The 57,671-nt window shown below is 57.9% G+C and carries 49 protein-coding genes (1 of these 49 running past the window's edge); 36 read left to right on the forward strand and 13 right to left on the reverse strand.

What is annotated here, in order from left to right; translation table 11 throughout:
- Nucleotides 1-280 precede the first annotated feature (280 nt).
- From iscR to sseB, 10 genes are all read left to right on the forward strand, one after another.
- Nucleotides 281-772, forward strand: a complete 492-nt coding sequence (iscR, locus tag E3U32_RS03300; RefSeq protein ID WP_024908641.1) for a Fe-S cluster assembly transcriptional regulator IscR — start codon at nucleotides 281-283, stop codon at nucleotides 770-772.
- Nucleotides 773-889: 117 nt separating this feature from the next.
- Nucleotides 890-2,104: a cysteine desulfurase gene (iscS, locus tag E3U32_RS03305; RefSeq protein ID WP_008502157.1), complete on the forward strand. Its 1,215-nt coding sequence runs from the start codon at nucleotides 890-892 to the stop codon at nucleotides 2,102-2,104.
- A gap of 24 nt (nucleotides 2,105-2,128) precedes the next feature.
- Complete coding sequence (gene iscU, locus E3U32_RS03310; RefSeq protein ID WP_003860661.1) at nucleotides 2,129-2,515, forward strand: Fe-S cluster assembly scaffold IscU; 387 nt, start codon at nucleotides 2,129-2,131, stop codon at nucleotides 2,513-2,515.
- A 13-nt stretch (nucleotides 2,516-2,528) separates the two neighbouring features.
- On the forward strand, nucleotides 2,529-2,852 hold the full coding sequence (gene iscA / locus E3U32_RS03315) for an iron-sulfur cluster assembly protein IscA (RefSeq protein WP_003860659.1): 324 nt from the start codon (nucleotides 2,529-2,531) through the stop codon (nucleotides 2,850-2,852).
- Between the two features lie 76 nt (nucleotides 2,853-2,928).
- Nucleotides 2,929-3,444 (forward strand): co-chaperone HscB, encoded by a 516-nt coding sequence (hscB, locus tag E3U32_RS03320; protein WP_134347626.1) that lies wholly within the window; start codon nucleotides 2,929-2,931, stop codon nucleotides 3,442-3,444.
- Nucleotides 3,445-3,458: 14 nt separating this feature from the next.
- Nucleotides 3,459-5,309, forward strand: coding sequence for a Fe-S protein assembly chaperone HscA (gene hscA, locus E3U32_RS03325; protein WP_134347627.1), 1,851 nt, complete (start codon nucleotides 3,459-3,461; stop codon nucleotides 5,307-5,309).
- A gap of 1 nt (nucleotide 5,310) precedes the next feature.
- Complete coding sequence (fdx, locus tag E3U32_RS03330; RefSeq protein WP_003860652.1) at nucleotides 5,311-5,646, forward strand: ISC system 2Fe-2S type ferredoxin; 336 nt, start codon at nucleotides 5,311-5,313, stop codon at nucleotides 5,644-5,646.
- 1 nt (nucleotide 5,647) lies between these two features.
- Complete coding sequence (gene iscX, locus E3U32_RS03335) at nucleotides 5,648-5,848, forward strand: Fe-S cluster assembly protein IscX (RefSeq protein ID WP_003860650.1); 201 nt, start codon at nucleotides 5,648-5,650, stop codon at nucleotides 5,846-5,848.
- Between the two features lie 60 nt (nucleotides 5,849-5,908).
- Complete coding sequence (pepB, locus tag E3U32_RS03340; protein ID WP_047346762.1) at nucleotides 5,909-7,195, forward strand: aminopeptidase PepB; 1,287 nt, start codon at nucleotides 5,909-5,911, stop codon at nucleotides 7,193-7,195.
- A gap of 95 nt (nucleotides 7,196-7,290) precedes the next feature.
- On the forward strand, nucleotides 7,291-8,067 hold the full coding sequence (gene sseB / locus E3U32_RS03345; RefSeq protein WP_134347628.1) for an enhanced serine sensitivity protein SseB: 777 nt from the start codon (nucleotides 7,291-7,293) through the stop codon (nucleotides 8,065-8,067).
- A 17-nt stretch (nucleotides 8,068-8,084) separates the two neighbouring features.
- Here sseB and E3U32_RS03350 read toward each other — a convergent pair whose 3' ends face one another.
- The 4 genes from E3U32_RS03350 to E3U32_RS03365 all read right to left on the reverse strand — a co-directional run bounded on the left by E3U32_RS03350 (nucleotide 8,085) and on the right by E3U32_RS03365 (nucleotide 12,715).
- Entirely contained in the window at nucleotides 8,085-8,855 is a 771-nt protein-coding gene (locus E3U32_RS03350; RefSeq protein WP_134347629.1) for a MurR/RpiR family transcriptional regulator, read from the reverse strand.
- Nucleotides 8,855-9,700, reverse strand: a complete 846-nt coding sequence (gene sseA / locus E3U32_RS03355; protein WP_134347630.1) for a 3-mercaptopyruvate sulfurtransferase — start codon at nucleotides 9,698-9,700, stop codon at nucleotides 8,855-8,857. The genes E3U32_RS03350 and sseA overlap by 1 nt, the downstream gene beginning before the upstream one ends.
- 90 nt (nucleotides 9,701-9,790) lie before the next feature.
- Nucleotides 9,791-11,158, reverse strand: coding sequence for a 6-phospho-alpha-glucosidase (locus E3U32_RS03360; RefSeq protein WP_134347631.1), 1,368 nt, complete (start codon nucleotides 11,156-11,158; stop codon nucleotides 9,791-9,793).
- A gap of 12 nt (nucleotides 11,159-11,170) precedes the next feature.
- Nucleotides 11,171-12,715, reverse strand: coding sequence for a PTS transporter subunit EIIC (locus tag E3U32_RS03365; RefSeq protein WP_134347632.1), 1,545 nt, complete (start codon nucleotides 12,713-12,715; stop codon nucleotides 11,171-11,173).
- Nucleotides 12,716-13,001: 286 nt separating this feature from the next.
- Here E3U32_RS03365 and E3U32_RS03370 point away from each other — a divergent pair, with 286 nt between their 5' ends.
- The 13 genes from E3U32_RS03370 (at nucleotide 13,002) to E3U32_RS03430 (ending at nucleotide 32,631) form a co-directional block, all read left to right on the forward strand.
- Nucleotides 13,002-17,954: an alpha-2-macroglobulin family protein gene (locus E3U32_RS03370; protein WP_134347633.1), complete on the forward strand. Its 4,953-nt coding sequence runs from the start codon at nucleotides 13,002-13,004 to the stop codon at nucleotides 17,952-17,954.
- Nucleotide 17,955: 1 nt separating this feature from the next.
- The gene (gene pbpC / locus E3U32_RS03375) at nucleotides 17,956-20,280 is read left to right on the forward strand and encodes a peptidoglycan glycosyltransferase PbpC (protein ID WP_134347634.1); all 2,325 of its coding nucleotides are present in this window, start codon (nucleotides 17,956-17,958) and stop codon (nucleotides 20,278-20,280) included.
- Between the two features lie 156 nt (nucleotides 20,281-20,436).
- Complete coding sequence (gene ndk, locus E3U32_RS03380) at nucleotides 20,437-20,868, forward strand: nucleoside-diphosphate kinase (RefSeq protein ID WP_003860625.1); 432 nt, start codon at nucleotides 20,437-20,439, stop codon at nucleotides 20,866-20,868.
- A 169-nt stretch (nucleotides 20,869-21,037) separates the two neighbouring features.
- Nucleotides 21,038-22,204, forward strand: a complete 1,167-nt coding sequence (locus tag E3U32_RS03385; RefSeq protein WP_014171168.1) for a bifunctional tRNA (adenosine(37)-C2)-methyltransferase TrmG/ribosomal RNA large subunit methyltransferase RlmN — start codon at nucleotides 21,038-21,040, stop codon at nucleotides 22,202-22,204.
- A 293-nt stretch (nucleotides 22,205-22,497) separates the two neighbouring features.
- Nucleotides 22,498-23,511: a cytoskeleton protein RodZ gene (rodZ, locus tag E3U32_RS03390; RefSeq protein WP_134347635.1), complete on the forward strand. Its 1,014-nt coding sequence runs from the start codon at nucleotides 22,498-22,500 to the stop codon at nucleotides 23,509-23,511.
- 26 nt (nucleotides 23,512-23,537) lie between these two features.
- Nucleotides 23,538-24,656, forward strand: coding sequence for a flavodoxin-dependent (E)-4-hydroxy-3-methylbut-2-enyl-diphosphate synthase (ispG, locus tag E3U32_RS03395; RefSeq protein WP_023337626.1), 1,119 nt, complete (start codon nucleotides 23,538-23,540; stop codon nucleotides 24,654-24,656).
- A gap of 80 nt (nucleotides 24,657-24,736) precedes the next feature.
- Nucleotides 24,737-26,011 carry a histidine--tRNA ligase gene (hisS, locus tag E3U32_RS03400; protein ID WP_134347636.1) on the forward strand — a complete coding sequence of 425 codons (1,275 nt, stop codon included), beginning with the start codon at nucleotides 24,737-24,739 and terminating at the stop codon, nucleotides 26,009-26,011.
- Between the two features lie 13 nt (nucleotides 26,012-26,024).
- Complete coding sequence (locus tag E3U32_RS03405; protein WP_134347637.1) at nucleotides 26,025-26,645, forward strand: YfgM family protein; 621 nt, start codon at nucleotides 26,025-26,027, stop codon at nucleotides 26,643-26,645.
- 10 nt (nucleotides 26,646-26,655) lie between these two features.
- Complete coding sequence (bamB, locus tag E3U32_RS03410; RefSeq protein WP_134347638.1) at nucleotides 26,656-27,834, forward strand: outer membrane protein assembly factor BamB; 1,179 nt, start codon at nucleotides 26,656-26,658, stop codon at nucleotides 27,832-27,834.
- Nucleotides 27,835-27,946: 112 nt separating this feature from the next.
- Nucleotides 27,947-29,419: a ribosome biogenesis GTPase Der gene (der, locus tag E3U32_RS03415; RefSeq protein WP_023308811.1), complete on the forward strand. Its 1,473-nt coding sequence runs from the start codon at nucleotides 27,947-27,949 to the stop codon at nucleotides 29,417-29,419.
- A gap of 301 nt (nucleotides 29,420-29,720) precedes the next feature.
- On the forward strand, nucleotides 29,721-31,265 hold the full coding sequence (locus E3U32_RS03420) for a peptide MFS transporter (protein WP_134347639.1): 1,545 nt from the start codon (nucleotides 29,721-29,723) through the stop codon (nucleotides 31,263-31,265).
- A gap of 59 nt (nucleotides 31,266-31,324) precedes the next feature.
- Nucleotides 31,325-32,359: a Gfo/Idh/MocA family oxidoreductase gene (locus tag E3U32_RS03425; RefSeq protein WP_134347640.1), complete on the forward strand. Its 1,035-nt coding sequence runs from the start codon at nucleotides 31,325-31,327 to the stop codon at nucleotides 32,357-32,359.
- A gap of 50 nt (nucleotides 32,360-32,409) precedes the next feature.
- Nucleotides 32,410-32,631 (forward strand): zinc ribbon domain-containing protein, encoded by a 222-nt coding sequence (locus E3U32_RS03430; protein WP_134347641.1) that lies wholly within the window; start codon nucleotides 32,410-32,412, stop codon nucleotides 32,629-32,631.
- On the opposite strand, the gene E3U32_RS03435 is transcribed toward E3U32_RS03430, so the two are convergent.
- The 3 genes from E3U32_RS03435 to xseA all read right to left on the reverse strand — a co-directional run bounded on the left by E3U32_RS03435 (nucleotide 32,628) and on the right by xseA (nucleotide 35,444).
- Nucleotides 32,628-32,978, reverse strand: a complete 351-nt coding sequence (locus E3U32_RS03435; protein WP_025757698.1) for a protealysin inhibitor emfourin — start codon at nucleotides 32,976-32,978, stop codon at nucleotides 32,628-32,630. The genes E3U32_RS03430 and E3U32_RS03435 overlap by 4 nt on opposite strands.
- Entirely contained in the window at nucleotides 32,979-33,998 is a 1,020-nt protein-coding gene (locus E3U32_RS03440) for a M4 family metallopeptidase (protein ID WP_134347642.1), read from the reverse strand. It abuts the gene before it with no gap.
- A 72-nt stretch (nucleotides 33,999-34,070) separates the two neighbouring features.
- Nucleotides 34,071-35,444: an exodeoxyribonuclease VII large subunit gene (gene xseA, locus E3U32_RS03445; RefSeq protein WP_134347643.1), complete on the reverse strand. Its 1,374-nt coding sequence runs from the start codon at nucleotides 35,442-35,444 to the stop codon at nucleotides 34,071-34,073.
- Between the two features lie 158 nt (nucleotides 35,445-35,602).
- Here xseA and guaB point away from each other — a divergent pair, with 158 nt between their 5' ends.
- Nucleotides 35,603-37,069, forward strand: a complete 1,467-nt coding sequence (guaB, locus tag E3U32_RS03450) for an IMP dehydrogenase (protein WP_010433923.1) — start codon at nucleotides 35,603-35,605, stop codon at nucleotides 37,067-37,069.
- Between the two features lie 67 nt (nucleotides 37,070-37,136).
- Nucleotides 37,137-38,714, forward strand: coding sequence for a glutamine-hydrolyzing GMP synthase (gene guaA / locus E3U32_RS03455; RefSeq protein ID WP_134347644.1), 1,578 nt, complete (start codon nucleotides 37,137-37,139; stop codon nucleotides 38,712-38,714).
- Nucleotides 38,715-38,802: 88 nt separating this feature from the next.
- On the opposite strand, the gene E3U32_RS03460 is transcribed toward guaA, so the two are convergent.
- From E3U32_RS03460 to E3U32_RS03470, 3 genes are all read right to left on the reverse strand, one after another.
- Entirely contained in the window at nucleotides 38,803-39,294 is a 492-nt protein-coding gene (locus E3U32_RS03460) for an Hcp family type VI secretion system effector (RefSeq protein WP_134347645.1), read from the reverse strand.
- A 251-nt stretch (nucleotides 39,295-39,545) separates the two neighbouring features.
- Entirely contained in the window at nucleotides 39,546-40,061 is a 516-nt protein-coding gene (locus E3U32_RS03465; protein ID WP_134347646.1) for a DUF2778 domain-containing protein, read from the reverse strand.
- Between the two features lie 410 nt (nucleotides 40,062-40,471).
- A complete protein-coding gene (locus tag E3U32_RS03470; protein ID WP_023338648.1) occupies nucleotides 40,472-41,305 on the reverse strand; it encodes a MurR/RpiR family transcriptional regulator in 834 nt (277 codons plus the stop codon).
- Nucleotides 41,306-41,597: 292 nt separating this feature from the next.
- On the opposite strand from E3U32_RS03470, the gene E3U32_RS03475 reads away from it, so the two are divergent.
- From E3U32_RS03475 to iolB, 10 genes are all read left to right on the forward strand, one after another.
- Nucleotides 41,598-43,103 (forward strand): CoA-acylating methylmalonate-semialdehyde dehydrogenase, encoded by a 1,506-nt coding sequence (locus E3U32_RS03475; protein WP_134347647.1) that lies wholly within the window; start codon nucleotides 41,598-41,600, stop codon nucleotides 43,101-43,103.
- Nucleotides 43,104-43,114: 11 nt separating this feature from the next.
- Complete coding sequence (gene iolD, locus E3U32_RS03480; protein ID WP_134347648.1) at nucleotides 43,115-45,040, forward strand: 3D-(3,5/4)-trihydroxycyclohexane-1,2-dione acylhydrolase (decyclizing); 1,926 nt, start codon at nucleotides 43,115-43,117, stop codon at nucleotides 45,038-45,040.
- A 289-nt stretch (nucleotides 45,041-45,329) separates the two neighbouring features.
- Nucleotides 45,330-46,316 (forward strand): inositol 2-dehydrogenase, encoded by a 987-nt coding sequence (gene iolG, locus E3U32_RS03485; RefSeq protein WP_134347649.1) that lies wholly within the window; start codon nucleotides 45,330-45,332, stop codon nucleotides 46,314-46,316.
- A gap of 31 nt (nucleotides 46,317-46,347) precedes the next feature.
- The gene (locus E3U32_RS03490) at nucleotides 46,348-47,277 is read left to right on the forward strand and encodes a substrate-binding domain-containing protein (protein ID WP_134347650.1); all 930 of its coding nucleotides are present in this window, start codon (nucleotides 46,348-46,350) and stop codon (nucleotides 47,275-47,277) included.
- A 48-nt stretch (nucleotides 47,278-47,325) separates the two neighbouring features.
- A complete protein-coding gene (locus tag E3U32_RS03495) occupies nucleotides 47,326-48,873 on the forward strand; it encodes a sugar ABC transporter ATP-binding protein (RefSeq protein ID WP_134347651.1) in 1,548 nt (515 codons plus the stop codon).
- Nucleotides 48,874-48,884: 11 nt separating this feature from the next.
- Nucleotides 48,885-49,913 carry an ABC transporter permease gene (locus E3U32_RS03500; RefSeq protein WP_028014045.1) on the forward strand — a complete coding sequence of 343 codons (1,029 nt, stop codon included), beginning with the start codon at nucleotides 48,885-48,887 and terminating at the stop codon, nucleotides 49,911-49,913.
- 8 nt (nucleotides 49,914-49,921) lie between these two features.
- A complete protein-coding gene (locus E3U32_RS03505; RefSeq protein WP_134347652.1) occupies nucleotides 49,922-51,055 on the forward strand; it encodes a Gfo/Idh/MocA family protein in 1,134 nt (377 codons plus the stop codon).
- Nucleotides 51,056-51,067: 12 nt separating this feature from the next.
- Nucleotides 51,068-52,972 (forward strand): bifunctional 5-dehydro-2-deoxygluconokinase/5-dehydro-2-deoxyphosphogluconate aldolase, encoded by a 1,905-nt coding sequence (locus E3U32_RS03510; RefSeq protein WP_134347653.1) that lies wholly within the window; start codon nucleotides 51,068-51,070, stop codon nucleotides 52,970-52,972.
- Nucleotides 52,973-52,983: 11 nt separating this feature from the next.
- The gene (gene iolE / locus E3U32_RS03515; RefSeq protein ID WP_134347654.1) at nucleotides 52,984-53,874 is read left to right on the forward strand and encodes a myo-inosose-2 dehydratase; all 891 of its coding nucleotides are present in this window, start codon (nucleotides 52,984-52,986) and stop codon (nucleotides 53,872-53,874) included.
- A gap of 9 nt (nucleotides 53,875-53,883) precedes the next feature.
- Entirely contained in the window at nucleotides 53,884-54,708 is an 825-nt protein-coding gene (gene iolB, locus E3U32_RS03520; protein WP_134347655.1) for a 5-deoxy-glucuronate isomerase, read from the forward strand.
- On the opposite strand, the gene E3U32_RS03525 is transcribed toward iolB, so the two are convergent.
- Nucleotides 54,674-55,888: an MFS transporter gene (locus tag E3U32_RS03525; RefSeq protein WP_286164142.1), complete on the reverse strand. Its 1,215-nt coding sequence runs from the start codon at nucleotides 55,886-55,888 to the stop codon at nucleotides 54,674-54,676. The two genes, iolB and E3U32_RS03525, sit on opposite strands and share 35 nt — an antisense overlap.
- 116 nt (nucleotides 55,889-56,004) lie before the next feature.
- On the opposite strand from E3U32_RS03525, the gene E3U32_RS03530 reads away from it, so the two are divergent.
- Entirely contained in the window at nucleotides 56,005-56,448 is a 444-nt protein-coding gene (locus E3U32_RS03530) for a winged helix-turn-helix transcriptional regulator (RefSeq protein ID WP_134347657.1), read from the forward strand.
- Nucleotides 56,449-56,461: 13 nt separating this feature from the next.
- Here E3U32_RS03530 and E3U32_RS03535 read toward each other — a convergent pair whose 3' ends face one another.
- Nucleotides 56,462-57,205, reverse strand: a complete 744-nt coding sequence (locus E3U32_RS03535; protein WP_134347658.1) for an alpha/beta fold hydrolase — start codon at nucleotides 57,203-57,205, stop codon at nucleotides 56,462-56,464.
- Nucleotides 57,206-57,256: 51 nt separating this feature from the next.
- Nucleotides 57,257-57,671, reverse strand: partial view of an MFS transporter gene (locus E3U32_RS03540; RefSeq protein ID WP_134347659.1) — the 3' end only. 815 nt of this gene lie beyond the right edge of the window; 415 of the gene's 1,230 nt are visible here — the last part of the coding sequence; its start codon lies off the right edge, out of view; the stop codon is at nucleotides 57,257-57,259.

The following is a 57,671-nucleotide window of genomic DNA, read 5'->3' on the forward strand; positions in this document are numbered from 1 at the left end:
AACCCGGCGGGGTATCCGGGGGCGTATTGCCCCAAATAAAAAACCTTTGTGTCGTCTGTTCGCCGGGTGGGGTTCCGCTTACCCGGCCTAAAAAAACCGTAGGCGGGTAAGCGAAGCGCCACCCGACAAAAAACGGCACAGAAGGTTAAATACCTGACTAAAACAGTCAAGTAAATAGTTGACCATTTTAGTCAGGAATGTCAGACTTGGCCCTGCTATGCAATACCCCATTTTACTATAAAAAACCCCGGGCAGGGGCGAGTTTGAGGTTAAGTAAGACATGAGACTGACATCTAAAGGGCGTTATGCCGTGACCGCGATGCTGGACGTTGCGCTCAACTCCGAAGCGGGCCCGGTTCCGTTGGCTGATATTTCTGAACGACAAGGGATCTCCCTCTCTTATCTGGAACAGCTGTTCTCCAGACTGCGTAAAAATGGACTGGTTTCCAGTGTTCGTGGCCCAGGCGGCGGTTATCTGCTGGGTAAAGACGCGGGCAGTATTGCAGTTGGTGAAGTCATTAGCGCAGTTGACGAATCCGTTGACGCGACCCGTTGCCAGGGTAAAGGCGGCTGCCAGGGCGGCGATAAATGCCTGACCCACGCGCTGTGGCGCGATCTGAGTGACCGTCTGACCGGCTTCCTGAACAACATCACCCTGGGTGAACTGGTCAATAACCAGGAAGTTCTGGATGTCTCTGGTCGTCAGCACAGTCAGGATTCCCAACGCAGCACCCGCGCGCAGGACGCTATCGACGTCAAACTGCGCGCGTAATAAAAAGATAAGTATTTCAGAATCAGGCCGGGGCGGTCACGCCCCGTGTACTCGGTCGTACATCCAGCCGGTTGCCTGATTCCTTGCATTGAAGCGATGTACGGAGTTTAAAGAGCAATGAAATTACCGATTTATCTCGATTACTCCGCAACCACGCCGGTGGACCCGCGTGTTGCCGAGAAAATGATGCAGTGTCTGACCCTGGACGGAAACTTTGGTAACCCAGCTTCCCGTTCACACCGTTTTGGCTGGCATGCTGAAGAGGCGGTCGATATCGCCCGTAATCAGATTGCTGACCTGGTGGGTGCCGACCCGCGTGAGATTGTTTTCACCTCCGGTGCGACCGAATCCGACAACCTGGCGATCAAAGGTGCAGCCAACTTTTATCAGAAAAAAGGCAAGCACATCATCACCAGCAAAACCGAACACAAAGCCGTGCTGGACACTTGCCGTCAGCTGGAGCGTGAAGGGTACGAAGTGACCTATCTCGCGCCACAGAGCAACGGTATTATTGACCTGAAAGAGCTCGAAGCGGCCATGCGTGATGACACCATTCTGGTTTCCATCATGCACGTCAACAACGAAATCGGCGTGGTACAAGACATCGCGACTATCGGCGAAATGTGCCGCGCGCGCGGTATCATCTACCACGTTGACGCGACCCAGAGCGTGGGCAAACTGCCTATCGACCTTAGCCAGCTGAAAGTGGACCTGATGTCCTTCTCCGGCCACAAAATTTATGGCCCAAAAGGTATCGGCGCGCTGTACGTTCGTCGTAAACCGCGTATCCGCATCGAAGCACAGATGCACGGCGGCGGTCACGAGCGCGGCATGCGTTCCGGTACGCTGCCTGTTCACCAGATTGTGGGCATGGGCGAAGCTTACCGCATTGCAAAAGAAGAGATGGAAACCGAGATGGCACGCCTGCGCACGCTGCGTAACCGTCTGTGGGATGGCGTGAAAGATATGGAAGAAGTGTATCTGAACGGCGATCTCGAGCAGGGCGCTCCGAACATCCTCAACGTGAGCTTCAACTATGTTGAAGGCGAATCGCTGATCATGGCCCTGAAAGACCTGGCCGTTTCTTCCGGTTCCGCCTGTACGTCTGCAAGTCTTGAGCCATCCTACGTGCTGCGCGCGCTGGGTATGACTGACGAGCTGGCGCACAGCTCTATCCGTTTCTCTTTAGGTCGTTTCACTACCGAAGAAGAGATTGACTACACCATCAAGCTGGTTCGTAACTCCATCGGCCGTCTGCGCGACCTTTCTCCACTGTGGGAAATGTTCAAGCAGGGCGTGGATCTGAACAGCATTGAATGGTCACATCACTAATCGGTACATAAGGAGAATTCAATCATGGCATACAGCGAAAAAGTCATCGATCATTACGAGAACCCGCGCAACGTCGGCTCTTTTGACAACAGCGATGAATCTGTCGGTAGCGGCATGGTCGGTGCACCGGCGTGTGGCGACGTGATGAAGTTGCAGATTAAAGTCAACAATGAAGGTATCATTGAAGACGCGCGCTTCAAGACCTACGGCTGCGGTTCTGCTATTGCTTCCAGCTCCCTGGTCACCGAATGGGTGAAGGGCAAGTCTCTGGACGAAGCACAGGCAATCAAGAACACGGATATTGCTGAAGAACTCGAACTGCCGCCGGTGAAAATTCACTGCTCTATTCTGGCAGAAGACGCGATCAAAGCCGCCATTGCGGATTACAAAAGCAAACGTGAAGCAAAATAATTGAGGTTTGAGTATGTCGATTACCCTTAGCGACAGCGCTGCCGCGCGAGTAAGCTCTTTTCTGGCGAACCGTGGTAAAGGCTTTGGCCTGCGACTGGGCGTACGTACCTCCGGCTGTTCTGGTATGGCTTACGTACTGGAGTTTGTTGATGAACCGGCGTCTGACGACACCGTGTTTGAAGACAAGGGCGTGAAGGTGGTGGTCGATGGCAAAAGCCTGCAATTCCTCAACGGCACTCAGCTGGACTTCGTAAAAGAAGGCCTGAACGAAGGGTTCAAATTCACGAACCCGAACGTCAAAGACGAGTGTGGTTGCGGCGAAAGCTTCCACGTTTAACCGCGCGTCATCCGAAACCCCACCGTGGCTTTGCTACGCGTGGGGTTTGTTCTAACAGGCTACCCCTGAGATTGTTATGGATTACTTCACTCTCTTCGGACTACCCGCTCAATACCCGATTGATCTCCAGACGCTGACGATCCGTTTTCAGGATTTACAGCGTCAGTATCATCCGGATAAATTCGCCAGTGGCACGCAGTCAGAGCAATTGGCTGCGGTCTCGCACTCTGCGACCATCAACCAGGCCTGGCAGACGCTGCGCCATCCGCTGGCGCGTGCAGAATATCTGCTTTCGCTCCACGGCTTTGATCTCGCGAGCGAGCAGCACACCGTGCGCGACACCGCGTTTCTGATGGAACAGCTGGAGCTTCGCGAAGAGCTCGATGAGATTGAACAGGCCAAAGACGAAGCGCGTCTGGAAAGTTTTATCATGCGCGTGAAGGGCATGTTCGATACCCGCCATCAGCAGATGGTGGAGCAACTGAACAACGAGACCTGGGACGTGGCGGCAGATACTGTGCGCAAACTCCGTTTTCTCGATAAACTGCGAAGCAGTGCTGAACAACTCGAAGAAAAGCTGCTCGATTTTTAATTTCGGAAGCAATTATGGCCTTATTACAAATTAGTGAGCCTGGCTTAAGTGCCGCACCGCACCAGCGTCGTCTGGCGGTGGGTATTGATCTGGGCACCACCAATTCCCTCGTGGCGACCGTGCGTAGCGGCCAGGCGGAAACGCTGGCTGACGAGCAGGGCCGCCATCTGCTGCCTTCCGTGGTCCACTACCAGCAGCAGGGACACGCGGTAGGTTATGACGCCCGCGCAAACGCCGCGCGCGATCCGGCCAACACCATCAGCTCCGTGAAGCGCATGATGGGCCGCTCGCTGGCCGATATCCAGACCCGCTATCCGCATCTCCCTTATCAGCTGCAGGCAAGTGAAAACGGCCTGCCGATGATCGCGACGGCGGCTGGCCTGCTGAACCCGATTCGTGTTTCTGCTGACATCCTCAAAGCGCTGGCAGCGCGCGCAACGGCGACGCTTGGCGGCGATCTGGACGGCGTGGTCATAACCGTTCCGGCCTACTTTGACGATGCACAGCGTCAGGGCACTAAAGATGCCGCACGTCTGGCGGGTCTGCACGTGCTGCGCCTGCTGAACGAACCGACGGCGGCGGCGATTGCCTACGGCCTCGACTCCGGTCAGGAAGGGGTGATTGCGGTCTACGATCTCGGCGGCGGTACCTTTGATATCTCGATCCTGCGCTTAAGCCGCGGGGTGTTTGAAGTGCTGGCGACCGGCGGGGATTCCGCGCTGGGCGGTGATGACTTCGACCATCTGCTGGCGGATTACATCCGCGAGCAGGCGGGCATCAGCGATCGCAGCGATGCACGCGTTCAGCGTGAACTGCTGGATGCGGCCATCGATGCCAAAATTGCGCTGAGTGATGCGCAGACCGTTACCATAAATGTTGCGGGCTGGCAGGGTGACATCACCCGCGACCAGTTCAACGACCTGATCGCTGCTCTGGTAAAACGCACGCTGCTGGCCTGCCGTCGCGCATTGAAAGATGCCGGCGTTGAGGCCAGCGAGGTGCTGGAAGTGGTCATGGTCGGCGGCTCCACCCGCGTGCCGCTGGTGCGCGAACGCGTGGGCGAATTCTTTGGCCGCACGCCGCTCACCTCCATCGACCCGGACAAAGTGGTTGCCGTAGGCGCCGCTATCCAGGCCGATATCCTGGTCGGCAACAAGCCGGACAGCGAAATGCTGCTGCTGGACGTCATTCCGCTGTCGCTGGGGTTAGAAACCATGGGCGGCCTGGTGGAGAAAGTGATCCCGCGTAACACCACCATTCCGGTGGCGCGCGCGCAGGAGTTCACCACCTTTAAAGACGGCCAGACCGCGATGTCCATCCACGTGATGCAGGGCGAACGCGAGCTGGTGCAGGACTGCCGCTCGCTGGCGCGCTTTGCGCTGCGCGGTATTCCGGCGCTGCCTGCGGGCGGGGCGCATATTCGCGTTACCTTCCAGGTGGATGCGGACGGCCTGCTGAGCGTCACGGCGATGGAAAAATCCACCGGCGTTGAATCGTCCATCCAGGTGAAGCCGTCCTACGGCCTGACCGATGGCGAAATCGCCTCCATGATCCAGGACTCAATGAGCTACGCCGAGCAGGATGTGAAGGCGCGTATGTTGGCGGAACAGAAAGTGGAAGCCGCACGCGTGCTGGAGAGCCTGAACGGCGCGCTCGCTGCCGATGCCGGGCTGTTAAGCGCCGCTGAGCGTCAGGTGATTGACGACGCTGCCGCGCGCTTAAGCGCAGTAGCAGAAGGCAATGACGCTGACGCAATAGAAGAAGCCATTAAAAACGTTGATAAACAAACCCAGGACTTTGCTGCTCGCCGCATGGACAAATCTGTCCGCGTCGCGCTGAAAGGCCAGTCCGTGGACGAGGTTTAATATGCCAAAGATTGTAATTTTGCCTCATGCGGACCTCTGTCCGGATGGCGCTGTTCTGGAAGCGAAGACCGGTGAGACCATTCTCGATGTTGCCCTGCGTGCAGGTATCGAAGTGGAACACGCCTGTGAAAAATCCTGTGCCTGCACCACGTGCCACTGCATCGTGCGTGAAGGTTTTGACTCGCTCGCCGAGAGCACCGAAGACGAAGACGACATGCTGGATAAAGCATGGGGTCTGGAGCCAGACAGCCGCTTGAGCTGCCAGGCCGCGGTGACCGATGAAGATCTGGTCGTGGAATTCCCACGCTACACCATCAACCACGCACGCGAGCATTAATATGGGACTGAAGTGGACAGACAGCCGCGAAATCGGCGAAGCGCTCTACGACGCGAACCCGGATCTCGATCCGAAGACCGTACGATTCACCGACATGCACCAGTGGATCTGCGATTTAGAGGATTTCGACGACGATCCAAACGCATCCAATGAAAAAATTCTGGAGGCGATTCTGTTAGTCTGGTTAGATGAAGCAGAATAAAAAACATAACGGGCTGCCTTCAGGCGGCCCGTTTGCTAGTTGCTAATAAGGAAAAATAAAATGACCGAAGCGATGAAGATTACGCTCTCGAATCAGCCTGCTGACGCGCGCTGGGGCGAGAAAGCCACCTACAGCATTAACAACGACGGCATTACCCTGCACCTGACGGGCAACGATGATTTGGGCCTGATCCAGCGCGCCGCGCGTAAAATTGACGGCCTGGGCATTAAACACGTATCTCTGGAAGGCGAAGGCTGGGACACCGACCGCAGCTGGGCATTCTGGGCAGGCTACAAAGGCCCTAAAGGCACCCGCAAAATCGAGTGGGCCAACCTTGATGAAGCCGGTCAGAAAGAGCTGGAAAGCCGTCTGAACATAATCGACTGGGTGCGCGACACCATCAACGCACCGGCGGAAGAGCTGGGGCCGGAACAGCTGGCGCAGCGCGCGGTTGACCTGCTGTGCGGCGTGGCCGGTGACAAGATGTCCTACCGCATCACCAAAGGTGAAGACCTGCGCGAGCAGAACTATATGGGTATCCACACCGTGGGCCGCGGTTCTGAGCGTCCTCCTGTATTGCTGGCGCTGGATTACAACCCAACCGGTGATAAAGCAGCGCCGGTATTTGCCTGCCTGGTCGGTAAAGGCATCACCTTCGACACCGGCGGCTACAGCCTGAAGCAGAGCGCATTCATGGACTCTATGAAGTCCGACATGGGCGGCGCGGCGACCATTACCGGCGCGCTGGCGTTCGCTATCACCCGTGGCCTGAACAAGCGCGTGAAGTTGTACCTGTGCTGCGCGGACAACATGGTTAGCGGTAACGCCTTCAAGCTGGGCGATATCATCCGCTACCGTAACGGCAAAAACGTTGAGGTGATGAACACCGATGCGGAAGGCCGTCTGGTGCTGGCCGATGGCCTGATCGACGCCTCTGCCCAGAAGCCAGAGCTGATTATCGACATGGCGACCCTGACCGGCGCGGCGAAAACCGCCCTGGGCAACGACTACCATGCGTTGTTCAGCTTTGATGACAAGCTAGCCGCTCGCCTGCTGGCAAGCGCTGCCGCTGAGAACGAGCCGTTCTGGCGCCTACCGCTGGCCGAGTTCCACCGCAGCCAGCTGCCGTCTAACTTTGCCGAGCTGAACAACACCGCGAGCGCGGCGTACCCGGCGGGGGCAAGCACCGCAGCAGGCTTCCTGTCTCACTTCGTTGAGAACTACCACGAAGGCTGGCTGCACATCGACTGCTCTGCAACTTACCGTAAAGCGGCGGTTGAGCAGTGGTCCGCGGGCGCGACCGGTCTGGGCGTGCGTACCGTGGCGAACCTGCTGACGGCTGAGTAATCTTTTTTGCCGGGTGGCGCTACGCTTACCCGGCCTACAAAATCCGTAGGCCCGGTAAGCGTAGCGCCGCCGGGCAAGTGTGAAGTAGCCAAACTATGTCAGAAACCAAAAACGAATTAGAAACCCTTCTGGAGCAGGCGGCAACCGAGCCGGCCCACCGTCCGGCATTTTTCCGCACGCTGCTGGAATCCACCGTCTGGGTGCCGGGCACCGCTGCGGAAGGTGAGCAGGTTGTCGAGGACAGTGCGCTGGATCTCCTGCACTGGGAGAAAGACGACGGCTCTTCGGTGATCCCGTTCTTCACCTCGCTGGAAGCGCTGCAGAAGGCCGTTGAAGACGAACAGGCGTTCGTGGTGATGCCGGTGCGCACCCTGTTTGAAATGACGCTGGGCCAGACGCTGTTTCTCAACGCGAAGCTGCCGACCGGAAAAGAGTTCACGCCGCGTGAAATCAGCCATCTGATAGGTGAAGAGGGCAACCCGCTCAGCACCCAGGAGGTGCTGGAAGGGGGCGAAACGCTGCTGCTGTCTGAAGTGGCTGAACCGCCCGCGCAGATGATCGATTCCCTGACCACGCTTTTCAAAACGCTCAAGCCCGTCAGGCGCGCGTTCATCTGTTCTATTAAAGAGCGCGCGGACGAACAGGCTGTGCTGCTGATCGGTATTGAAGCCGATGGCGATATCGACGACATCATTCAGGCCGCGGGAAGCGTGGCTACCGACACGCTGCCGGGCGATGAGCCGATTGATATCTGTCAGGTGAAGAACGGTGAGAAGGGCATCAGCCACTTTATTACCGAGCACATCACGCCGTTCTACGAGCGTCGCTGGGGCGGCTTCCTGCGCGATCTCAAAACCAACCGCATTATCTGATTACGGCGGGGTGAATATCACCCCGTTGCTTCCAGCAGCAGTAAATCCATCAGCAGCACCAGATTCGACTCAAACGACGTCACTCCCGCAGCTTCGGCGGCGAAGTGTACCGCTTCGTCATAGAGGGCAAAGTGCACGTCCGCCATCCCCGCCAGCGTATTGGCCGAGGCGCGGGTAAACGCGACGATCGTCATGCCGACGTTTTTGGCAATCCGCGCTTTATCCAGCACCTGTTCCGTTTCGCCGCTGCGCGAGACGGCAATAAACACCTGGTAGCGGGCGGCGTTGCTGAGGAAAATATTCCGACTATCCCCCGGCCCGGAGATAAACGCCGTTTTGCCCAGCACCTGCAATTTCTTGGTCAGGTACTCCGCAAACAGATAGGAAAACCCGGCGCCGTAGAGAAAGAAGCTCTCTTTCTGGCGCAGCAGGTCGGCAAACTGCTGGCGTTTGTCGTGGGTGACCCACTGAAAGGTGTGCTGATAGTTGGCGATAAACTGATTAAAGAGCGCAGGGAGTTCAGGACGCGATTGCCCCTGAGCGGCAATGTGCGGCGTGTCTGAGAGCAGCTGTTTGCAGTGCCAGATAAACTCGCTAAAACCGCTGAACCCCAGCTTCTGACACAGACGCATAATGGTGGCGGTAGAAACGAACGTCGCCTGCGCCAGCTCGCGAACCGTAATATTGCCCACCAGCAGCGGATGCTCCGTGAGATGGGCGAGAACGCGATACTCCGCGCGGGTCAGGGATGCCCCGCGCGTTAACAGCGTGGCCAGGCGGTTATCCATTATTTCGCCGGTTCAACCGGCAGGTCGTCACGCGCGCCCCATTCGCTCCACGCGCCGTCATAGAGTGTGACGTCGTTTACGCCGAGCGTGGCGAGCGCCAGGATCGCCACGCAGGCCGTTACGCCGGAACCGCAGCTGGCAATAATCGGACGGTGTAAATCCACGCCCGCACGATCAAAAATAGCGCGCAGCTCGTCAGTGGTTTTCAGTTCCCCCTCAAATACCAAATCGCCCCACGGCACGTTCAGCGCGCCCGGAATATGTCCGCGCTTGAGCCCCGGACGCGGTTCATCCGCTTGCGCATTGAAGCGTGGTGCTGGGCGAGCATCGACGATTTGGGCCGTTTTTTCATGGCTCACGACCAGCACGTCGGTCAGGCGTTTCACCACGTGCGCGTCGAACGTGGCATCGAATTCGCCTTCCGGCAGCGTCACGTCGCCCTGCTGAAGCGGCAGCTCGTCACGCTTCCAGCCTGCGAGGCCGCCGGCCAGAATCGAGACTTTCTCTACGCCGAAGTTTTTCAGCATCCACCACGCGCGCGGCGCAGAGAAGAGGTTACCTTCGTCATAAACAACGAGGTGTTTGTCTTTGCTGACGCCCAGCTCGCGCATCGCCACGGAAAACGCTTCCGGGCGCGGCAGCATGTGCGGCAGAGGAGAGGTGTGATCGGAGAGGGCTTCAATATCAAAAAATACCGCGCCAGGCAGATGTCCTGCGCGGTATTCACCGGGAACGTCGCGATGTTCTTGCCCAGGAGGGGCCATACGCGCGTCAATAATCTGCACTTCCGGATCGTCGCCGTGCTCAATCAGCCAGTCGGCGGCGACAAAATATGAGGTGGACATGGGTTGCCTCCATTCTTTTCCGTAAAAAAGGATTGTCGGTGTTTTTTCTGACACCGACAAGCAAACCACGTTCAACTCGCGAGCAGGCCCCTATTTTTTCACCGCTTCGCCGTCCTGCCAGGCTTTTTGCAGCGCAGGCCAGTAGTCGCGGTTGGCCTCAATCATCTCGTCGAGAATCGCCTTCGCGTGTTCCATGGTCGGCACGGTGCGGTTGAGGGTAAATGCCTGAAGGGCTTTCTCGTAGCTTCCTTCGATAGTCGCCTCCACCAGCAGCTGCTCAGAGGCGAGCTGCTGTTGCAAAAGGGTCTGATGGAACAGCGGCACCTGACCGACACGAATCGGTTCCGGGCCTTCGGAGGTGATATAAGCGGGCACTTCCACCACGGCATCGTAAGGCAGGTTGGTAATCGCACCGCGGTTTTCCACCATCACCAGATGGCGGCTCCGCAGGTTAAAGGCCAGCGAGCAGGCGACGTCAACGATAAATTCACCGTGGACGCCCACGTGGAAGGCATCCGGCAGGATCCCGGTACGCTTATATTCTTCGGCTGCGGCGAACAGTTTTTTCTCGCGCCCGTCCATCACTTCATTGGCGCGGGTATAGTCCGGGTTCTGATGCTCCACAATCTGGTTTGGCATCAGGTAGTACTGCAGATACGGGTTCGGCAGATACTCCGGAAAGTTATCCATGATCGGCTTAATGTTGCGCCAGGTTTTTACCCACGACGGATCCGAGTGCTGCGGGTCGGTTTTGGCCGCATCTTCCGTCAGCAGGCCAAACTTCGCGATATGTTTGCGCAGCTCCGGCAGCTTGTCCTCGCCGTCCACCAGCACGCGGGTAAACCAGCCGAAGTGGTTCAGACCGAAGTAGTCGACCTCCAGCTTGTGGCGATCGACACCCAGAATCGCCCCCATGTTACGCATCGCAGCCACCGGCATATCGCAAATGTTCAGCACGCGCGCGTTCGGGCGCAGGCGCCGCACGCCTTCTGCAACGATCGCCGCCGGGTTGGAGTAGTTCACGATCCAGGCTTTTTCATGCGCGTAGCGATCCACCAGATCGATAAGCTCCACCATCGGCAGGATCGTGCGTAGGCCATACGCCAGGCCGCCTGGCCCACAGGTTTCTTGCCCAACCACGCCATGACGTAGCGGGATCTTCTCGTCCTGCTCGCGCATCCTGTACTGGCCGACGCGCATCTGGGCGAAGACGAAATGCGCGCCGCTGAAGGCCACTTCCGGATCGCTGGTGACGATGAATTTGATGCTCTGACTGTGGTCGCGAATGACCTTCTCGACGACGGGCGCAATGGTGTTCTGACGCGCCTCGTCGATGTCATAAAGACGGATTTCGGCCAGCGGGAAATCCTGCAGACGCACCATCAGGCTTTTGACAATACCCGGCGTGTAGGTGCTACCACCGCCGGCGATCGACAGAATGAATGGGGGTGTAAACATCTTTAGCTCCTTTCAGAGAAACGTCTCAACGGCTTCTCGCATTTTTTTGACGTGCAGCCCGTAGACCACCTGAACGTTGTTACCTTGTTTGATAATCCCTTTCGCGCCGGTCGCCTTCAGGCGCGGTTCGTCGATGAGGTTGACGTCCTTCACCGTGACGCGTAAGCGGGTGTAGCAGTTATCCACCACTTCAATGTTTTCCCGGCCGCCCAGCCCCGCCACGATGGATTCGCCCAGCCCGTCGTTATTGCCCTTCGCCTGGTACTCCTGCTTGCTGTAGAGGCGCGTCTCCCGATCGTCATCCTCACGGCCCGGCGTCTTCATGTTGAAGCGCAGGATCAGGAAGCGGAACACCGCGAAGTAGAGAGCGAACATGATCAGTCCGACCAGGATGTACATCGGCCAGTTGGATTTTTCCGTACCGAGCGGGAGGTTGTAGAGGATGAAATCAATGACCCCGTTAGCACCGATGGCGTGAACGCCCAGCAGCGAGAACAGCATCATGCCGATGCCGGTCAGCACCGCATGCACCACGAACAGCAGCGGGGCGACAAACAGGAAGGAGAACTCAATGGGTTCAGTGACGCCGACCAGCAGAGTGGTGAGCGCTGCCGGGATCAGAATCGCCTTTGCCGCCGCTTTGCGCTCCGGCTTTGCCGTCATATACATCGCCAGCGCCGCCGCAGGCAGGCCAAACATTTTGCTGATGCCGCGGGCATCCCACACCACCGTGCTGCTGAGCTGCTTCACCTCCGGGCAGGCCATCTCGGCGAAGTAAATATTGCGCGCGCCCTGATAAACCGTGCCGCAGACCTCCTGCGTGCCGCCCAGCTCGGTATACAGAAACGGGGTATAGACCAGGTGATGCAGGCCGGTAGGCACCAGAATGCGTTCCAGGAAACCGTAGATTGCCACACCAAACGGCCCGGAGCCTTTGATAGCCAGCGCCAGGGCGCTGATGCCGTGCTGGGCAAAGGGCCACAGCTCACTCATCACCACGCCGAGCAGCATGGAGACGGGGAGCATCACAATGGCGACAAAACAGTGGCCGGAGTAAATTGCCATCGCGCCGTTAAACTGCACGCCGGAATATTTGTTGTACAGATAGCCGGAAAGCGCCCCGGTCAGGATCCCTGCAAACACACCCATCTCCAGCACCTGCACGCCCAGAACCATCGTCTGCCCGGCCGCTTTCATCTGGGCCGCTGGCGCCAGTGCACCCTGGAGCTGTAGCGTGACGTTCATGGCGTTAATGAACACGACAAAGGTCACCAGGCCAATCAGCGCGGCATAGCCTTTATCGCGCGTCGCCAGACCAATCGGGATGCCGACGGCAAACACCAGCGCCAGGTTGACCAGCACCGACACGGCAGATTTCGCGATAAGCTGACCAAGGTGCTGAATCAGTGGATGGCCAAGAAACGGCAGGTATTCAGCGAGGTTACCGTTACCCAGTACGTTACCAAAGGCGATAAACAGACCGACGATCGGTAAGATCAGCACCGGTCCGTACAATGATTTTCCGAAATTTTGTAGGGCGTTCACGGCTCGTTTCATGGCTTTCTCTCTTATTGAACCGCGCACTCGGGGTGCGTCATGGTTATAAAACTAGCAGCCTTCAGGCACGCTTATCCATCTATCTTATTGTTTTAAAAACAAATGACCTGAAAGGTAACATGTAACGTTTGGGGTTGTGATCGGTGTAGCATTGCCGAGTGGCAGAAGGTGAGCGTTCTGCGAGGCGCATTCAGGATTCTAAAATTGGACTTTTTGAATTAATGAAACTTGCGGATAATACTTATCCGGACGACGACCAACAGGCCCCATAGGCCAGGGACAAAGGATGAAACCGTTTCGCTTAGCCGCGATCTCTCTCGCGCTGCTTACTACGTTTACGCTTGTCGGCTGTGATAACAGCGACGATAACACTCAGTCTGCGGCTCCCACCGCCTCCACCCCATCGACACCAAAAGCCGCGGAAAAGCCCGACGCTGAAAAGCTGGCAAAACTGGCGGCACAGAGTCAGGGCAAAGCGTTAACCCTGCTGGATGTCTCTGAAGTGCAGCTGGACGGCGCTTCAACGCTGGTGCTGACATTCTCTGTTCCGCTGAATCCCGATCAGGATTTCGCGAAAACCGTGCATGTCGTGGACAAGAAAAGCGGCAAGGTTGATGGGGCGTGGGAACTTGCGCCTAACCTGAAAGAGCTTCGCCTGCGCCATCTGGAGCCCAACCGCAACCTGGTCGTCACCGTTGAACGTGACCTGCAGGCGCTGAACAAGGCGACGTTCGGCATTGATTATGAAAAAGCCCTGACCACCCGGGACGTTGAACCCACTGTTGGTTTTGCCAGCCGCGGCTCGCTGCTGCCGGGCAAAGTGCTGGAAGGTCTGCCGGTGATGGCGCTTAACGTCAACAACGTGGACGTGAATTTCTACCGCGTGAAACCTGAATCGTTGGCCTCTTTTGTCAGCCAGTGGGAATACCGTAACTCGCTGACCAACTGGGAATCTGACAACCTGCTGAAGATGGCGGAGCTGGTTTACACCGGTCGTTTCGATCTTAATCCGGCGCGCAACACGCGTGAAAAATTGCTGCTGCCTCTGAAGGATATTAAGCCGCTCCAGCAGTCTGGCGTCTATATCGCGGTCATGAACCAGGCGGGGCACTACAACTACAGTAACGCCGCGACGCTGTTTACCTTAAGCGATATTGGCCTGTCCGCTCACCGTTATCACAACCGCCTGGACATTTTTACCCAGAGCCTGGAGAACGGCGCGGCGCAGTCCGGCGTGACCGTTACCCTGTTGAACGATAAAGGGCAGACGCTTGCCGAAGCGAACAGCGACGGCGATGGCCATGCAAAGCTTGAGACCGACAAAGAAGCCGCGCTGATCCTGGCCAGTAAAGACGGCCAGACCACGCTGCTCGACCTCAAGCTGCCTGCCCTCGACCTGGCGGAGTTTGATATCGCAGGTAGCCCTGGCTACAGCAAGCAATTCTTTATGTTTGGCCCACGCGATCTCTACCGCCCGGGTGAAACGGTGATCCTTAACGGTCTGCTGCGCGACAGCGACGGCAAGCCACTTCCCGACCAGCCCGTGAAGCTTGACGTGCTGCGCCCGGATGGGCAGGTCGCGCGCACGATTGTCGTCAAGCCAGAGAACGGACTCTATCGTTTTAACTATCCGCTGGACAGCGGGGCGCAGACCGGCATGTGGCATATCCGCGCCAACACGGGGGATAACCTGCAGCGCTTGTGGGACTTCCACGTCGAAGATTTTATGCCTGAGCGTATGGCGCTCAACCTGACGGGACAAAAAGCACCGGTTTCACCGCAGGATAACGTCGACTTTAACGTGGTGGGCTATTACCTGTATGGGGCACCGGCCAACGGTAATTCTCTGCAGGGCCAGCTTTTCCTGCGTCCGCTGCGTGACGCGGTAGCTGCGCTGCCGGGATTCCAGTTTGGCGATATCGCCGAGGACAACCTGAGCCGCAGTCTGGATGAAGTTCAGCTCACGCTCGATGAACAGGGCCGTGGGCAGGTTTCCACCGAAAGCCAGTGGAAAGAGGTGCACTCTCCTCTGCAACTGATCCTGCAGGCCAGCCTGCTGGAGTCGGGCGGTCGTCCGGTGACGCGCCGTGCTGAGCAGGCCATCTGGCCGGCGGCGGAGCTGCCGGGTATCCGCCCTCAGTTTGCCAGTAAAGCCGTTTACGATTACCGCACCGACACCACTGTTAACCAGCCGATTGTCGACGAGAACGGCAACGCCAGCTTCGACATCGTCTATGCCGATGCCAGCGGGGCGAAAAAAGCCGTTTCCGGGTTACAGGTTCGTCTGATCCGCGAGCGTCGGGACTATTACTGGAACTGGTCCGAAAGCGAAGGCTGGCAGTCGCAGTTTGATCAAAAAGATCTGATTGAAGGCGAGCAGGAGCTGGCCCTTAAGGCCGATGAAACCGGCAAAGTGACTTTCCCGGTTGAGTGGGGCTCTTATCGTCTGGAGGTTAAAGCGCCGGATGAGATGGTCAGCAGCGTACGCTTCTGGGCGGGTTACAGCTGGCAGGATAATAGCGACGGCACCGGGGCTGCGCGTCCTGACCGCGTGACGCTGAAACTGGATAAGCCAGCGTATCAGCCAGGCGATACCATCAATCTGCACATTGCAGCACCGGCCGCAGGCAAGGGCTATGCAATGATCGAATCCAGCGAAGGGCCGCTGTGGTGGAAAGAGATCGACGTACCGGCAAACGGGCTTGATCTCGCAATCCCGGTCGACAAGGCCTGGAAACGCCACGATCTCTATCTCAGCACGCTGGTGGTTCGTCCTGGGGACAAATCCAAATCCGCCACGCCGAAACGCGCGGTCGGCCTGCTGCATCTGCCGATGGGCGACGAAAATCGCCGCCTGAATATTGCGCTGGATAACCCGCAGAAAATGCGTCCAAACCAGACGCTCTCTGTGAAGGTGAAAGCCAGCGTGAAAGAGGGCGCTGTGCCGCAGAAAGTGAATGTCCTGGTCTCGGCGGTGGACAGCGGTGTGCTGAACATTACCGATTACGTTACGCCAGATCCGTGGCAGGCTTTCTTTGGTCAGAAGCGGTACGGCGCGGATATCTACGATATCTATGGCCAGGTTATTGAAGGCCAGGGCCGCATGGCCGCGCTGCGCTTTGGTGGCGATGGGGATGAGCTGAAGCGCGGCGGTAAACCGCCGGTGAACCACGTCACCATTATCGCCCAGCAGGCGCAGCCAGTTACGCTTGATGCCAACGGGGAAGGTACCGTTACGCTGCCGATTGGCGATTTCAACGGTGAGCTGCGCCTGATGGCGCAAGCCTGGACGGAAGACGATTTCGGCAGCAGCGAAAGCAAGGTTGTGGTAGCCGCACCGGTCATTACCGAGCTGAATACCCCGCGCTTCCTGGCAAGCGGGGATACCTCGCGGCTGACGCTGGATCTCACCAACCTGACTGACAAGCCGCAAACGCTAAACGTCGCCCTGACCGCAACCGGCAAACTGTCGCTGGAAGGCGCACAGCCGCAGCCGGTGCAACTGCCGCCGGGCGCACGGACCACTCTGTTTATTCCGGTGCGTGCGCTGGACGGCTATGGTGACGGTGAAGTGACCGCGCAGGTGACCGGCCTGCAGCTACCCGGTGAGACTTTCGCACCGCAGCAGAAGAGCTGGAAAATCGGCGTGCGTCCGGCGTTCCCTGCACAGACGGTGAATACCGGTGCCATGCTGAACCCAGGTGAATCCTGGACTGCTCCAGGGCAGCATATCGACGGTTTCTCTCCTGCCACCCTGCAGGGGCAACTGTTGCTGAGCGGCAAACCGCCGCTCAACCTGGCGCGCTATATTCGTGAACTGCAGGCGTATCCCTATGGCTGCCTGGAACAAACCACCAGCGGTCTGTTCCCGTCGCTCTACACCAACGCGGCGCAGCTCACCGCGCTTGGCATCAAGGGAGACACCGATGACAAGCGCCGTGCGGCCATTGATATTGGCATCTCCCGTCTGCTGCAGATGCAGCGTGAAGACGGTGGGTTTGCGCTGTGGGATAAAAACGATCCGGAAGAGTACTGGCTGACGGCCTACGTGACCGACTTCCTGGTGCGCGCGGGCGAGCAGGGTTACAGCGTACCTGCCGATGCAGTGAATAACGCCAATAGCCGCCTGCTGCGCTACCTGCAGGATCCGGGCATGATGTCCATTCGCTACAGCGACGATACGCAGGCCAGCAAGTTCGCCGTGCAGGCCTATGCCGCGCTGGTACTGGCTCGTCAGCAAAAAGCACCGCTGGGTGCGCTGCGTGAAATCTGGGAGCGTCACGGGCAGGCGGCTTCCGGGCTGCCGCTCATGCAGCTGGGTATGGCGCTTAAACTGATGGGCGATGCCCCGCGAAGCCAGCAGGCGCTGGATCTGGCACTCAAAACGCCGCGTAACGACAGCAAAACCTGGATGGCCGATTACGGCAGCCAGCTTCGCGATAACGCGCTGATGCTCTCTCTTCTGGAAGAGTACAAGCTGCTGCCGGACGCGCAAAATACGCTGCTGAATGTGCTGTCCGAACAGGCCTTCAGCCAGCGCTGGCTGTCCACCCAGGAGAGTAACGCGCTGTTCCTGGCCGGACGTTCGCTGCAAACCTTGTCAGGTACGTGGCAGGCGAAAACCTCTCTGTCTGAGACCGCTTCAGGCGGCGATAAGTCACTGGTACAAAACGTGAACGGTGACCAGCTTGGCGCGCTGCAGGTAACTAATACCGGGACGACACCGCTGTGGGTCCGTCTGGACAGCACCGGTTATCCAGAAAATGCGCCTCAGCCGAGCTCGAACGTGCTGCAGGTTGAACGTCATATTCTGGCAACCGACGGCAGCACGAAATCGCTCTCTTCGCTGAAGAGCGGTGAACTGGTGCTGGTGTGGCTGGAAGTGAAAGCCAGCCAGAATGTGCCGGATGCGCTGGTGGTGGATCTCCTCCCTGCGGGTCTGGAGCTGGAAAACCAGAACCTGGCGAGCAGCAGCGCCAGCCTGCAGGACAGCGGCAGCGAAGTGCAGAACCTGCTCAGCCAGATGCAGCAGGCGGACATTCAGCATATGGAATTCCGCGACGACCGCTTTGTGGCCGCTGTACCGGTAAATGAAGGTCAGCCGGTCACGCTGGTTTATCTGGCGCGCGCCGTGACGCCGGGAACTTACCAGGTACCGGTTCCGATGGTGGAGTCTATGTACGTTCCGCAGTGGCGGGCAACGGGGGCGGCCAGCGGCCCGCTGATTGTTGTTCCATAACATGCGAATGGCACGTCTGACACGCTCCCGCTGGCTATGGCTGGCGGGAGCGCTTCTCATTTTATGGGGGCTGATCCTGGCCGCTGACCGCCTGTGGCCATTGCCTCTGAAAGAGGTTAACCCCGCGCGGGTGGTGGTGGATGAGAAGGGCACGCCGCTCTGGCGTTTTGCCGACAATGACGGGATCTGGCGTTATCCGGTTACGATTGAAGAGGTCTCTCCCCGTTATCTTGAGGCGCTGATCCAGTATGAAGATCGCTGGTTCTGGGATCATCCCGGCGTAAACCCGCTCTCTGTCCTGCGCGCCGCCTGGCAGGATCTCAGTTCCGGGAAGGTCGTCTCTGGCGGCAGTACGCTTACCATGCAGGTGGCGCGCCTGCTGGACCCGCATCCGCGCACCTTTGGTGGCAAAATTCGTCAGCTCTGGCGGGCGATGCAGCTGGAGTGGCATCTTTCTAAACGCGAGATCCTGACGCTCTATCTCAACCGTGCCCCCTTTGGCGGCACGCTGCAGGGCGTCGGAGCTGCAAGCTGGACCTATCTCGGCAAACCGCCGTCGCAGCTCAGCTATTCCGAAGCGGCGCTGCTGGCGGTACTCCCACAGGCACCCAGCCGCTTACGTCCGGACCGCTGGCCTGAACGGGCCGAAGCGGCGCGCAATAAAGTGCTCGATCGTATGGCGACGCAAGGGGTCTGGTCTGCAAAGCAGGTCAACGAATCCCGCGAAGAATCGGTATGGCTGGCGCCCCGACAGATGCCGCAACTGGCACCGCTCTTTGCACGCATGATGCTCAGTAAAAGTCGCGACACTAAAATTGTCACCACGCTTGATGCCGGGCTGCAGCGGCAGCTGGAAGAGCTGGCAATGAACTGGAAATCCCGTCTGCCCGCACGCAGCTCGCTGGCGATGATCGTCGTGGATCATACCGATATGAAAGTACGCGGCTGGGTTGGATCGGTGGATATTAACGATGACGCGCGTTTTAGCCATGTCGATATGGTCAATGCGATCCGATCGCCGGGATCGGTGCTGAAACCGTTTATCTACGGCATGGCTCTCGACGATGGCCTGATCCATCCCGCCTCGTTGCTGCAGGATGTTCCAAGAAAAACCGGTGATTATCGGCCGGGGAATTTTGACAGCGGGTTCCATGGACCGGTCAGCATGAGTGAAGCGCTGGTACGCTCCCTCAACCTGCCAGCCGTCCAGGTGCTGGAGGCCTACGGACCAAAACGTTTTGCCGGGATGCTCAGTAACGCGGGGTTGCCGCTGATCCTGCCCGCGGGGGCGCAGCCGAATCTCTCCCTGATCCTCGGCGGTGCAGGCGCGCGGCTGGCAGATATCGCCGCAGCCTACAGTGCCTTTGCCCGACACGGTAAGGCAGGGAGGTTGCGGCTACAGCCTGGCGATCCGCTGAGTGAACGACCGTTACTGTCACAAGGCTCGGCGTGGATTATTCGCCGAATTCTGGCGAATGAGGCGCAGCCGCTACCGGATAACGCGCTGCCGCAGGTTGCGCCGCTGGCGTGGAAAACAGGCACCAGCTACGGTTACCGTGATGCCTGGGCCATCGGTCTGAATGCCCGCTACGTGATAGGCATCTGGACCGGAAGACCGGACGGCACTCCCGTTGCGGGGCAGTTTGGTTTTGCCAGTGCGGTTCCGCTATTAAACCAGGTCAATAACCTGCTTCAGTCACGCTCAACGATAGACGAAGCCCGCCTGCCGCGCGATCCGCGTCCGGCAAGCGTCGGGCGGGGCGTGATCTGCTGGCCTGGCGGCCAGTCGCTGCCGGAAGGCAGTGAAAACTGCCGACGCCGTCTGTCAACCTGGCTGCTTGAAGGGAGTGAACCGCCCACGCTGCTGTTGCCCGAACAGGAAGGCATTCGCGGCATTCGTTTCCCGGTCTGGCTGGATAAAACGGGCAAACGTGTGGCAGCAGATTGCCCCGATGCAACTGAAAAGGTCCTTGATGTCTGGCCGCTGCCGCTGGAGCCGTGGCTGCCTGCCAATGAGCGTCGTGCGGTACGGGTCCCGCCTTCATCATCAAGCTGTCCTCCGCTCTCGCAGGACGCACCTGCGCCACTCATCCTGACCGGCGTGCGCGAAGGGGCCGTCATTAAACGTCTGCCGGGGGAATCCCGCGTTTCGCTGCCGCTTCAGGCGACAGGCAATAGCGGTGAGCGCTGGTGGTTTTTGAACGGAGAGCCTCTGGACGTGAAAGGAAGAGTTTACACATTACAGCTTGATAAATCGGGCGATTATCAGTTACTCGTTATGGATGAGACCGGGCAAGTTGCGACGGTGAATTTTACGTTGCAGTGACCTTAAAACAGCATTCAGATGTGAGCTGTTGCTAAAACTCGTCTTATTTTAAAAAAATGTTACCCGAATCCATAGGCAATGGCGCTATTGCTCATTATAATCCGCGCCACACCATACTCAGGTATGCAAAACAACAGAACATTGACAGAGGTTATCATGGCTATTGAACGTACTTTTTCCATCATCAAACCAAACGCGGTGGCAAAAAACGTTATTGGCAGCATCTTCGCTCGCTTTGAATCAGCAGGGTTCAAAATTGTTGGCACCAAAATGCTGCACCTGACCGTTGAGCAGGCTCGTGGTTTCTACGCTGAGCACGAAGGTCGCCCATTCTTTGACGGCCTGGTTGAGTTCATGACCTCCGGTCCAATCGTTGTATCCGTACTGGAAGGCGAAAACGCAGTACAGCGTCACCGTGACCTGCTGGGTGCTACCAACCCGGATAACGCGCTGGCAGGTACTCTGCGCGCTGACTACGCTGACAGCTTCACCGAGAACGGGACTCACGGTTCTGACTCTGTTGAATCTGCTGCACGCGAAATCGCTTTCTTCTTCGCTGAAGGCGAAGTGTGTCCACGTACCCGTTAATCTAACGGTTTCGTTTACACATTATTTTCGTAAATGCCGCGTCCAGACGTGGCATCCCTGCGCCAGACTTTGTACAATGCAACGCCCCGGACGAGCAGACCGCTTTCCGGGGCGTTTCTATTCAACCCTCCATGGGCCATAACGTGTAACAACGAGGCCGGAAAAAATTATGTCTGAATTAGTGAATACCTCCGAAGTCGCCATTCCTGCGGTTCCCAATAAAAATGGAAAAATCAACCTGCTGGATCTGAATCGTCAGCAGATGCGCGAGTTCTTCAAAGAGATGGGCGAAAAGCCGTTTCGTGCCGATCAGGTCATGAAGTGGATGTACCATTACTGCAGCGACAATTTTGATGACATGACTGACATCAATAAGGTTCTGCGCAATAAGCTCAAAGAAGTGGCTGAAATCCGCGCACCGGAAGTGGTGGAAGAGCAGCGCTCGGCCGATGGCACCATCAAATGGGCGATTGCGGTCGGCGATCAGCGCGTTGAAACCGTCTACATCCCGGAAGAAGACCGTGCCACGCTCTGCGTCTCTTCTCAGGTGGGCTGTGCGCTGGAGTGCAAATTCTGTTCAACTGCGCAGCAAGGCTTTAACCGTAACCTGCGCGTGTCAGAAATTATCGGCCAGGTCTGGCGTGCCGCGAAAATCGTGGGTGCTGCAAAAGTGACCGGTACGCGTCCCATCACCAACGTGGTAATGATGGGAATGGGTGAGCCGCTGCTGAATCTGACCAACGTGGTTCCGGCGATGGAAATCATGCTGGATGACTTCGGTTTTGGTCTGTCCAAGCGTCGCGTGACGCTGTCTACTTCAGGCGTTGTGCCTGCGCTGGACAAGCTCGGCGATATGATTGACGTTGCGCTGGCGATCTCCCTGCACGCGCCAAACGATGAAATTCGTGACGAAATTGTACCGATCAACAAAAAGTACAATATCGAAACCTTCCTCGCTGCCGTGCGTCGCTATCTGGAAAAATCCAACGCTAACCAGGGCCGCGTAACCATCGAATACGTGATGCTTGATCACGTCAACGACGGTACCGAACATGCGCATCAGCTGGCTGAGTTGCTGAAAGATACACCATGCAAAATCAACCTGATTCCATGGAACCCGTTCCCGGGCGCGCCGTATGGCCGTAGCTCGAACAGCCGTATCGATCGCTTCTCCAAGGTGCTGATGGAGTATGGTTTCACCACCATCGTGCGTAAAACCCGTGGTGATGACATTGATGCCGCATGCGGACAGCTGGCAGGTGATGTGATTGACCGTACCAAGCGTACCCTGCGTAAACGCATGCAGGGCGAGACAATCGCGGTTAAAGCTGTTTGATTATTATGCACTCACGGCGCATTATCTGCGCCGTGAAGCATAATCTTACTGAATAACCAGTCACATTCGTGATGACTGATCAATAATTACGGTGCGTTTCATCCGACTTTCGGGCAGTATGTAACGACGTAACAACAGTTTAGCCGTACGGGCAGGGCTGTACTGTCATCTCCGGGCTGACAGTCTTATACTGTCTGTTCAAGGTTAACTGACCAGAAGTTTCGCGGTGCGGGTGGCATTGTGACTCACCGGCGCCTGAACCCTTATTTTTCACGTACCAGTAGTTGTAGCGAATGAATACTGAAGCCACTCACGACCAAAATGAAGCACTCTCCACTGGCGTTCGTCTTCGCAACGCCCGTGAACAACTCGGACTCAGCCAGCAAGCCGTTGCGGAACGCTTGTGCCTGAAGGTTTCCACGGTTCGCGATATTGAAGAAGATAAGGCACCCGCCGATCTGGCTTCAACTTTCCTGCGCGGTTATATCCGCTCTTACGCAAAACTGGTGCACATCCCCGAAAACGAATTACTGCCAATGATGGAGAAGCAGGCCCCGGTCCGTGCAGCAAAAGTTGCGCCGATGCAGACCTTCTCCCTGGGAAAACGTCGTAAAAAACGTGATGGCTGGCTGATGAGCTTTACCTGGCTGGTGCTGTTTGTGGTGATCGGTCTGACCGGTGCATGGTGGTGGCAAAACCACAAGGCGCAGCAGGAAGAGATCACCACCATGGCCGATCAATCCTCCGCCGAACTTAACCAGGCCGGAAGCGATAACGCCCAGAGCGTGCCGTTGAATACCGACGGCGCGGCCACCTCCAGCGAGCCGCAGACTGCAGCGACAGGGGCTCCGACGACCAGCCCTACGCAGGCTCCGGCAGCAACGGCTAACACTGCTGCGCCGCAGGCTCAGGATCAAAACGCAGTGGTTTCTCCCTCTCAGGCAAATGTGGATACTGCGGCGAACGCGCCTGCGGCCACGCAGCCTGCAGACAATACTGCAGCGTCTCTGCCAACCAGCCCGGCGGGTACTGCCACAGCAGCCGATCCAAACGCACTGGTGATGAACTTCAGCGCCGATTGCTGGCTGGAAGTGACTGACGCAACAGGTAAAAAACTGTTCAGCGGTCTGCAGCGTAAAGATGGCACGTTAAACCTCACCGGCCAGGCTCCTTATAAACTTAAAATCGGCGCTCCGGCAGCGGTACAGATCCAGTATCAAGGAAAACCTGTCGACCTGAGCCGCTTTATCAGAACTAACCAGGTTGCACGTCTTACCGTTAATGCCGAACAATCAGCAGCACAGTAACAGACGGGCAACGCGGGAGATTTTTCATGCATAACCAGGCTCCGATTCAACGTAGAAAATCGAAACGGATTTACGTTGGGAATGTGCCAGTCGGCGATGGGGCACCTATCGCCGTTCAGTCGATGACCAACACGCGCACCACGGATGTGGAAGCGACGGTCAATCAAATCAAAGCATTAGAGCGAGTAGGCGCGGACATCGTTCGCGTTTCCGTCCCGACCATGGACGCCGCTGAGGCGTTCAAGCTGATCAAACAGCAGGTCAGCGTTCCCCTGGTCGCGGATATCCACTTCGACTACCGCATCGCACTGAAAGTGGCTGAATACGGCGTCGACTGCCTGCGCATTAACCCGGGTAACATCGGTAACGAAGAGCGTATCCGCATGGTAGTGGACTGCGCCCGCGATAAAAATATTCCTATCCGCATCGGCGTCAACGCCGGTTCCCTGGAAAAAGATCTGCAGGAAAAATACGGTGAACCTACGCCGCAGGCGCTGCTTGAATCCGCGATGCGCCACGTTGATCATCTCGATCGTCTCAACTTCGATCAGTTCAAAGTCAGCGTAAAAGCGTCCGACGTTTTCCTTGCGGTGGAATCTTACCGCCTGCTGGCAAAACAGATCGACCAACCTCTGCACCTCGGCATCACCGAAGCGGGCGGCCTGCGCAGCGGTTCCGTAAAATCTGCGATCGGTCTGGGGCTGCTGCTCTCTGAAGGGATCGGTGACACCCTGCGCGTCTCGCTGGCGGCCGATCCGGTTGAAGAGATCAAAGTCGGTTTCGATATCCTGAAATCACTGCGTATTCGTGCGCGTGGGATCAACTTCATTGCCTGCCCAACCTGTTCACGTCAGGAGTTCGATGTGATCGGTACGGTGAATGCCCTGGAGCAACGTCTGGAAGACATTATCACCCCGATGGACGTCTCCATCATCGGTTGTGTGGTGAATGGCCCGGGTGAAGCGCTGGTGTCAACCCTGGGTGTCACCGGCGGTAACAAGAAAAGTGGTCTCTATGAAGATGGCGTTCGTAAAGATCGTCTGGATAATAGCGACATGATCGACCAGCTTGAAGCCCGCATCCGTGCCAAAGCCGCCATGATGGACGAGACACAGCGTATCAGCGTTCAGCAGGTTGAAAAATAACGTGATGGGAAGCCGCGAGCTTCCCATGTATGATTGAACCCATTCTTTGGGTTTTTTTTGTATATAGAAAGAGAATAAACGTGGCAAAAAACATTCAAGCCATCCGCGGCATGAACGATTATCTGCCTGGCGAAACCGCCATCTGGCAGCGCATTGAAGGCACACTGAAGCAGGTGCTCGGCAGCTACGGTTACAGCGAAATCCGTTTGCCGATTGTAGAGCAGACCCCGTTATTCAAACGCGCGATCGGTGAAGTCACCGACGTGGTTGAAAAAGAGATGTACACCTTTGAGGACCGCAACGGCGACAGCCTGACCCTGCGTCCGGAAGGTACGGCGGGCTGCGTACGCGCCGGCATCGAACATGGTCTTCTGTACAATCAGGAGCAGCGCCTGTGGTATATCGGCCCGATGTTCCGCCACGAACGTCCTCAGAAAGGTCGTTATCGCCAGTTCAATCAGCTGGGTGTGGAAGTCTTTGGGCTGCAGGGGCCGGACATCGACGCTGAACTCATTATGCTGACGGCCCGCTGGTGGCGCGCGCTCGGTATCGCCGATCACGTTTCCCTCGAGCTGAACTCTATCGGTTCTCTGGAAGCACGCGCTAACTACCGCGATGCGCTGGTGGCGTTCCTGGAACAGCATAAAGAGAAGCTGGACGAAGACTGCAAACGTCGCATGTACAGTAACCCGCTGCGTGTTCTGGATTCCAAAAATCCAGATGTTCAGGCTCTGTTGAACGATGCGCCTGCGCTGGGTGACTACCTGGACGAAGAATCTCGCGAACACTTCGCGGGTCTCTGCAAACTGCTTGAAGCGGCTGGCATCGCTTACACCGTGAACCAGCGTCTGGTGCGCGGTCTGGATTACTACAACCGTACCGTGTTTGAGTGGGTGACTACCAGCCTCGGTTCTCAGGGCACCGTGTGTGCGGGCGGCCGTTATGACGGTCTGGTTGAGCAGCTTGGCGGCCGTGCAGCACCTGCTGTTGGCTTCGCGATGGGTCTTGAGCGACTTGTTTTGCTGGTTCAGGCAGTTAATCCGGAATTTAAAGCAGATTCCGTTGTCGATATATACCTGGTGGCCTCAGGCGCGGAAACGCAGTCTGCGGCGATGCTGCTTGCCGAACGCGTGCGCGATGCGCTGCCGGAGGTGAAGCTGATGACCAACCATGGCGGCGGCAACTTCAAAAAACAGTTTGCTCGTGCCGATAAGTGGGGCGCAAGTATTGCACTGGTGCTGGGTGAGTCCGAAGTGGCTAACGGCGAAGTGGTGGTCAAGGACCTGCGCTCTGGTGAGCAGACAACGGTAACGCAGGACGGCGTTGCGGCGCGCTTGCGCACTCTATTGGGCTAAGGAGAAGGACTGCGTGGAAATTTACGAGAACGAACACGATCAGGTCGACGCGATTAAGCGCTTCTTTGTCGAAAACGGCAAAGCGCTGGTTGTTGGGGTTATTTTAGGTATTGGTGCGCTGTTGGGCTGGCGTTACTGGAACAGTCATCAGGCGGATTCCGCGCGCGGCGCGTCCCTGTCCTATGAAAATACCATTAGCGCAATTCATGCCGATCAGCCACAAACGCTGACTGCGGCAGAAAAATTTGCGGCTGACAACAAAAACACCTACGGTGCACTGGCTGCGCTGGAAGTGGCTCAACAGTACGTTGATAAAAACGAACTGGATAAAGCCGTAGCCCTGCTGTCTCAAGGCCTTGCTGCGGCCAGCGATGAAAACCTTAAAGCGGTGATCAATCTGCGCCTGGCTCGTATTCAGGTTCAGCAGAAAAAAGCTGACGATGCGCTGAAAACGCTCGATACCATCAAAGGCGAAGGTTTTGCTGCCATCGTTGCCGATTTGCGCGGTGAAGCACTGCTGAGCAAAGGTGACAAAGCGGGCGCGCGTAAAGCGTGGCAAGCTGGCGTAGAGAGCAAAGCGTCACCTGCGCTGAGCGAAATGATGCAGATGAAAATAAATAATTTGTCCGTCTGAGAGGGACCCGATGCAATTGCGTAAATTACTTCTGCCAGGACTGCTTTCTGTTACGTTATTGAGTGGTTGTTCACTGTTCAGTGGCGAAGAAGACGTTGTAAAAATGTCCCCACTGCCGACGGTTGAAAACCAGTTTACTCCCTCCACCGCATGGAGCACCTCCGTGGGCGATGGGATTGGTGATTTCTATTCCAACCTTCATCCGGCCTTTGCCGACAGCGTAATCTATGCGGCTGACCGCAAAGGTACCGTGAAAGCGGTGAACGCCGATGACGGAAAAGAAGTGTGGTCTGTTAACCTGGCGGAAAAAGACGGCTGGTTCTCCCGTAAACCTGCACTGCTTTCTGGCGGCCTGACCGTTGCCGGCGGCCACGTTTACGTGGGTAGCGAAAAAGCACAGGTTTATGCGCTGAACAGCAGCGACGGTTCCATTGCCTGGCAAACGACCGTGGCGGGTGAATCCCTGTCTCGTCCGGTGGTGAGCGACGGCCTGGTACTGATTCATACCAGCAACGGCCAGCTGCAGGCGCTGAACGAAGCGGACGGTCTGGTGAAATGGACCGTTAACCTGGATATGCCTGCGCTCTCTCTGCGCGGTGAATCCGCGCCGGCTACCGCATTTGGTGCCGCCATTGTGGGCGGTGACAACGGTCGCGTGAGTGCAGTGCTGATGCAGCAGGGCCAGATGATCTGGCAGCAGCGTATCTCCCAGGCCACTGGCTCTACAGAGATTGACCGTCTGAGCGACGTGGACACAACGCCGGTTATCGTTAACGGTGTGGTTTACACGCTGGCTTATAACGGCAACCTGACCGCGCTGGATCTGCGCAGCGGCCAGATCATGTGGAAACGTGAGCTGGGCTCTGTGAATGATTTCATCGTTGAGGGTAACCGCATCTATATGGTTGACCAGAACGACCGTCTACTGGCGCTGAGCACTGAAGGCGGCGTGACGCTGTGGACGCAAAGCGATCTGCTGCACCGTCTGCTGACCTCGCCAGCGCTATACAACGGTAGCCTGGTAGTTGGTGACAGCGAAGGGTATATGCACTGGATCGATCCGGATAACGGCCGCTTTGTTGCACAGCAAAAAGTCGACAGCTCCGGTTTCCTGACCGACCCGGTTGTGGCCGACGGCAAACTGCTGATTCAGGCAAAAGACGGCACGCTGTACGCGATCACGCGTTAATTACCCGGCGGTTGTAGTATACTAAACGGCTCCTGTTCACTCAGGAGCCGTTTTGACATTTTTAAAAACGCCGCAAAAGCGACGTTATTTTGAATTTTATGAGGCTTCAAACATGGTACCTGTGGTCGCGCTTGTCGGGCGCCCTAACGTTGGAAAATCCACTCTTTTTAACCGTTTAACACGCACCCGTGATGCGCTGGTTGCGGATTTCCCGGGGCTGACGCGTGACCGTAAGTACGGTCGTGCAGAGGTAGAAGGACGCGAGTTCATCTGTATTGATACCGGTGGTATTGACGGCACGGAAGATGGCGTGGAAACCCGTATGGCGGAACAGTCGCTGCTGGCGATTGAAGAAGCCGACGTCGTTCTGTTTATGGTTGATGCGCGCGCTGGCCTGATGCCGGCGGACTCCGCTATCGCTAAACACCTGCGTTCGCGTGAAAAACCGACCTTCCTGGTGGCGAACAAAACTGACGGTATCGATGCCGATCAGGCCGTTGCGGACTTCTGGTCTTTAGGCCTGGGCGAAATCTACCCGATTGCGGCATCGCACGGCCGCGGCGTAACCAGCCTGCTGGAAACCGTTCTGCTGCCGTGGGTTGACGAAGTTAACCCGCCAGAAGAAGTAGACGAAGACGCTGAATACTGGGCGCAGTTCGAAGACGGAGAAGAGGGCGAAGAAGAGCCTGAAGACGACTTCAACCCGCAGGATCTGCCGATCAAGCTGGCCATCGTGGGTCGTCCAAACGTAGGTAAGTCTACACTTACTAACCGTATTCTGGGTGAAGAGCGCGTGGTCGTTTACGACATGCCGGGCACCACCCGTGACAGTATCTACATCCCAATGCAGCGTGATGAACGTGAGTATGTCCTCATCGACACCGCCGGGGTACGTAAGCGCGGGAAAATCACCGATGTGGTGGAAAAATTCTCCGTTATCAAAACCCTGCAGGCGATTGAAGATGCCAACGTGGTGCTGCTGGTTATTGATGCGCGTGAAGGCATTTCCGATCAGGACCTCTCTCTGCTCGGCTTTATCCTCAATAGTGGGCGCTCACTGGTTATCGTGGTCAACAAATGGGATGGCCTGAGCAATGAGGTTCGTGAGCAGGTGAAAGAGACCCTCGACTTCCGTCTGGGCTTTATCGACTTTGCTCGCGTGCACTTTATCTCTGCGCTGCACGGCAGCGGTGTCGGCAACCTGTTCGAATCCGTACGTGAAGCATACGACAGCTCCACCCGTCGTCAGAGCACCGCCATGCTGACCCGTATCATGAATATGGCTGCGGAAGACCATCAGCCGCCGCTGGTGCGCGGCCGTCGCGTGAAGCTGAAATATGCCCACGCCGGTGGTTATAACCCGCCAATCGTGGTGATTCACGGCAACCAGGTGAAAGACCTGCCGGATTCCTACAAGCGCTATCTGATGAACTACTTCCGTAAATCGCTGGACGTGATGGGCACGCCTATCCGTATCCAGTTCAAGGAAGGGGAAAACCCGTTCGCCAACAAGCGCAACACCCTGACGCCAAACCAGATGCGTAAGCGTAAGCGCTTGATTAAGCACATTAAGAAAAGCAAATAATCTTTGCCGAACTTACGAAGGCCCGCGTATATCGCGGGCTTTTTTTTGCCCAATCATACCGCTGGTTTTCTCTGTGTGAAGTCAATCACTATTCACTTTTAACCATGTTTAAATCTAAGAAAGTAGACAATCGTCGAATTTTCATCTTAAAGTCCAGGGTGCGGTACTAGACAAAACTAGCGCCTGGTTATCAAATGGTTAACTAACTTTTCGCCGCAAGTAAAAAAATCGGCCAGATACGTAACTGGCTGGCGTACTTGCTGGTGTTTACAAGCACGACGACATACCTTTCGGGAGAATTATGCAATCCTCTGTTAATCAAAAAGAGAGCCGAACGTTCTTCGGCCATCCGTATCCACTCGGTTCACTGTTCTTCACCGAGATGTGGGAGCGTTTCTCGTTTTACGGCATTCGCCCGTTACTGATCCTGTTTATGGCCGCCACCGTCTATGACGGCGGGATGGGCCTGGCGCGTGAAAACGCCTCGGCGATTGTCGGTATCTTTGCTGGTACCATGTACCTGGCCGCGCTGCCGGGTGGCTGGCTGGCCGATAACTGGCTCGGCCAGCAGAGAGCCGTCTGGTACGGTTCAATACTGATTGCGCTCGGTCACCTGTCGATTGCGCTCTCTGCGGTGATGGGGAACAACCTGTTCTTTATCGGCCTGATGTTCATCGTGCTCGGCTCCGGGCTGTTCAAGACCTGTATTTCGGTCATGGTCGGCACCTTGTATAAAAAAGGCGATGCGCGTCGCGACGGCGGTTTCTCGCTGTTCTACATGGGCATCAACATGGGCTCGTTCATCGCTCCGCTGATTTCCGGCTGGCTGATTAAAACCCACGGCTGGCACTGGGGCTTTGGTATTGGCGGTATCGGGATGCTGGTGGCGCTGATTATCTTCCGCGTGTTTGCGGTTCCGGCGATGAAACGCTATGACGGTGAAGTCGGCCTGGACTCCACCTGGAACAGCCCGATCGTGAAACGTAACGGCGTGGGCGTCTGGCTGCTGGCGCTGGCGGCAGGCGTGGCAACGATCGTGACGCTGATAGCGCAGGGCGTGATTGTCATTAACCCGGTCGCGGTAGCCAGCGTGCTGGTCTACGTGATTGCGGCATCCGTTGCCCTCTACTTTATTTATCTGTTTGTTTTTGCGGGCCTGAACCGTAAAGAGCGTGCCAGGCTGCTGGTCTGCTTTATTCTGCTGATCTCGGCGGCGTTCTTCTGGTCCGCGTTTGAGCAGAAGCCCACCTCGTTCAACCTGTTTGCCAACGACTACACTAACCGCACGATCGGTGATTTCGAAATTCCGGCGGTGTGGTTCCAGTCGATCAACGCCCTGTTCATCATCCTGCTGGCACCGGTGTTTAGCTGGGCATGGCCGAAGCTTGCGAGCAAAAACATTCGTCCGAGCAGCATCACCAAGTTTGTTATCGGTATTCTGTGTGCTGCGGCGGGCTTTGGTCTGATGATGCTGGCGGCACAGAACGTGCTGAGCAACGGTGGTGCGGGCGTGTCGCCGTTCTGGCTGGTGGGCAGCATTCTGATGCTGACGCTGGGGGAGCTGTGCCTGAGCCCGATTGGTCTGGCGACCATGACGCTGCTGGCGCCGGAGAGAATGCGCGGTCAGATGATGGGGCTGTGGTTCTGTGCGAGTGCGCTGGGTAACCTGGCGGCGGGCCTGATTGGCGGCCACGTGAAGGCCGACCAGCTGGATATGCTGCCGGATCTCTTTGCGCGCTGCTCCATCGCGCTGCTGATTTGTGCCGCGGTACTGATCGTCCTCATTGTTCCGGTGCGCCGCATGCTGGAAAATGCGCAAACTAAGCCGGCTGCTAACGCCTCATAACACCTCAGCGTGCCGGGGCAGGTGTTATGCCCCGGCACTGTATTTCCTGAGGTGAAACTATGCAGTTAGGATTTGTAGGTCTGGGTGCGGTAGTGGAAACCGCGTATCTGCCCGCGTTGCGTAACCTTTTTGGTCACCCGGTTCGCTGTTTCGGGTTTGATGTTCTTCCCACAAAGCATCCTGAAGGCGTCACGCGCTGCGCGTCGCTTGCGGAGCTTCTTGCCGCACCGCTTGATACCCTGTTTATCACCACCGCTTCGCTGCACCACCTTGAGGTGCTGGAGCAGGCCATTGCCTCGCCCGTGCCACGCATTGTGGTTGAAAAACCGATTGTCGCCACGCTTTCTCAAATCGAAAAGCTCAACGCGCTGCTGGCCATGCCCGGTGTTGCACCCCGCGTGCTGGCGCTCGACCACTGGATGGCACGCATCGAAACGGTGAAGCGGTCGCTGGTTGGCAGCGTCTCTGACATCGTCAAAATCGACGGCTTTTTGCAGGAGCCGAGTGGATATAACGCCGCAGGAGAACCCATCGCGCTTAACTTTGCCACCGGCGAGCCGGATACCCGAACGCTTCGCCACCCTGATGGCGTAATTCTGGATATCGGTACGCACGTCCTGGCGATGCTGCGTGAAACGGTGCGTTATCTGGGCGGGAGTGATGATATGACCCTGCAGGTCGTCACGGCAAAAGACCGCCTGGGCCGCGCTATCGCAAAAGGCGACCTGAACACGGCGGAAGGAGAGGCGCATCTTCAGGGACGTATCAGCGGCGTGCCGGTGGATATCTGGCTTAATAAATACGCAGGACCGGCTGGCGGGCAAAAGGGCTTACGCCTCTGCCTGCGCGACGGGCGCATCATCAGCCACGACCGGCGCGGCGCTGAAGATGTGCTGGAGCTGAACGATGGCGACACGCGTCAATGCTGGACAATTCCCGGCACGATCTACGAGCACTGCCTTGCAGAGCAGATTCTGGGCGTCAGAAGCCTTTTTGAACGGGATCCGCAAGAGGTGAGCCGCACGACGCGCCGCAGAATAGCGGAAGTAGAACTGCTGCTGGCGTTACAGCAACAGCTGCGTGGCCCGCACTGAACGCGACGTGGTAAAATTAGCGCAGACCTCAACGCCTTGAAGGAGTCACCATGACGATTACCTGCCCGGATTGCCAGGCACCGCTCGAGCCTCAGAATGGGGTAGCGCACTGCGAAGGCTGTAATAAGGATATTGCGCTCGAAGCCCGCTGTCCGGAGTGTCATCAGCCACTCCAGGTATTAAAAGCCTGCGGGGCGGTGGACTATTTCTGCCAGAACGGCCACGGTCTTATCTCTAAAAAACGCGTGGAGTTTGTTCGGGCCGAAGGTTAATCACACACGCAGCCTTCGCCTTTTTTCCACAGCTCGACCAGCGACTCGGGCGCTTCCTGCTCCGGTACCAGCACGATGATATCGGTATAGTGCGCCTGATTTTGCCCGGTCCAGATAATCTGGATGCGGAAATAGCGCTGGTCACCGCTGCCGGGGGACGAGGCCTGTCCCGGCGGCTGGCCGCGCGGAAAGGCCTGTTCAAGGATGCTTACCAGCCGCTGGCGCTGGGCCTCATTGAGCGAGGACAGCGCGATGGTGCGCTGGCCGCTCAGCTTAGGAATAAAAGCGACGCCGCCTTCACGGGCCAGCTCAACCACGGCGTCATCCGTCAGTTCCGGAACCTGCATTTACAGCACTCCCACCTGTTCCCAGGCTTGTTTTATGGCCGCCCCAACGTCGCTGCCGGAGCGTTTCTCTCCGTGCGCTATCGTCAGTTTTGCAAAGGCCTCAAAATCCGCATCCTGCGCCAGATTGCGATCGCAAACCGTGTCGTACCAGGCATAACCCGCTTTTTCCCAGGCGTAGCCGCCGATCGCTGTCGCCGCCAGATAAAATGCCCGGTTGGGGATGCCGGAGTTCAGGTGCACGCCGCCGTTATCCTCGCGCGTTTTAATGAAATCTTTCATGTGCGCGGGCTGCGGGTCTTTGCCGAGCAGCGGATCGTCATAGGCGATGCCAGGTTCAGACATTGAGCGCAGCCCTTTGCCGTTGATCCCTTTCGCCAGCAGCCCTTCACCAATCAGCCAGTCAGCTTTATCGGCGGTTTGCTTCAGATGATACTGTTTGACCAGCGAACCAAATACGTCCGACAGCGACTCGTTCAGCGCGCCCGACTGTTCAAAATAGATAAGCCCGGCTTCGGTCTCGGTGACGCCGTGGCTCAGCTCGTGCCCCACGACGTCAATGGCGATGGTAAAGCGGTTAAAGATTTCCCCGTCACCGTCGCCAAAGACCATCTGCTGGCCGTTCCAGAAGGCGTTCTGATATTCCCGGCCATAATGCACGGTGCCGGTCAGAATCAGGCCCTTATTGTCGAGCGAATCGCGCCGATACGCTTTCCAGAAGAAATCATGGGTGATACCCAAATAATCGTAGGCTTCATCCACCGCCACATCGCCGTTCGACGGCTGGCCTTCATAACGCACCTGCGTACCGGGCAGCTCCTGGGTCTGCTTCGCATCGTAGATATCACGCTCCAGCTGTCCGGCTTTGCTCACGTGCGGCGCGGCGGGTTTGCCGGGCATGTGGGCCATCAGCGTCTGGACATGGGTCAAGGTCTGGCGGGCACAGCGCTGCTGCGGCTCTGAACCGCTTTCGATAATACGACGAAGAATATAAGGGGGAATGACACTGTAAAGATGGGACATGCTGCTCTCCTTAGTTCTGGCAAGGCCGAATAAAAGGGAATAGCAGCAGTATAGTTTCTAACCGACGAAGAATTATCCGGTTTTTCGCTGACGCGGCTTTTTCGCCGGTTTAATTGATTTCACTTCGCTTTCTACCCAGCCGTCGGAAAGACGCGTCGTCAGCACATCACCGGTATTCACCTGTTTGGTTTGCTTCAGCACTTTGCCGTCCGTCGCCGTCGTCACGCTATAGCCGCGCGCCAGCGTGGAGAGGGGGCTGACCGCTTCAAGATGGGTCACCGCATTGCCAAAACGTTCGCGGGTGGTGCTCAGACGCGCGCGGATAGTCTCCGCCAGACGATACTCCAGCTGCTGAATCCGCGTCTGCGCGCGATAAATTTTCGGCTGCGGGTTCTGCTGGTTAAGGCGCTGCGTCACGCGCTGCTGGCGCGAGACCGCGCGCTTTAGCTGACTATCCAGCGCAATTTTCATGCGCTGGCGCAGGCGCTCCAGTACGGTTTGTTGACGCGCCAGACGCAGCTGCGGGTGCTGCTGCTGAAGGCGATGATGAAGCTGGGTAAAGCGGCGGGTACGGTTGGCAAGGAAGTAGTCCATCGCCATCTCAAGACGCTGCTGGCCGTTCTGAATCTGACGCAGCAGCTCCAGCTGGTTGCGGCTCACCACTTCCGCCGCCGCAGACGGCGTAGGCGCGCGTAGATCCGCGACAAAATCCGCGATCGTTACGTCCGTTTCGTGGCCGACGGCGCTCACAACAGGGATTTGGCTTGCAAAGATTGCCCGCGCCACGCGCTCGTCGTTAAAGCTCCACAGGTCTTCCAGCGAGCCGCCTCCGCGCCCAACGATTAATACGTCGCACTCCTGACGCGCGTTCGCCAGTTCAATGGCGCGCGCAATCTGGCCCGGCGCATCGTCGCCCTGAACGGCGGTCGGATAAATGATGACGGGCAGGGAAGGGTCGCGACGCTTGAGCACGTGCAAAATATCGTGCAGGGCCGCACCGGTTTTCGAGGTAATAACCCCAACGCAGTGGGCAGGAGAGGGCAGCGGTTTTTTAAACTGCTGGTCGAACAGTCCTTCGGCTGAGAGCCTGGCTTTTAACTGTTCATACTTTTGCTGCAACAGGCCTTCGCCCGCGGGCTGCATGCTCTCGACGATAATTTGATAATCACCGCGCGGCTCGTACAGGGTGATATTGGCGCGTACCAGAACCTGCTGGCCGTGCTGCGGGCGAAACGTCACGCGGCGGTTGCTGTTGCGGAACATCGCGCAGCGCACCTGGGCGGTATCGTCTTTTAAGGTAAAGTACCAATGGCCGGAGGACGGCTGCGTGAAGTTTGAGATTTCACCGCTGATCCAGACCTGCCCCATTTCCTGCTCAAGCAGCAAACGCACCGTCTGATTCAGGCGGCTGACGGTATAAATTGAGGGGGATTGAGAGGATAACATGTGAGCGGGATCAAATTCTAAATCAGCAAGTTATTCAGTCGATAGTAACCTGCTGAGAGGCAATCGCAAGCATTTTTTCAAAAAAGTGTAGATGCAATCGGTTACGCTCTGTATAATGCCACGGCAATATTTAACCACCCAGGTCAGAGATATTGCCCATGCTACGTATCGCTAAAGAAGCACTGACGTTTGACGACGTCCTCCTCGTTCCCGCTCACTCCACCGTTCTGCCGAATACTGCCGATCTCAGCACGCAGTTGACGAAAACCATTCGCCTGAACATTCCTATGCTCTCCGCGGCAATGGACACCGTGACTGAAGCGCGCCTGGCTATCGCTCTGGCACAGGAAGGTGGCATTGGCTTTATTCACAAAAACATGTCTATCGAACGTCAGGCGGAAGAAGTTCGCCGCGTGAAGAAACATGAATCCGGCATCGTGTCTGACCCACAGACCGTTCTGCCAACCACCACTCTGCACGAAGTGAAAGCCCTGACCGAACGTAACGGCTTCGCCGGTTACCCGGTTGTGACCGAAGAGAACGAACTGGTGGGTATCATCACCGGTCGTGACGTGCGTTTCGTGACTGACCTGAACCAGCCTGTCAGCGTCTACATGACGCCAAAAGAGCGTCTGGTTACCGTTCGCGAAGGCGAAACCCGCGACGTGGTGCTGGCAAAAATGCACGAAAAACGCGTTGAAAAAGCGCTGGTTGTCGACAGCAGCTTCCACCTGCGCGGCATGATCACCGTTAAAGATTTCCAGAAAGCAGAACGTAAACCTAACGCTTGTAAAGACGAGCATGGCCGTCTGCGCGTCGGCGCTGCGGTTGGCGCCGGTGCAGGTAACGAAGAGCGCGTTGATGCGCTGGTTGCTGCGGGCGTTGACGTCCTGCTGATTGACTCCTCGCACGGCCACTCCGAAGGCGTTCTGCAACGTATTCGCGACACCCGTGCCAAATACCCTGACCTGCAGATCATCGGCGGTAACGTGGCAACAGGCGCAGGCGCTCGCGCGCTGGCTGACGCTGGCTGCAGCGCGGTGAAAGTGGGTATCGGTCCTGGCTCTATCTGTACTACCCGTATCGTCACCGGCGTGGGCGTTCCGCAGATCACCGCCGTATCTGACGCCGTTGAAGCGCTGGAAGGTACCGGTATTCCGGTTATCGCTGACGGCGGTATCCGCTTCTCTGGCGACATTGCCAAAGCGATCGCCGCAGGCGCTGCTGCTGTGATGGTAGGCTCCATGCTGGCAGGTACTGAAGAATCCCCGGGTGAGATTGAACTCTTCCAGGGCCGTTCTTACAAATCTTACCGCGGTATGGGCTCCCTGGGCGCGATGTCCAAAGGTTCCTCTGACCGTTACTTCCAGACCGATAACGCCGCAGACAAACTGGTGCCGGAAGGTATCGAAGGTCGCGTTGCGTATAAAGGCCGTCTGAAAGAGATTATTCACCAGCAGATGGGCGGCCTGCGTTCCTGTATGGGTCTGACCGGCTGTGGTACCATCGACCTGCTGCGTACTAAAGCGGAATTCGTACGTATCAGCGGTGCGGGTATCCAGGAAAGCCACGTTCACGACGTGACGATCACCAAAGAGTCCCCGAACTACCGTCTGGGCTCCTGATAAGTTTCCGCGCCCGGCTCCTGCCGGGCGCTCTGTTTTTGTTTCACTTGCCTCGGAATTAGCGTCAATGACGGAAAACATTCATAAACATCGCATTCTCATCCTGGACTTCGGTTCGCAGTACACTCAGCTGGTGGCGCGTCGCGTACGTGAACTGGGCGTTTACTGTGAACTGTGGGCGTGGGATGTCACGGAAGCACAGATTCGCGAATTCAATCCAAGCGGCATCATCCTGTCCGGCGGCCCGGAAAGCACCACCGAAGAGAACAGCCCGCGTGCACCGCAGTATGTGTTCGAAGCTGGCGTGCCGGTATTCGGCGTCTGCTACGGTATGCAGACCATGGCAATGCAGCTGGGCGGCCACGTAGAAGGCTCTAACGAGCGCGAGTTTGGCTATGCGCAGGTAGAAGTTGTAACCGACAGCGCGCTGGTGCGCGGTATCGAAGACTCCCTGACCGCAGAAGGCAAACCGCTGCTGGACGTGTGGATGAGCCACGGCGACAAAGTTACCGCCATCCCATCTGACTTCGTGACCGTTGCCAGCACCGAAAGCTGCCCGTTCGCCATCATGGCAAACGAAGAAAAACGCTTCTACGGCGTGCAGTTCCACCCGGAAGTGACCCACACCCGTCAGGGTATGCGCATGCTGGAGCGCTTCGTGCGTGACATCTGCCAGTGTGAAGCCCTGTGGACCCCGGCAAAAATCATCGACGACGCCGTTGAGCGTATCCGCCAGCAGGTTGGCGATGACAAAGTGATCCTCGGCCTCTCCGGCGGCGTGGACTCCTCCGTGACCGCGATGCTGCTGCACCGCGCCATCGGCAAAAACCTGACCTGCGTCTTCGTGGATAACGGTCTGCTGCGTCTGAACGAAGCCCAGCAGGTCATGGACATGTTTGGCGACCACTTCGGTCTGAACATCATTCACGTGGAAGGCGAGCAGCGCTTCCTGGACGCGCTGAAAGGCGAGAACGATCCGGAAGCGAAACGTAAGATCATCGGTCGCGTGTTCGTTGAAGTGTTCGACGAAGAAGCGCTGAAGCTGGAAGACGTGAAGTGGCTGGCGCAGGGCACCATCTACCCTGACGTGATCGAGTCTGCGGCTTCCGCAACCGGTAAAGCACACGTCATCAAATCTCACCACAACGTGGGCGGCCTGCCGAAAGAGATGAAGATGGGTCTGGTTGAACCGCTGCGCGAGCTGTTCAAAGACGAAGTGCGTAAGATCGGTCTGGAACTGGGTCTGCCGTACGACATGCTCTACCGTCACCCGTTCCCGGGCCCGGGTCTGGGCGTGCGCGTGCTGGGCGAAGTGAAGAAAGAGTACTGCGACCTGCTGCGTCGCGCGGACGCTATCTTCATCGAAGAGCTGCACAAAGCTGACCTGTACAACAAAGTGAGCCAGGCGTTTACCGTGTTCCTGCCGGTTCGCTCTGTAGGTGTGATGGGCGATGGCCGTAAATACGACTGGGTTGTTTCCCTGCGTGCAGTGGAAACCATCGACTTCATGACCGCGCACTGGGCGCACCTGCCGTATGACTTCTTAGGCCGCGTGTCTAACCGCATTATCAATGAAGTGAACGGTATTTCCCGCGTGGTGTATGACATCAGCGGTAAGCCACCGGCTACGATTGAGTGGGAATGATTTCACGTCTGGCAACAGCCTGCACGTAAAAGCAGTAAACTACCTCTAAGCCCGCGTAACTGCGGGCTTTTTTGTTTTAGTATCTGGTTTATGCTGTTGGCCTCTCGTACCACGAATCAGAGAATTGGATATTACCATCCACAATACGCCATGTGATTTTTTCATATTGCATAGAGACGGATTCCATATGATTTAACTTATCATTACCTGATAATTTAACATTGGGCACACCACAATTAACACCCGTTATTTTTACATTTTCCATTAATACGGTGTAATAACACACCTCCTGGCCAGCATCATTGATATGATAAAACCTTACTTCTGCGCTTTTTAATGTTTGTCCTGTTGCAGCTGCTTTGTAGAGATAGGGGCTGGAACTATCAACTTCTTTTTCAAAATTAAAAGATGAATGTTGACGTGTTCCGGTGATTTTTCCATTGGCTGTATCGACGGGAAGATTAACACCATGACCCATACTGATTACTTCGATAGAGCCTTCACGATCCTGAACATCTACAGAACCTTTGATATCTGCACCGCCATCATCTTTAAGCCACAGATAGGGAGGGATAGGCATTTTATTTACTCCTTGTTAATTTAACTAACTTCATTGTTACAAAGTACAAAAAGAGGGAGATAAGAAAATTAAATGTAATTAAAGTATAATCATAACCATAGTAAATATCTTCGGGTGTTGGGTTGTTGCTAAAAAAATAGGAAATTCTAATAGCTGTTTCGTTACTTATTAATGAATGTTCAGTTAAATAACCAACATCTAACCATGACACAATAGCGAATATCCCAATGAATAGAATCATTCTAAGGGAACTAAGGGCAAGTTTTCTGATAACCACCAATAATGACCTCAATTGTTCCATAGGATTCTAAATCAAGACCTTTAATCTTTTCTTTCTTTGTTCTTAATAGTGCACCTCTTAATCTATTGTAATCTGATTGGCTTGGCAAAGTTATACACCCTTCTGAAACCTGACCGGGATGTAGTCTAAATCCGCCTCTGGCTACGCTTTCGTAAAATGTTGAATCATCTACATTCCCATCATCACGAAATAAAGCAAACCATTCAGAATGATCAACATGATAACTAAAAATGCTTTTATATGTATCGACTCCCCAAGCTCTAAACCTGTTAGCCATACTCCCCTTGGGCCTGTCAACTATATAATATTTACCTTTTGGTAGCGGTCCAACGTTTGGAATGATGCCACATGCTCCTTTGTTCCTGTATGCACCATTGCCAGAAAAAGCCATAAAGACACCAATTCCATCAAATGCAAGTGGTGAGTAGTCAGCATCATTTATTGTAAACTTTCCATGTAAAGTCATATATCACCCTTTCTTGTATAGATACTTATTAATCTTATCTGCAAATAGTGCATGCATCAAAAACAAACCATACAAAAAGTGCGCATTTAAACTTTTTAACGCTAAAAATGATCGTGATGCTTTAGGAAGTAGAACTCTATCAAAAAAATGGTTACACCAAACAGTAGGTCTTTTTAAGATCTACTGTCCGGAATGTATGAACAGCGCAAATCTAAATTACTGTAGGCAAAATATTGTCTCGTGAACTGTAGATAAAGATATCATCCCCAGTCGCCGGCAAATAAAGTGCTCGTTAAAGAAAAAATTCAGGGTAATTATCAAACGTCGACTCGCTATGGGTGAGCCATATTAAACGCGTGTAGCTGATAATGCATGAAATCATCGGCGCCGAGTATGTGGCGATTGCATGTTCATTTCTCCCCGCCCCCCAACCGATACGCCAGTGCCACCACCAGCGACTGCACCAGGCACAGCGTTGCCGACTGAGATCGAAACGCGTCCACCTGCGCCTCTTTCACCACAAAGCAGAGATCGCTGAACGTCGCCAGGGGGCTTATCTGGCTGTCCGTAATCACGATCTGCCGCGCGCCGACGCTGGCGGCGGTTTCGCTGACCATCACCGTCTCTTCCGCGTACGGCGAGAAGCTGATCGATACCACAATGTCGCGCGCCTTAATGCGGCTGATCTGCTCGCGCAGCATGCCGCCCATGCCGTCGAGCAGGATAGGGCGACACTCGAGGTGGCTCAGGGCATAGGTGAGGTAGGCTGCGACGCTAAAGGAGCGGCGCAGTCCGGCGATGTAGATGGTGTCGGCGTCGGCCAGCAGCTGTACCGCGCGCTCCAGCATCTCCGGTTCGGCGCGGGCGGCCAGCTGCTGTAGCGCCTGCGCGTTTGAACGGGCAAACTCCTGCAGGATATCGAGCGGCGTTTCCGGCACGGCCTCGCTCTCCATCTCGCGGAACAGCCGGGCGCGGTCACTGTAGCTGGCGGTCTCCTCCACCAGGTTCATGCGAAACAGCTGTTTCATTTCGTTGAAGCCGGTGAAGTCAAAGGCGTTGGCAAAGCGGATCAGCGTCGAGGGCGGCACGTCGGCGCGCTCGGCAATAACGGCAACCGTATCAAAGGCCACGCTGTTGGTGTTATCCAGCACGTAGCGGGAGACCTGCTGCAGCCTCTTGCTCAGGCTATCGTAGCGATCGCGGATTTGCTGCTGCAGTTCGTTCAGGCTGGTTGCTGTCGTCATGTTATCCCCCAAATACAGTCTTATGATTCTAAACGCAAAACCGCGTCTTTTAAATGTCGGCCATCCATCTGGCAGCAAAAATGAAACAGAAACTTCAGTCATTTCCTCGCCCGAAATTCCTTAATAGCGCACGCTGCGTCAGTGTTGTTGCCTGTTAACATAAAAATCCATCCTTGATCACAATAATCATCATTTATTTTATTTCAACTTAAAGTGGAATATTTGTTTCATATATAGTGTTCAGTACACAGCGTTCAGGTAACAGTCACGTATCAACAGCGAGAGGTTAAGGATGGAGACGGTAGCGAATTTTATTCACGGCGAATGTGTCACCGGTTCGGGCCAGCGCGTTCAGGCGATCTTCAACCCGGCCACCGGCGAGCAGATCCGCCAGGTGGTGATGAGTACGGCGCAGGAAACCGGGCAGGCGATTGCCGCCGCGCAGCAGGCGTTTCCGGCGTGGGCGCGCCATGCTCCGCTTAAGCGCGCGCGCGTGATGTTCCGCTTCAAGGCACTGCTGGAAGAGAATATGGAGCGCCTGGCCCGCATCATCAGCGAAGAGCACGGCAAGGTCTTCTCCGACGCGGTGGGCGAACTGACCCGTGGACTGGAAGTGGTGGAATTTGCCTGCGGCATCCCGCATCTGCAAAAGGGTGAACACTCTGCGAACGTCGGCACCGGCGTCGACAGCCACTCGCTGATGCAGCCGCTCGGGGTCTGCGTCGGGATCACGCCGTTTAACTTCCCGGCGATGGTGCCGATGTGGATGTTCCCGATTGCGCTGGCGACCGGCAACACCTTCGTGCTGAAACCGTCGGAAAAAGATCCTTCTCTGGCCCTCGCGCTGGCGCAGCTGCTGAAAGAGGCCGGACTGCCGGACGGCGTGTTCAACGTGGTGCAGGGCGATAAGGAGTCCGTTGACGTGCTCCTGACCGACCCGCGCGTGCAGGCAGTGAGCTTTGTCGGCTCCACGCCGATTGCGGAATACATTTACCAGACCGCGTCCGCTCACGGTAAGCGCTGTCAGGCGCTGGGCGGTGCGAAAAACCACTGCATTTTAATGCCGGATGCCGACATGGAGATGGCGACCAACGCCATCATGGGCGCGGCCTACGGCGCGGCGGGGGAACGCTGCATGGCGCTCTCGGTGGTGCTGGCGGTGGGGGATAAAACCGCCGATGACCTCTGCGCCCGGCTGGAGAAACAGATTGCCGCGCTGCGCGTTGGGCCGGGTCTGGACCAGACGCCGGAAAACGAAATGGGGCCGCTCATCTCCTCCGCGCACCGCAGCAAGGTGCTGGGCTACATCGACAGCGGGGAAGCGCAGGGGGCGAAACTTCGCGTGGACGGCCGCGGCTTCAGCGTGAAGGGGCACGAGCAGGGCTATTTCGTCGGGCCGACGCTGTTCGATAACGTCACCCCGGAGATGACCATCTATAAAGAAGAAATTTTCGGCCCGGTGCTTTCTGTGGTGCGCGTAGCAGATTACGCCAGCGCGGTGGATCTGATTAACCGCCATGAATATGGTAATGGCTCGGCAATCTTCACCCGCGACGGCGGCTGCGCGCGCCGCTTCTGCGAAGAGGTGCAGGCGGGCATGGTGGGGATCAACGTGCCGATCCCGGTGCCGATGGCTTTCCACAGCTTCGGCGGCTGGAAGCGTTCCATCTTTGGCGCGCTCAACGTTCACGGCAGTGACGGCGTGCGTTTCTACACCCGAATGAAAACCATCACCGCGCGCTGGCCGGAAATGCAGCAGGAGACAGGCGCTGCGTTCTCCATGCCGACGCTGGGCTGACAGGAGGTTTTATGCAAACCGAACGTATGACCATGGCGCAGGCGCTGGTCCGGTTCCTTAATCAACAGTACGTCAGCGTGGACGGCGATGAAACGCCCTTTGTCGAGGGTGTCGCCACCATCTTTGGGCACGGCAACGTGCTCGGTATCGGCCAGGCGCTGGAGCAGGACCCCGGCCATCTGCAGGTGATGCAGGGCTGCAACGAGCAGGGCATCGCCCATATGGCGACGGGATTCGCCAAACAGCATCGCCGTCAGCGTATTTTTGCCGTCACATCCTCCGTCGGGCCGGGCGCCGCTAATATGGTGACCGCCGCGGCAACCGCTACGGCGAACCGCATCCCGCTGCTGCTGCTGCCGGGAGATATCTACGCCAGCCGCCAGCCGGACCCGGTGCTGCAGCAGATTGAGCAGTATCACGATCTCAGCATCAGCACTAACGACTGCTTCCGTCCGGTCTCCCGCTACTGGGACCGTATCAACCGGCCGGAGCAGCTGATGAGCGCCATGCTAAGCGCAATGCGAACGCTTACTGACCCCGCCAATACTGGCGCGGTGACCATCTGTCTGCCGCAGGACGTGCAGGGAGAAGCCTGGGATTACCCTCTAAACTTCTTCGCGCGTCGCGTGCACCACATAGAGCGTCGTCCGCCTGACCCGCAGCGTCTGGCGCAGGCGCGGGCGCTGATCGCCCGCAAGCGTCGTCCGCTGGTGGTGTGCGGCGGCGGCGTGCGCTATTCCGGCGCGCATGAGGCGTTTCGCGAATTTGTCGAGACGCTGCGGCTGCCGTTTGCCGAAACGCAGGCCGGAAAGGGGGCACTGGTAAGTGACCACCCACTTAATCTGGGCGGGGTGGGCGTGACGGGCGGAATGGCCGCCAACCAGCTCGCGCCACAGGCCGACCTGGTGATCGGCATCGGCGCGCGCCTGACCGACTTTACCACCGGCTCCAAGGCGCTCTTTTCCCACCCGGACGTTGAATTCCTGCTGCTGAACGTGGCCGAGTTTGACGCCCTGAAGCTGGACGCCACCGCGCTGGTTGCCGATGCCCAAACCGGGCTGCAGGCCTTGACCCACGCGCTCGGGGATTACCGCAGCGGCTGGGGAGAGGCGATCGCCCAGGCGAAATCCGCCTGGCGTGACGAGTGCCGCCGCCTGTGGGATCGCCAGTGGCGTCCTGACGACGCGCCCGAAGTGGCTGGGCACCTGGATGCGCAGCTGGCTGAATACGGCGAGGCGCTCAACACCCGGCTGACCCAGACGCGGGTGCTGGGGCTGATCAATCAGCATATTGAAGATAACGCCATCGTGGTGGGCGCAGCCGGTTCGCTGCCAGGGGATTTACAGCGCCTCTGGCAGGTCAAAACGCCGGACAGCTATCACCTGGAGTACGGTTACTCCTGCATGGGCTACGAGATTGCGGCGGCCATCGGCGCGAAGCTCGCCAGACCCGAACTGCCGGTGTACGCGATGGTGGGGGATGGCTCCTACATGATGCTGCACTCCGAGTTGCAAACCGCGGTGCAGGAGGGCATTAAGGTCACCGTTCTGCTGTTTGATAACGCCAGCTTCGGCTGCATTAACAACCTGCAGATGGGGCACGGCATGGGCAGCTTTGGCACGGAAAACCGCCGGCGCAACCCGGAAACCGGGCGGCTTGACGGGCCGCTGGTGAAGGTCGACTTTGCGCAAAACGCGGAAAGCTATGGCTGTCGCGCATGGCGAGTGAACGATGAGCAAAGCCTGCTGACGGCGCTTGAGGCGGCACGCGCGCACCCGGGCCCGACGCTGCTGGACATCAAGGTATTGCCGAAGACCATGACCCACGATTACGCCTCCTGGTGGCGAACCGGTGATGCGCAGGTGGCAGAGTCTTCTGCCGTGCGCGAAGCCGCGGAGCAAACGCAGGCGCAGGTGAAAAAAGCCCGGCAGTATTAAGTTTTCCCGCCTTAACGAAATTTTCATTTCATTTTTCTGTTTCCCCTCACCCTAACCCTCTCCCACCGGGAGAGGGGACGGCTTGGTGCGGTTTTTTCTCCCTCCCCCCTTTGTAATGGAGGGGTATCCCTCCCTCTATGTTGTGAGATTGATAACAAAATTTATCTCATTCATCTCAAAAGTGTTAACTCACACTCAAAAACATAATTTTCACTATTTATAAAAATGAAATAAATGTTTTATTTATAGGGTCGTTAGTTCACAGCATTCACCAACACCGGGAGCCGTTATGTTTAACATTGCTTTACTGGGCGCTGGCCGAATTGGCCAGGTACATGCAGCTAACATCGCCAGCCACGGCGCGACCACGCTCTGGTCCGTGGTTGACCCGAATCAGGAATTTGCCACCCGTCTCGCCGCGCAGTATCAGGCCCGCCAGCAGAGCCTGGATGAGGCGATGACCGACCCTAACGTTCATGCCGTGCTGATCGCCTCTGCGACCGATACCCACGCGGACCTGATTGAAATGGCCGCCCGCCACGGCAAGGCCATCTTTTGTGAAAAGCCGGTACACCTTGACCTCGCCCGCGTGCGCGACTGCCTGAAAGTGGTCAAAGAGTACGACGTGCCGCTGTTCATCGGCTTTAACCGCCGCTTTGACCCGCAGTTCCGCCGCGTGAAAACCGATGCCCAGGCCGGGCGCATCGGCAAACCGGAATCGCTGCTGATTATCTCCCGCGATCCGTCTCCGCCGCCTGCGGAGTACGTGCGCGTCTCCGGCGGCATGTTCCGCGATATGACCATCCACGATTTTGACATGGCGCGCTTCATCATGGGCGAGGAGCCGGTGTCGGTGTATGCCCAGGGCAGCAATCTGGTGGATCCGGCGATTGGCGAGGCGGGGGATATCGATACCGCGTTTATCGTTCTGAAATACGCCTCCGGCGCGATGGCGACCATCGTTAACAGCCGCCGTTCATCTTACGGCTACGACCAGCGCCTGGAGCTGCACGGCTCCGAAGGGCTGCTGTGCGTGGGCAACATTCTTGAAAACCAGGTGCAGCACTACGGCAAACAGGGCTGCACCGGCGCGCTGCCGGAACACTTCTTCCTGCAGCGCTACAAATCCGCTTACGCCGCGGAATGGGAACACTTTGTTGCGGTCCTGCGCGGCGAAGCGGTGCCTGACTGCAGCGGCGATGATGGTGAACGTGCGCTGTACCTTGCGGATAAAGCGCTGGAGTCGCTGCACAGCCAGCGCGAGATCGTCCTCTAAACACAACCACCCTACACAGAGAGACATAATAATGAAAAAACTGATCGTCGCTGCCCTCATCGCCATGACGTCCGGGGCCGCCCTCGCCGAAAATGAGCAAATTGTTTTCAGTACGCCAAACCTGGCCATGCCGTTTGAAGTTCACATGCAGCGCACGGCGGTGAAAGCCGCAAAAGAGATGGGCGTGAAGCTTCAGGTGCTGGACGGACAGGGCAGCTCGCCAAAACAGGTGGCTGACCTGGAAAACGCCATCACCCGCGGGGCGCAGGGCTTTATTGTCTCCCCGAACGACGTGAACGCGGTCTCCAGCGCGGTGGATGAAATTCAGGATGCGAAGCTGCCGATCGTCACCCTTGACCGCTCCGTCGACAGCCAGAAGAAAGTGCCGCACTTCGGCGCCAACAACTACAAGGGCGGCCAGGCGATTGGCGACTTCGTCAAAACCAAATTCCCCAACGGCGCGGACATCATTCTCCTCACCGGCCAGCCGGGTTCTTCCTCCAATATTGAACGCACCAAAGGGATCCGCGACAGCCTGAAAGCGGGCGGGGATAAGTACAAGATCGTCGCCGATCAGACCGGGAACTGGATGCGTTCAGAAGGGATGCGCATTGTTGAAAGCGTTCTGCCTTCACTGCCGAAACGCCCGCAGGTGATCCTCTCCGCCAACGACGATATGGCGCTGGGAGCGATTGAAGCGCTGCAGAGCCAGGGCGTGAAGCCGGGTGAAATCCTGGTCACCGGGTTTGATGCGGTACCGGAAGCGCTGGCCCGCGTGCGCGAAGGCTGGCTGGCGGTGACGGCGGATCAGCGTCCGGGCTTTGCGGTGCAGACCGCGATGAGCCAGCTGGTGGCCAACGTGCGTGAGAAGAAAGCCATCACCGGGGCCGACTACCCGCCGACGCTGATCACCAAAGAGAACCTGCAGCAGGCTGAGCGTATCGGTGAGGCCGGTAACTAATATGTCCCGAGCCGCCTCTGGCGGCTCATCATGAGGAGGAGCAGACCGATGTCGCAACCCTTACTGAAAGTGACCGACCTGGCCAAAAGCTTTTCCGGCGTCTGGGCGCTGAGCAGCGCTCAGCTGACCGTCGGCAGCGGAGAAATTCACGCCCTGCTGGGGGAAAACGGGGCGGGAAAATCCACGCTGCTGAAGGCGCTCGCGGGCGCGCAGCCGCAAACGCGCGGCGATATCTGGTTCAACGGCGAAACGCTGCCGGTGGACGACTCCCCGGTAGAGCGGCAGAACAAGGGCATTATCACCATCTATCAGGAGTTCAACCTGCTGCCCAATATGACCGTCGCGGAAAACATGTTTCTCGGGCGCGAGCCGCGCAGGCGTAACCTGATCGTTGACGAAAAGGCGGTAAACCAGGAGGCGCAGGTCATTCTCGATTACCTGCAGCTGAACGTTGCGCCGACCACGCCTGTCGCCCGTCTGAGCGTCGCCCAGCAGCAGATGGTGGAGATCGCCCGGGCGCTGACGCTGAACGCCCGCCTGATCATCATGGATGAACCTTCCGCCGCGCTGAGCGACAGCGAGGTGGAAAGTCTGCACCGGGTCGTGCGGGAGCTTAAAAATCGCGGTGTGAGCATTATTTACGTTACCCACCGTCTGCACGAGGTTTTCCAGCTTTGCGATCGCTTCACCGTTTTCCAGGACGGCCGTTTTACCGGCACCGGCGCGGTGGCGGAGACCAACGTCGAACAGCTGATCCGCCTGATGGTCGGGCGCGATGTGGCCTTTAATCGCCGTCCCGCCAGCGAAACCCATCATGAGGACAAACCCGTCCGCCTGGCGGTGAAGGGGCTGAGCCGCGAAAAGCCGCCGCTCGATCCGCACGGCATCGCCCTGCACGATATCAGCTTCCACGTCCACGCCGGGGAGGTATTAGGCATTGCCGGGCTGGTGGGGGCGGGACGCACCGAAGTGGCGCGCTGCCTGTTTGGTGCAGACGCGTTTACCTCGGGCAGCTTTGAGCTGGACGGCGTGCCGTACCAGCCGCGCGACCCGCTTTATGCCCTTGACCAGGGCGTGGCGCTGGTACCGGAAGACCGCAAAAAAGAGGGGGCGGTGCTGGGGCTGTCGATTCGCGACAACCTGTCGCTCTCTTGTCTCTCCTCGCTGCTGCAGTGGCGCTGGTTCGTGAACACCCGCAAAGAGGACGACCTGATTGAGTCCTACCGCAAAGCGCTGCAGATCAAAATGGTCAACAGCGAGCAGGAGGTGCGCAAGCTCTCCGGCGGCAACCAGCAAAAAGTGATCCTCGCGCGCTGCATGGCGCTCAATCCACGGGTGCTGATCGTCGATGAGCCGACGCGCGGCATCGACGTGGGGACCAAATCGGAAGTGCACCAGGTGCTGTTTGACATGGCGAAAAAGGGCGTGGCGGTGATCGTGATCTCCTCCGATCTGCCTGAAGTGATGGCGGTGTCTGACCGGATCATCACCCTCAGCGAAGGCCGGGTAACCGGTGAGATCCACGGTGACGACGCTAACGAAGAACGGCTGATGACGATGATGGCCATCAACCACAACGCCCTGAACGCGGCATAACGGAGTTTCTCATGACGCAGATGATTTCTAAAACGCAGGCCCCGGTCAAACGCGCCGGACGCATCGATCCCATTGCCTTCTTCGAGCGCTTCGGGGTGCTGATTTTCATGATCCTGCTGCTGATCTTCTTCCAGTCGCAGAACAGCAATTTTTTCTCTGAACGCAATATTTTCAACATCCTGACCGAGGTGTCCATCTACGGGATCATGGCCGTGGGGATGACCTTCGTCATCCTTACCGCCGGGATCGACCTCTCCGTCGGCTCTATTCTGGCGGTGTGCGCCATGACCGCGGCGTACGTGATTAAGGGCGACAACTTCACCACCGTCGACCCGAACGCCTGGGGCGGCATGAGCTGGCTGATTGGGCTGGGAATTTGTCTGGCCATGGGCACGGCGATTGGCTTCCTGCACGGTCTGGGCGTCACCCGCCTGCGCCTGCCGCCGTTTATCGTAACCCTCGGCGGGATGACCATCTGGCGCGGCCTGACGCTGGTGATTAACGACGGCGCGCCGATTGCCGGTTTCGACCCTGGCTACCGCTGGTGGGGACGCGGGGAGCTGCTCGGCATCTCTATTCCGATCTGGATCTTCGCCATTGTCGCCGTCGGCGGCTATCTGGCGCTGCATAAAACCCGCTGGGGCCGCTTCGTCTACGCCATCGGCGGCAACCCGGAGGCGGCGCGCCTGGCGGGGGTCAACGTCAAGCGCGTGCTGGTCAGCGTCTACGTATTGATTGGCTGTCTGGCGGGGCTGGCGGGCTTCATTCTGAGCGCGCGTCTGGGGAGCGCCGAGGCGGTCGCCGGGATCTCCTTTGAGCTGCGCGTCATCGCCTCGGTGGTGATTGGCGGCACCTCGCTGATGGGCGGCTACGGACGCATCGGCGGCACCATTATCGGCTCCATCATCATGGGTATTCTGATTAACGGCCTGGTGCTGATGAACGTTTCGGCCTACTACCAGCAGATTATCACCGGGTTAATTATCGTTCTGGCGGTGGCATTTGACACCTACGCCAAGAGCCGTCGCGGCGCACTGTGAGGATCACGATGAAAGAGGTTCGTATTGGATTGATTGGCACCGGGTATATCGGCAAGGCGCACGCTATCGCCTATGCCCAGGCCCCGACGGTGTTCAACCTGCGCGGCAGGCTGGTGCGCGAGATGGTGGCCGAGGTAAACCCGACGCTGGCGGCAGAGCGCGCGCGGGCGTTTGGCTTTAACCGCTCAACCGGAGACTGGCGGGCGCTGGTGGCCGACCCGGCCATTGACGTGGTGGATATTTGTTCACCTAACCACCTGCATAAAGAGATGGCGCTGGAGGCTATTCGCCACGGCAAGCACGTCTACTCGGAAAAGCCGCTGGCGCTGAATGCCCACGACGCGCGCGAGATGGTCGACGCCGCGAAGCGGGCAGGGGTGAAAACGCTGGTGGGGTTCAACTACATGAAAAACCCGACGGCGCAGCTGGCGAAGGAGATTATCGCCCGCGGCGAGATTGGCGAGGTGATCCACTTCTACGGCACTCACAACGAAGATTACATGGCCGACCCGCTTTCGCCCATTCACTGGCACTGCTTCAAAGAGACCGCCGGGCTGGGGGCGCTGGGCGACCTCGCGGCGCATATCGTCAATATGGCCCAGTACCTGGTGGGGGAGATTGAGCAGGTCTGCGGCGACCTGAAGATCGTGGTCCCGGAACGCCCGGCCAAGGCCGGATCGTCGGAGATGATTGCCGTCGAAAACGAGGATCAGGCCCACGCGATGGTGCGTTTTGCGGGCGGGGCGCAGGGCGTGATTGAAACCTCCCGCGTCGCCTGCGGCCGCAAGATGGGGCTGTCGTACGTCATTACCGGGACGAAAGGCGCTATCAGCTTCACCCAGGAGCGCATGGCCGAGCTGAAGCTCTATCTGCATGACGATCCGGTGAACCGTCAGGGGTTCCGCACGCTGCTCGTTGGCCCGGCACACCCGGACTACGCCGCGTTCTGCATGGGCGCCGGCCACGGGATTGGCTTTAACGATCAAAAAACGGTGGAGGTGCGCGACCTGGTGGACGGGATTGCCGCCGACGCGCCGATGTGGCCGGACTTCGAAGAGGGCTGGAAGGTGTCGCGCGTGCTGGACGCGATTGCGCTCTCGCACCTGCAAGGCCGCTGGCTGAACGTGAACGACATTGTCTGATGAGGTATCAACGTGGAAAAGCAGTTTGATGTGATATGCATGGGCCGCGTGGCGGTAGACCTCTACAGCCAGCAGATTGGTGCCCGTCTGGAGGATGTGTCGAGCTTCGCCAAATATCTCGGCGGGTCGTCCGGCAACGTGGCGTACGGCACCGCGCGTCAGGGTTTACGTTCGTCGATGCTGGCGCGCGTCGGCGATGAACATATGGGCCGCTTCCTGCGGGAAGAGCTCAACCAGGTGGGCTGCGATACCAGCCATCTGATTACCGATAAAGACCGCCTCACGGCGCTGGTGTTACTCGGCATTAAAGACCGGGACACTTTTCCTCTGATTTTTTATCGCGATAACTGCGCGGATATGGCCATTACGGCCAGCGATGTGGACGAAAGTTACATCGCCTCCGCACGTTGTCTTGCCATCACCGGGACCCACCTTTCTCATCCGCAGACCCGCGAGGCGGTACTGACGGCGCTGGGCTATGCCCGCCGCCACGGCGTGCGCACGGTGCTGGACATCGACTACCGTCCGGTGCTGTGGGGGCTGACCGCCTTAGGCGACGGCGAAACGCGCTTTATCGCCGCCGATAAGGTCACCCGCGAGCTGCAGGAGGTGCTGCACCTCTTCGACGTCATTGTCGGCACCGAAGAGGAGTTTCACATTGCGGGCGGCAGCACGGATACCCTGCAGGCGCTGGGGCAGGTGCGCGCCGTCAGCGAGGCAACGCTGGTCTGCAAACGCGGCGCGCTCGGCTGTTCAGTCTATACCAACGCCATTCCGCCCCGTCTGGACGATGGCCTGACGGTTACCGGCGTGCGCGTGGAGGTGCTGAACGTCCTCGGCGCGGGGGACGCGTTTATGTCTGGCCTGCTGCGCGGCTACCTGAACGACGAGGGCTGGGAGCAGGCGTGCCGCTACGCCAATGCCTGCGGCGCGCTGGTGGTGTCGCGCCACGGCTGCGCCCCGGCGATGCCGAGCAAAATCGAGCTGGATGATTATCTCTCGCGCGCCGCAATGGTGCCGCGCCCGGATCTCGACCCGCGTCTTAACCATCTCCACCGCGTCACCACCCGCCGCCGCGAGTGGCCGGAACTGTGCGTGATGGCCTTCGACCACCGCAGCCAGCTGGAAGATATGGCGCTGCAGTGCGGCGCGTCGATCGGGCGCATTCCCGCGCTGAAGCAGCTGATCCTGCAGGCCAGCCGCGAGGCGGCAAGCCGCGCCGGGCTGGAGGGCAAAGCCGGCCTGCTGTGCGACGGCACCTTTGGTCAGGACGCGCTGAACGCGATCACCGGCGAAGGGTGGTGGATTGGTCGCCCCATTGAGCTGCCGGGCTCGCGGCCGCTGGAGATGGAGCACGGCAATATCGGCACGCAGCTTATCAGCTGGCCGCAGGAGCACGTGGTGAAGTGCCTGGTCTTCTTCCACCCGGAAGACGCCCACGGCCTGCGCCTGGAGCAGGAGCAGAAAATCGCCGAGGTGTACCACGCCTGCTGCCGGTCCGGGCATGAGCTGCTGCTGGAGGTGATCCTGCCCGCCAGCATGCCGCGCAGCGACGAACTCTACCTGCGCGCCATCTCCCGCTTCTACAACCTCGGCATTTACCCGGACTGGTGGAAGCTGCCGCCGCTCTCAGCCGACGGCTGGACGGCGCTGAGCGAGATTATCGAACGCCGGGACCCGCACTGTCGTGGGGTGGTGATCCTCGGTCTGGACGCCCCGGCAGAACAGCTGCGCGCCGACTTCAAAGCCGCATCGGGACAGGCGCTGGTCAAAGGCTTCGCCGTAGGGCGCACGCTGTTTGGCGATGCCTCCCGCGCGTGGCTGAAACACGATATTGACGATGCGCAGCTGGTGGCGCGCATCCGGGACAACTACCTGCAGCTTATCGCCTGGTGGCGCGAGCGCGGACACGCATAATGGAGACGACAATGAGTGTACAACTGGGCATTAACCCGCTGACGTGGACGAACGACGATCTGCCTTCACTCGGCGCGGAGACGTCGCTGGAGACCTGTCTGAGCGAAGGAAAAGAGGCCGGTTTCGCCGGTTTCGAACTGGGCAATAAGTTCCCGCGCGAAGCGCGCCTGCTCGGCCCCATCCTGCAGCGCCACGACCTGCAGCTGGTGTCCGGCTGGTACTCCGGCCGCCTGCTGGAGCGCAGCGTGGAGGAGGAGATCGCCGCCGTGCAGCCCCACCTGACGCTGCTGCGCGAGCTGGGGGCGAAGGTGCTGGTGTTTGCGGAAGTGAGCGGCTGCATTCACGGCGAGCAGCAGACCCCGGTGCATCTGCGCCCGCGCTTCCCGCAGGCGCGCTGGAAAGAGTACGGCGAGAAGCTCACCGAATTTGCCCGCTATACGCAGCAGCAGGGAGTCCAGATTGCCTACCATCACCATATGGGCACGGTGATTGAGTCCGCCGACGACGTGGACAACCTGATGAGCCACACCGGAGAGGAGGTTGGATTGCTGTTGGATACCGGCCATCTGACCTTTGCCGGGGCCGATCCGCTGGCGGTGGCGCAGCGCTGGGCGTCGCGCATCAACCACGTCCACTGCAAAGACGTGCGTGCCGACGTGCTGGCGGACGTGAAAAATCGCAAAACCAGCTTCCTCGACGCGGTGCTGAGCGGCGTGTTTACCGTGCCGGGCGACGGTTGCGTGGACTACCCGCCGATCATGCGGCTGCTGAAAGCGCAGGACTATCACGGCTGGCTGGTGGTGGAGGCCGAGCAGGATCCGGCGATAGCCCATCCGCTGACCTACGCCCGTCTGGGCTATAACAATCTGAGCCGCCTGGCGCGCGACGCCGGGCTTATCTAAGGAGGCGACATGTCACGTCTGTTATCACGCTGGCAACAGCCGAACGGAGAGGGACGCACGCAGTCCATCACGCCGGAACGCGCCGGCTGGGGATACGTCGGCTTTGAGGCGTTTGAGCTGCAGGAGGGGCAGCAGCTGACGCTGCCCGCCGTCAGCGAAGAGCGCTGCCTGGTGCTGGTGGCCGGACGCGCCTCCATCAGCACGCCTTCCGCGCAGTTTAACGATATTGGCGAGCGGATGAGCCCGTTCGAGCGCATCAAGCCGTGGGCGGTTTACGTCACCCCGCAGGAGACGGTCCGGGTGAAAGCGCTGACGAAGCTGGAGCTGGCGGTCTGCGCCGCTCCCGGCAAAGGCACATATCCGACGCGGCTGATTGCCCCGCAGGACATCGACGGCGAAGCGCGCGGCAAGGGGCACAACCAGCGCTACGTGCACAACATTCTGCCGGAAGGAAAACCCGCCGACAGCCTGCTGGTGGTGGAAGTCTGGACCAGTGAGGGGTGTACCAGCTCGTACCCGAGCCATAAGCACGACACGGATAATCCGCCGCAGGAGACGTACCTGGAGGAGACCTACTACCATCGCCTCAACCCGGAGCAGGGGTTCTGCATGCAGCGCGTTTACACCGACGACAGAACGCTGGATGAGTGCATGGCGGTCTACAACCGCGATGTGGTCATGGTGCCGAAGGGCTACCATCCGGTGGCGACGATGGCCGGGTATGACAGCTATTACCTCAACGTGATGGCCGGTCCGGTGCGCAAATGGATGTTCACCTGGGAAGAGGACCACGCGTGGATTAATCGCGATTATCCCGCAGAGCGCGGTGGCTAGCGCGGGTTAGCCACCAGAACACCAGCGCCAGCAGGCTGACCGAGGCGCCAAGCAGGCAGACGCCCGGCCAGCCGGCAAAGGCATACATCATCGTCGTGCCGAGCGCGCCGAGCCCGCTGCCGACGGCATAAAACAGCATGTAAAGCCCGACCAGCCGGCTGTGGGCCTCGGGACGGGTGCGAAAAATCATGCTCTGGTTGGTGACGTGCAGCGCTTGTCCTCCCAAATCGAGCAGTATGATGCCGATAAGCAGGATCCCGAGTGAACGGTCCATCAGCGACAAGGGCCACCATGCTAACAGCAGAATCACCAGCGCCGCCGCGCTGGTGCGTTGGGCATAGCCCCGATCGGCCCAGCGTCCTGCGCGGCCAGCCGCCAGCGCACCCACCGCGCCTGCCAGTCCAAACGCACCAATTGCGGTGTGCGAGAAGCTAAAGGGCGGGGCGCTCAGCGGCAGCACCAGCGCGCTCCAGAAAATGTTAAACGACGCAAACATCAGCAGCGCCAGCACGCCGCGTATCTGCAGCACTTTTTCCTGTCGCAACAGCGCAAGCATCGAGCCAATCAGACGCGGGTAGCTCATTGTGGCAGTGACGGCGGGCAGGATGGGGAGCCTCCACCACAGCGGTAATGCAATGATGAGCATCAGCGCGGCGGCACACAGATAGACCCCGCGCCAGCCGGCGATGTCGCTGATGCCGCCAGCAAAGACGCGCGCGAGCAGCAGCCCCATGAACACGCCGCCCTGCGCCGCGCCGACAACGCGGCCTTGTTCATGCGGCGACGCGGCGCTGGCGGCATAGGCGATCAGCCCCTGCGTCATTGCCGTACCCAGCATGCCGGTCGCAAGCATACCTGTGAGTAGGGCTAAGGAGGTCTGTGCCATGCTGACGGAAATCAGCGCAACCACCAGCGCCACCAGCTGTATTGCCATCAGTCGCCGACGATCAACTTTGTCACCCAGAGGAACCACAAGCAAAAGAGCATGCGCGCAGCCAATTTGCGTCGCGGTCACCACGCCACCCACGGCCGCATGGCTGATACCGAAATCGCTCGCCAGCGCGTCAAGCAAAGGCTGCGCGTAATAGACGTTTGCCACGCTTAAGCCGCTGGCGGTGGCGAACAGCCAGACCATGCCGCGCGGCATGTCGGCTGCAAGAGGGGCTGATGTCAGTGACATGTTTAACATTCCTCGCCTGAGTTAATCTGGTTTTAAAATGAAACTGGTTGAATGCTAGGCTATGTAGTTTTAAAATGCAACTGGTTGTGGGCTGGACTTTGCGAGGAAAATACGAGATGTCCCAAAAGACGGTTAAAGAGGAATATTGTCCCGTTGCCCGCAGCGTCGAGGCGATCGGGGATCGCTGGTCGCTGCTTATCGTGCGTAATGCGTTTGACGGCATGACGCGCTTCGGGGATTTTCAGCGAAGCCTCGGGGTAGCGCGCAACATCCTTTCTGACCGGCTGCGCAAGCTGGTTGATGCGGACATCCTGACGTTACAGGGGGCATCAGACGGCACGGCGTATCAGGAATATGTCCTGACCGATAAAGGTGAGAGTCTTTTCCCCGTGGTCGTGGCGCTGCGTCAGTGGGGAGAACAGCATCTGTTTGCGAAGGGCGAGCGCCACTCGCTGCTGGTCGACAGGCGGACGGGCAAGCCGGTTCCCTTTATGGCGCCAGCAGCGCAGGACGGCACTGGGCTGCTGCCTGGGGATACGGAAGTACAGAAAGTCAAATGAGCCGCCGCGGTCGTTAATGGCTCCTGACCGCCTGTTCAATCGTGCGGGCAATAGCCTCCGGCTGGCTCACCATCGGCACGTGGCTTGCTGCCACCTCTGTGGTTTTCGCGTGGATCGTCTTCGCCATCGCGCGTTCAAGCGCCGGGTTAATCATCCTGTCATTCTCACTCACCACATACCAGCTCGGCTTAGTGTGCCACGCTGCGCGAGTAATCTTTTCGCCAAACGCATCGCCCTTTATTGGCCCCTGGGTGGCCGCAATAGTCTGTTGTTCACCCGGTTTCACATCCGGCGCGAAATCCTTCCTGACGGCGTCCGTCGGCAGGTATAAATAGCCGTCCGCCGTTTTGGCGATGTCCGCGCTGCCCGGCGGGGCGGGGAAGCTTCCTGCCAGATCCGCCGTCGACTGACCGGCGTCCGGCGCGAACGCCGCCACATACACCAGCGATTTGACCCGCGCATCGTTACCCGCTTCGCTAATCACGGTACCGCCCCAGGAGTGGCCTACCAGCACCACGTTGCCCTGGGCGCGGGCGATGGCCCGTTTTGTTGCCGCGACGTCATCGTTCAGTGAGGTGAGCGGCAGCTGCACGGCAATGACCTCTGTGTGCTGCTTCTGCAACAGGGTAATCACCTTATTCCAGCTGCTGCCGTCGGCAAACGCGCCGTGCACCAGCACGACGCTGGTTTTACTCTCCGCAAAGGCGCTGGCCGAGGCCAGGGCAAGTAGGGGGAACAGCAAATAATGTTGAATCATCGGTCTCTCTCCTCATCGGTTCTTAATGGCAACAGGGAAAGAAAACCATTTTTATGTATCGGAGATATTTGCCGGAGGAGGCGTTTTGTACCCGTTTGTCAGCGTGGCCTGCTTGATACAGTGCGATACAGTTTGCCTGCCGGGACGGCGCACGATGGCTATCGCCAGCCCGGCAATCACCAGCGTCAGCCCCGTTGACACCCACATTGCGCCAGCGATCCCCAGCGTTTTGTTGAACCACGCATAGGCAAACGGTGAGGCTGCCGCCATAAGCTGGCCGGGGATAAGCAGCATGCCCGTACGGCGGGCATAGCTTTCCGCGCTAAACAGCTCCAGCGGCAGGGTGGCTTTCACGATGGTAACCAGCCCGTTGATGGCGCCATAGCCCAGCACAAACCCGGCCGCGCACCAGACAAACAGGGCGCTGCTTATCCCCAGAAGAAAACAGAGCGGCATGGCGAGAGCG

Source organism: Lelliottia nimipressuralis (assembly GCF_004402045.1).
Lineage (GTDB): Bacteria > Pseudomonadota > Gammaproteobacteria > Enterobacterales > Enterobacteriaceae > Enterobacter > Enterobacter chinensis.

What these genes read in the sequence shown, in the direction of transcription:
- iscR (WP_024908641.1), top strand. Translation starts at nt 281, where the DNA reads ATGAGACTGACATCTAAAGGGCGTTATGCCGTGACCGCGATGCTGGAC.
- iscS (WP_008502157.1), top strand. Translation starts at nt 890, where the DNA reads ATGAAATTACCGATTTATCTCGATTACTCCGCAACCACGCCGGTGGAC.
- iscU (WP_003860661.1), top strand. Translation starts at nt 2,129, where the DNA reads ATGGCATACAGCGAAAAAGTCATCGATCATTACGAGAACCCGCGCAAC.
- iscA (WP_003860659.1), top strand. Translation starts at nt 2,529, where the DNA reads ATGTCGATTACCCTTAGCGACAGCGCTGCCGCGCGAGTAAGCTCTTTT.
- hscB (WP_134347626.1), top strand. Translation starts at nt 2,929, where the DNA reads ATGGATTACTTCACTCTCTTCGGACTACCCGCTCAATACCCGATTGAT.
- hscA (WP_134347627.1), top strand. Translation starts at nt 3,459, where the DNA reads ATGGCCTTATTACAAATTAGTGAGCCTGGCTTAAGTGCCGCACCGCAC.
- fdx (WP_003860652.1), top strand. Translation starts at nt 5,311, where the DNA reads ATGCCAAAGATTGTAATTTTGCCTCATGCGGACCTCTGTCCGGATGGC.
- iscX (WP_003860650.1), top strand. Translation starts at nt 5,648, where the DNA reads ATGGGACTGAAGTGGACAGACAGCCGCGAAATCGGCGAAGCGCTCTAC.
- pepB (WP_047346762.1), top strand. Translation starts at nt 5,909, where the DNA reads ATGACCGAAGCGATGAAGATTACGCTCTCGAATCAGCCTGCTGACGCG.
- sseB (WP_134347628.1), top strand. Translation starts at nt 7,291, where the DNA reads ATGTCAGAAACCAAAAACGAATTAGAAACCCTTCTGGAGCAGGCGGCA.
- E3U32_RS03350 (WP_134347629.1), bottom strand. Translation starts at nt 8,855, where the DNA reads ATGGATAACCGCCTGGCCACGCTGTTAACGCGCGGGGCATCCCTGACC.
- sseA (WP_134347630.1), bottom strand. Translation starts at nt 9,700, where the DNA reads ATGTCCACCTCATATTTTGTCGCCGCCGACTGGCTGATTGAGCACGGC.
- E3U32_RS03360 (WP_134347631.1), bottom strand. Translation starts at nt 11,158, where the DNA reads ATGTTTACACCCCCATTCATTCTGTCGATCGCCGGCGGTGGTAGCACC.
- E3U32_RS03365 (WP_134347632.1), bottom strand. Translation starts at nt 12,715, where the DNA reads ATGAAACGAGCCGTGAACGCCCTACAAAATTTCGGAAAATCATTGTAC.
- E3U32_RS03370 (WP_134347633.1), top strand. Translation starts at nt 13,002, where the DNA reads ATGAAACCGTTTCGCTTAGCCGCGATCTCTCTCGCGCTGCTTACTACG.
- pbpC (WP_134347634.1), top strand. Translation starts at nt 17,956, where the DNA reads ATGCGAATGGCACGTCTGACACGCTCCCGCTGGCTATGGCTGGCGGGA.
- ndk (WP_003860625.1), top strand. Translation starts at nt 20,437, where the DNA reads ATGGCTATTGAACGTACTTTTTCCATCATCAAACCAAACGCGGTGGCA.
- E3U32_RS03385 (WP_014171168.1), top strand. Translation starts at nt 21,038, where the DNA reads ATGTCTGAATTAGTGAATACCTCCGAAGTCGCCATTCCTGCGGTTCCC.
- rodZ (WP_134347635.1), top strand. Translation starts at nt 22,498, where the DNA reads ATGAATACTGAAGCCACTCACGACCAAAATGAAGCACTCTCCACTGGC.
- ispG (WP_023337626.1), top strand. Translation starts at nt 23,538, where the DNA reads ATGCATAACCAGGCTCCGATTCAACGTAGAAAATCGAAACGGATTTAC.
- bamB (WP_134347638.1), top strand. Translation starts at nt 26,656, where the DNA reads ATGCAATTGCGTAAATTACTTCTGCCAGGACTGCTTTCTGTTACGTTA.
- der (WP_023308811.1), top strand. Translation starts at nt 27,947, where the DNA reads ATGGTACCTGTGGTCGCGCTTGTCGGGCGCCCTAACGTTGGAAAATCC.
- E3U32_RS03420 (WP_134347639.1), top strand. Translation starts at nt 29,721, where the DNA reads ATGCAATCCTCTGTTAATCAAAAAGAGAGCCGAACGTTCTTCGGCCAT.
- E3U32_RS03425 (WP_134347640.1), top strand. Translation starts at nt 31,325, where the DNA reads ATGCAGTTAGGATTTGTAGGTCTGGGTGCGGTAGTGGAAACCGCGTAT.
- E3U32_RS03430 (WP_134347641.1), top strand. Translation starts at nt 32,410, where the DNA reads ATGACGATTACCTGCCCGGATTGCCAGGCACCGCTCGAGCCTCAGAAT.
- E3U32_RS03435 (WP_025757698.1), bottom strand. Translation starts at nt 32,978, where the DNA reads ATGCAGGTTCCGGAACTGACGGATGACGCCGTGGTTGAGCTGGCCCGT.
- E3U32_RS03440 (WP_134347642.1), bottom strand. Translation starts at nt 33,998, where the DNA reads ATGTCCCATCTTTACAGTGTCATTCCCCCTTATATTCTTCGTCGTATT.
- xseA (WP_134347643.1), bottom strand. Translation starts at nt 35,444, where the DNA reads ATGTTATCCTCTCAATCCCCCTCAATTTATACCGTCAGCCGCCTGAAT.
- guaB (WP_010433923.1), top strand. Translation starts at nt 35,603, where the DNA reads ATGCTACGTATCGCTAAAGAAGCACTGACGTTTGACGACGTCCTCCTC.
- guaA (WP_134347644.1), top strand. Translation starts at nt 37,137, where the DNA reads ATGACGGAAAACATTCATAAACATCGCATTCTCATCCTGGACTTCGGT.
- E3U32_RS03460 (WP_134347645.1), bottom strand. Translation starts at nt 39,294, where the DNA reads ATGCCTATCCCTCCCTATCTGTGGCTTAAAGATGATGGCGGTGCAGAT.
- E3U32_RS03465 (WP_134347646.1), bottom strand. Translation starts at nt 40,061, where the DNA reads ATGACTTTACATGGAAAGTTTACAATAAATGATGCTGACTACTCACCA.
- E3U32_RS03470 (WP_023338648.1), bottom strand. Translation starts at nt 41,305, where the DNA reads ATGACGACAGCAACCAGCCTGAACGAACTGCAGCAGCAAATCCGCGAT.
- E3U32_RS03475 (WP_134347647.1), top strand. Translation starts at nt 41,598, where the DNA reads ATGGAGACGGTAGCGAATTTTATTCACGGCGAATGTGTCACCGGTTCG.
- iolD (WP_134347648.1), top strand. Translation starts at nt 43,115, where the DNA reads ATGCAAACCGAACGTATGACCATGGCGCAGGCGCTGGTCCGGTTCCTT.
- iolG (WP_134347649.1), top strand. Translation starts at nt 45,330, where the DNA reads ATGTTTAACATTGCTTTACTGGGCGCTGGCCGAATTGGCCAGGTACAT.
- E3U32_RS03490 (WP_134347650.1), top strand. Translation starts at nt 46,348, where the DNA reads ATGAAAAAACTGATCGTCGCTGCCCTCATCGCCATGACGTCCGGGGCC.
- E3U32_RS03495 (WP_134347651.1), top strand. Translation starts at nt 47,326, where the DNA reads ATGTCGCAACCCTTACTGAAAGTGACCGACCTGGCCAAAAGCTTTTCC.
- E3U32_RS03500 (WP_028014045.1), top strand. Translation starts at nt 48,885, where the DNA reads ATGACGCAGATGATTTCTAAAACGCAGGCCCCGGTCAAACGCGCCGGA.
- E3U32_RS03505 (WP_134347652.1), top strand. Translation starts at nt 49,922, where the DNA reads ATGAAAGAGGTTCGTATTGGATTGATTGGCACCGGGTATATCGGCAAG.
- iolE (WP_134347654.1), top strand. Translation starts at nt 52,984, where the DNA reads ATGAGTGTACAACTGGGCATTAACCCGCTGACGTGGACGAACGACGAT.
- iolB (WP_134347655.1), top strand. Translation starts at nt 53,884, where the DNA reads ATGTCACGTCTGTTATCACGCTGGCAACAGCCGAACGGAGAGGGACGC.
- E3U32_RS03525 (WP_286164142.1), bottom strand. Translation starts at nt 55,888, where the DNA reads ATGTCACTGACATCAGCCCCTCTTGCAGCCGACATGCCGCGCGGCATG.
- E3U32_RS03530 (WP_134347657.1), top strand. Translation starts at nt 56,005, where the DNA reads ATGTCCCAAAAGACGGTTAAAGAGGAATATTGTCCCGTTGCCCGCAGC.
- E3U32_RS03535 (WP_134347658.1), bottom strand. Translation starts at nt 57,205, where the DNA reads ATGATTCAACATTATTTGCTGTTCCCCCTACTTGCCCTGGCCTCGGCC.